The 57,671-nt window shown below is 59.6% G+C and carries 50 protein-coding genes (1 of these 50 running past the window's edge); 23 read left to right on the top strand and 27 right to left on the bottom strand.

Features of this window, described 5'->3' with window-relative positions; genetic code table 11:
- Together ABIE16_RS27960 and ABIE16_RS27955 are read left to right on the top strand one after the other, a co-directional pair.
- Positions 1-377: the 3' portion of a 5-oxoprolinase subunit B family protein gene (locus tag ABIE16_RS27960; protein WP_154860798.1), read on the top strand. It extends 328 nt beyond the left edge of the window; only the last 377 of its 705 coding nucleotides appear in the window; its start codon lies off the left edge, out of view; its stop codon occupies positions 375-377.
- A complete protein-coding gene (locus ABIE16_RS27955; RefSeq protein ID WP_429522376.1) occupies positions 374-1,300 on the top strand; it encodes a biotin-dependent carboxyltransferase family protein in 927 nt (308 codons plus the stop codon). The genes ABIE16_RS27960 and ABIE16_RS27955 overlap by 4 nt, the downstream gene beginning before the upstream one ends.
- Before the next feature lie 100 nt (positions 1,301-1,400).
- Here the strand turns inward: ABIE16_RS27955 and ABIE16_RS27950 are convergent, their stop codons facing one another.
- From ABIE16_RS27950 to ABIE16_RS27940, 3 genes are all read right to left on the bottom strand, one after another.
- Positions 1,401-2,579, bottom strand: a complete 1,179-nt coding sequence (locus tag ABIE16_RS27950) for a vWA domain-containing protein (protein WP_008055445.1) — start codon at positions 2,577-2,579, stop codon at positions 1,401-1,403.
- Positions 2,580-2,590: 11 nt separating this feature from the next.
- Complete coding sequence (locus tag ABIE16_RS27945; protein ID WP_057715989.1) at positions 2,591-3,436, bottom strand: AAA family ATPase; 846 nt, start codon at positions 3,434-3,436, stop codon at positions 2,591-2,593.
- 145 nt (positions 3,437-3,581) lie between these two features.
- The gene (locus ABIE16_RS27940; RefSeq protein WP_429522375.1) at positions 3,582-4,655 is read right to left on the bottom strand and encodes a DUF748 domain-containing protein; all 1,074 of its coding nucleotides are present in this window, start codon (positions 4,653-4,655) and stop codon (positions 3,582-3,584) included.
- A gap of 129 nt (positions 4,656-4,784) precedes the next feature.
- Here ABIE16_RS27940 and cysK point away from each other — a divergent pair, with 129 nt between their 5' ends.
- The 3 genes from cysK (at position 4,785) to ABIE16_RS27925 (ending at position 8,306) form a co-directional block, all read left to right on the top strand.
- Positions 4,785-5,759, top strand: coding sequence for a cysteine synthase A (gene cysK, locus ABIE16_RS27935; protein ID WP_090453716.1), 975 nt, complete (start codon positions 4,785-4,787; stop codon positions 5,757-5,759).
- Positions 5,760-6,022: 263 nt separating this feature from the next.
- Complete coding sequence (locus ABIE16_RS27930) at positions 6,023-6,961, top strand: aspartyl/asparaginyl beta-hydroxylase domain-containing protein (RefSeq protein WP_218496912.1); 939 nt, start codon at positions 6,023-6,025, stop codon at positions 6,959-6,961.
- Between the two features lie 481 nt (positions 6,962-7,442).
- The gene (locus ABIE16_RS27925) at positions 7,443-8,306 is read left to right on the top strand and encodes a DMT family transporter (protein WP_429522374.1); all 864 of its coding nucleotides are present in this window, start codon (positions 7,443-7,445) and stop codon (positions 8,304-8,306) included.
- Positions 8,307-8,384: 78 nt separating this feature from the next.
- Here the strand turns inward: ABIE16_RS27925 and ABIE16_RS27920 are convergent, their stop codons facing one another.
- The gene (locus tag ABIE16_RS27920; RefSeq protein WP_057715984.1) at positions 8,385-9,293 is read right to left on the bottom strand and encodes a DMT family transporter; all 909 of its coding nucleotides are present in this window, start codon (positions 9,291-9,293) and stop codon (positions 8,385-8,387) included.
- Positions 9,294-9,452: 159 nt separating this feature from the next.
- On the opposite strand from ABIE16_RS27920, the gene aceK reads away from it, so the two are divergent.
- From aceK to ABIE16_RS27905, 3 genes are all read left to right on the top strand, one after another.
- Entirely contained in the window at positions 9,453-11,171 is a 1,719-nt protein-coding gene (gene aceK, locus ABIE16_RS27915) for a bifunctional isocitrate dehydrogenase kinase/phosphatase (RefSeq protein WP_057715983.1), read from the top strand.
- 178 nt (positions 11,172-11,349) lie between these two features.
- A complete protein-coding gene (gene hrpA, locus ABIE16_RS27910) occupies positions 11,350-15,261 on the top strand; it encodes an ATP-dependent RNA helicase HrpA (protein ID WP_429522373.1) in 3,912 nt (1,303 codons plus the stop codon).
- Between the two features lie 345 nt (positions 15,262-15,606).
- Positions 15,607-16,728, top strand: a complete 1,122-nt coding sequence (locus ABIE16_RS27905) for a beta-ketoacyl-ACP synthase III (RefSeq protein WP_057715981.1) — start codon at positions 15,607-15,609, stop codon at positions 16,726-16,728.
- Between the two features lie 309 nt (positions 16,729-17,037).
- On the opposite strand, the gene ABIE16_RS27900 is transcribed toward ABIE16_RS27905, so the two are convergent.
- The gene (locus tag ABIE16_RS27900) at positions 17,038-18,369 is read right to left on the bottom strand and encodes a putative porin (protein ID WP_057715980.1); all 1,332 of its coding nucleotides are present in this window, start codon (positions 18,367-18,369) and stop codon (positions 17,038-17,040) included.
- Between the two features lie 281 nt (positions 18,370-18,650).
- Between ABIE16_RS27900 and ABIE16_RS27895 the strand changes: the two genes are divergently transcribed.
- Positions 18,651-19,775 carry a GNAT family N-acetyltransferase gene (locus ABIE16_RS27895; RefSeq protein WP_218496935.1) on the top strand — a complete coding sequence of 375 codons (1,125 nt, stop codon included), beginning with the start codon at positions 18,651-18,653 and terminating at the stop codon, positions 19,773-19,775.
- Positions 19,776-19,786: 11 nt separating this feature from the next.
- Here the strand turns inward: ABIE16_RS27895 and aqpZ are convergent, their stop codons facing one another.
- The 5 genes from aqpZ to ABIE16_RS27870 all read right to left on the bottom strand — a co-directional run bounded on the left by aqpZ (position 19,787) and on the right by ABIE16_RS27870 (position 25,022).
- The gene (aqpZ, locus tag ABIE16_RS27890; RefSeq protein ID WP_057715979.1) at positions 19,787-20,485 is read right to left on the bottom strand and encodes an aquaporin Z; all 699 of its coding nucleotides are present in this window, start codon (positions 20,483-20,485) and stop codon (positions 19,787-19,789) included.
- Between the two features lie 301 nt (positions 20,486-20,786).
- Positions 20,787-22,619, bottom strand: coding sequence for an ABC transporter ATP-binding protein (locus ABIE16_RS27885; protein ID WP_057715978.1), 1,833 nt, complete (start codon positions 22,617-22,619; stop codon positions 20,787-20,789).
- Between the two features lie 94 nt (positions 22,620-22,713).
- Positions 22,714-23,277, bottom strand: a complete 564-nt coding sequence (locus ABIE16_RS27880; protein ID WP_057715977.1) for a peptidylprolyl isomerase — start codon at positions 23,275-23,277, stop codon at positions 22,714-22,716.
- A gap of 3 nt (positions 23,278-23,280) precedes the next feature.
- Positions 23,281-24,084 (bottom strand): alpha/beta fold hydrolase, encoded by an 804-nt coding sequence (locus ABIE16_RS27875; protein WP_090453728.1) that lies wholly within the window; start codon positions 24,082-24,084, stop codon positions 23,281-23,283.
- A gap of 14 nt (positions 24,085-24,098) precedes the next feature.
- Positions 24,099-25,022: a LysR family transcriptional regulator gene (locus ABIE16_RS27870; protein WP_057715975.1), complete on the bottom strand. Its 924-nt coding sequence runs from the start codon at positions 25,020-25,022 to the stop codon at positions 24,099-24,101.
- 49 nt (positions 25,023-25,071) lie between these two features.
- On the opposite strand from ABIE16_RS27870, the gene ABIE16_RS27865 reads away from it, so the two are divergent.
- The 4 genes from ABIE16_RS27865 (at position 25,072) to ABIE16_RS27850 (ending at position 29,032) form a co-directional block, all read left to right on the top strand.
- Entirely contained in the window at positions 25,072-25,386 is a 315-nt protein-coding gene (locus ABIE16_RS27865; RefSeq protein WP_057715974.1) for a hypothetical protein, read from the top strand.
- A 235-nt stretch (positions 25,387-25,621) separates the two neighbouring features.
- The gene (locus tag ABIE16_RS27860; protein ID WP_046043697.1) at positions 25,622-26,221 is read left to right on the top strand and encodes an FMN-dependent NADH-azoreductase; all 600 of its coding nucleotides are present in this window, start codon (positions 25,622-25,624) and stop codon (positions 26,219-26,221) included.
- A 344-nt stretch (positions 26,222-26,565) separates the two neighbouring features.
- Entirely contained in the window at positions 26,566-27,432 is an 867-nt protein-coding gene (locus ABIE16_RS27855) for a carboxylate/amino acid/amine transporter (protein WP_429522372.1), read from the top strand.
- Between the two features lie 166 nt (positions 27,433-27,598).
- The gene (locus ABIE16_RS27850; RefSeq protein ID WP_429522371.1) at positions 27,599-29,032 is read left to right on the top strand and encodes a S41 family peptidase; all 1,434 of its coding nucleotides are present in this window, start codon (positions 27,599-27,601) and stop codon (positions 29,030-29,032) included.
- Positions 29,033-29,093: 61 nt separating this feature from the next.
- Here the strand turns inward: ABIE16_RS27850 and ABIE16_RS27845 are convergent, their stop codons facing one another.
- Entirely contained in the window at positions 29,094-29,981 is an 888-nt protein-coding gene (locus tag ABIE16_RS27845) for a LysR family transcriptional regulator (RefSeq protein WP_349737029.1), read from the bottom strand.
- Positions 29,982-30,140: 159 nt separating this feature from the next.
- Between ABIE16_RS27845 and ABIE16_RS27840 the strand changes: the two genes are divergently transcribed.
- On the top strand, positions 30,141-30,785 hold the full coding sequence (locus tag ABIE16_RS27840; RefSeq protein WP_008018228.1) for a hydrolase: 645 nt from the start codon (positions 30,141-30,143) through the stop codon (positions 30,783-30,785).
- A 136-nt stretch (positions 30,786-30,921) separates the two neighbouring features.
- On the opposite strand, the gene ABIE16_RS27835 is transcribed toward ABIE16_RS27840, so the two are convergent.
- Positions 30,922-32,220 carry a mechanosensitive ion channel family protein gene (locus ABIE16_RS27835; protein ID WP_090453736.1) on the bottom strand — a complete coding sequence of 433 codons (1,299 nt, stop codon included), beginning with the start codon at positions 32,218-32,220 and terminating at the stop codon, positions 30,922-30,924.
- Positions 32,221-32,412: 192 nt separating this feature from the next.
- Here ABIE16_RS27835 and ABIE16_RS27830 point away from each other — a divergent pair, with 192 nt between their 5' ends.
- A complete protein-coding gene (locus ABIE16_RS27830) occupies positions 32,413-33,753 on the top strand; it encodes a DEAD/DEAH box helicase (protein WP_007972492.1) in 1,341 nt (446 codons plus the stop codon).
- 62 nt (positions 33,754-33,815) lie between these two features.
- Here ABIE16_RS27830 and ABIE16_RS27825 read toward each other — a convergent pair whose 3' ends face one another.
- Together ABIE16_RS27825 and ABIE16_RS27820 are read right to left on the bottom strand one after the other, a co-directional pair.
- Entirely contained in the window at positions 33,816-34,094 is a 279-nt protein-coding gene (locus ABIE16_RS27825) for a hypothetical protein (protein WP_349737031.1), read from the bottom strand.
- A gap of 188 nt (positions 34,095-34,282) precedes the next feature.
- Entirely contained in the window at positions 34,283-35,017 is a 735-nt protein-coding gene (locus ABIE16_RS27820) for a DUF899 domain-containing protein (protein ID WP_429522370.1), read from the bottom strand.
- A gap of 190 nt (positions 35,018-35,207) precedes the next feature.
- Between ABIE16_RS27820 and ABIE16_RS27815 the strand changes: the two genes are divergently transcribed.
- Positions 35,208-35,600 carry a transcriptional regulator gene (locus ABIE16_RS27815; RefSeq protein WP_090453744.1) on the top strand — a complete coding sequence of 131 codons (393 nt, stop codon included), beginning with the start codon at positions 35,208-35,210 and terminating at the stop codon, positions 35,598-35,600.
- Positions 35,601-35,660: 60 nt separating this feature from the next.
- On the opposite strand, the gene ABIE16_RS27810 is transcribed toward ABIE16_RS27815, so the two are convergent.
- From ABIE16_RS27810 to ABIE16_RS27800, 3 genes are all read right to left on the bottom strand, one after another.
- Positions 35,661-36,530, bottom strand: coding sequence for a DUF6279 family lipoprotein (locus tag ABIE16_RS27810; RefSeq protein ID WP_429522369.1), 870 nt, complete (start codon positions 36,528-36,530; stop codon positions 35,661-35,663).
- Positions 36,531-36,607: 77 nt separating this feature from the next.
- Positions 36,608-37,330, bottom strand: coding sequence for a TorF family putative porin (locus tag ABIE16_RS27805; RefSeq protein WP_429522368.1), 723 nt, complete (start codon positions 37,328-37,330; stop codon positions 36,608-36,610).
- Positions 37,331-37,536: 206 nt separating this feature from the next.
- Positions 37,537-37,725, bottom strand: coding sequence for a hypothetical protein (locus ABIE16_RS27800; RefSeq protein WP_015096330.1), 189 nt, complete (start codon positions 37,723-37,725; stop codon positions 37,537-37,539).
- Positions 37,726-38,076: 351 nt separating this feature from the next.
- On the opposite strand from ABIE16_RS27800, the gene ABIE16_RS27795 reads away from it, so the two are divergent.
- Positions 38,077-38,913, top strand: coding sequence for a CvfB family protein (locus ABIE16_RS27795; RefSeq protein WP_008018234.1), 837 nt, complete (start codon positions 38,077-38,079; stop codon positions 38,911-38,913).
- Between the two features lie 196 nt (positions 38,914-39,109).
- A complete protein-coding gene (locus ABIE16_RS27790) occupies positions 39,110-40,042 on the top strand; it encodes a DMT family transporter (RefSeq protein ID WP_057715964.1) in 933 nt (310 codons plus the stop codon).
- Here ABIE16_RS27790 and ABIE16_RS27785 read toward each other — a convergent pair.
- Positions 39,987-41,168 carry an MFS transporter gene (locus ABIE16_RS27785; RefSeq protein ID WP_429522367.1) on the bottom strand — a complete coding sequence of 394 codons (1,182 nt, stop codon included), beginning with the start codon at positions 41,166-41,168 and terminating at the stop codon, positions 39,987-39,989. The genes ABIE16_RS27790 and ABIE16_RS27785 overlap by 56 nt on opposite strands.
- Positions 41,169-41,272: 104 nt before the next feature.
- Between ABIE16_RS27785 and ptrR the strand changes: the two genes are divergently transcribed.
- Both ptrR and ABIE16_RS27775 read left to right on the top strand, forming a co-directional pair.
- A complete protein-coding gene (gene ptrR, locus ABIE16_RS27780; protein WP_429522366.1) occupies positions 41,273-42,166 on the top strand; it encodes a putrescine utilization regulator PtrR in 894 nt (297 codons plus the stop codon).
- Positions 42,167-42,301: 135 nt separating this feature from the next.
- Positions 42,302-42,430: a PA1414 family protein gene (locus ABIE16_RS27775; RefSeq protein WP_007972508.1), complete on the top strand. Its 129-nt coding sequence runs from the start codon at positions 42,302-42,304 to the stop codon at positions 42,428-42,430.
- 87 nt (positions 42,431-42,517) lie between these two features.
- On the opposite strand, the gene ABIE16_RS27770 is transcribed toward ABIE16_RS27775, so the two are convergent.
- The 6 genes from ABIE16_RS27770 to speB all read right to left on the bottom strand — a co-directional run bounded on the left by ABIE16_RS27770 (position 42,518) and on the right by speB (position 48,135).
- Positions 42,518-42,769, bottom strand: coding sequence for a phosphopantetheine-binding protein (locus ABIE16_RS27770; protein WP_429522365.1), 252 nt, complete (start codon positions 42,767-42,769; stop codon positions 42,518-42,520).
- Between the two features lie 70 nt (positions 42,770-42,839).
- Positions 42,840-43,565 carry an MBL fold metallo-hydrolase gene (locus ABIE16_RS27765; protein ID WP_429522364.1) on the bottom strand — a complete coding sequence of 242 codons (726 nt, stop codon included), beginning with the start codon at positions 43,563-43,565 and terminating at the stop codon, positions 42,840-42,842.
- Positions 43,566-43,649: 84 nt separating this feature from the next.
- Positions 43,650-45,029 carry a sodium:solute symporter gene (locus ABIE16_RS27760; protein WP_057715959.1) on the bottom strand — a complete coding sequence of 460 codons (1,380 nt, stop codon included), beginning with the start codon at positions 45,027-45,029 and terminating at the stop codon, positions 43,650-43,652.
- A 156-nt stretch (positions 45,030-45,185) separates the two neighbouring features.
- Positions 45,186-46,697: a purine-cytosine permease family protein gene (locus ABIE16_RS27755; protein WP_429522363.1), complete on the bottom strand. Its 1,512-nt coding sequence runs from the start codon at positions 46,695-46,697 to the stop codon at positions 45,186-45,188.
- A 55-nt stretch (positions 46,698-46,752) separates the two neighbouring features.
- Entirely contained in the window at positions 46,753-47,175 is a 423-nt protein-coding gene (locus ABIE16_RS27750) for a YybH family protein (RefSeq protein WP_090453759.1), read from the bottom strand.
- A gap of 9 nt (positions 47,176-47,184) precedes the next feature.
- Positions 47,185-48,135 (bottom strand): agmatinase, encoded by a 951-nt coding sequence (speB, locus tag ABIE16_RS27745; protein ID WP_007984912.1) that lies wholly within the window; start codon positions 48,133-48,135, stop codon positions 47,185-47,187.
- A 349-nt stretch (positions 48,136-48,484) separates the two neighbouring features.
- Between speB and ABIE16_RS27740 the strand changes: the two genes are divergently transcribed.
- Both ABIE16_RS27740 and ABIE16_RS27735 read left to right on the top strand, forming a co-directional pair.
- The gene (locus ABIE16_RS27740) at positions 48,485-49,378 is read left to right on the top strand and encodes a LysR family transcriptional regulator (protein WP_007972518.1); all 894 of its coding nucleotides are present in this window, start codon (positions 48,485-48,487) and stop codon (positions 49,376-49,378) included.
- Positions 49,379-49,383: 5 nt separating this feature from the next.
- The gene (locus ABIE16_RS27735; protein WP_090453761.1) at positions 49,384-49,980 is read left to right on the top strand and encodes a tRNA-uridine aminocarboxypropyltransferase; all 597 of its coding nucleotides are present in this window, start codon (positions 49,384-49,386) and stop codon (positions 49,978-49,980) included.
- A 144-nt stretch (positions 49,981-50,124) separates the two neighbouring features.
- Here the strand turns inward: ABIE16_RS27735 and ABIE16_RS27730 are convergent, their stop codons facing one another.
- The 3 genes from ABIE16_RS27730 to ABIE16_RS27720 are packed head-to-tail and all read right to left on the bottom strand — an operon-like array spanning position 50,125 to position 55,024.
- Positions 50,125-51,480: an HlyD family type I secretion periplasmic adaptor subunit gene (locus ABIE16_RS27730; protein WP_429522362.1), complete on the bottom strand. Its 1,356-nt coding sequence runs from the start codon at positions 51,478-51,480 to the stop codon at positions 50,125-50,127.
- 9 nt (positions 51,481-51,489) lie between these two features.
- Positions 51,490-53,649, bottom strand: coding sequence for a type I secretion system permease/ATPase (locus tag ABIE16_RS27725; protein WP_218496983.1), 2,160 nt, complete (start codon positions 53,647-53,649; stop codon positions 51,490-51,492).
- Between the two features lie 16 nt (positions 53,650-53,665).
- Positions 53,666-55,024, bottom strand: coding sequence for a TolC family outer membrane protein (locus ABIE16_RS27720; protein ID WP_057716654.1), 1,359 nt, complete (start codon positions 55,022-55,024; stop codon positions 53,666-53,668).
- A gap of 587 nt (positions 55,025-55,611) precedes the next feature.
- Between ABIE16_RS27720 and ABIE16_RS27715 the strand changes: the two genes are divergently transcribed.
- The coding region (locus tag ABIE16_RS27715; protein ID WP_429522361.1) for a retention module-containing protein at positions 55,612-57,671 on the top strand (2,060 nt) is incomplete at its 3' end.

The raw sequence follows: 57,671 nt of genomic DNA, 5'->3' as shown, positions 1-57,671 counted from the left end.
GCAGCGGGTTGGCGGTAGAGGAGGTGATCCGTCGTCACTGCGAGCGTGAATATCAGGTGTTTGCCCTGGGCTTTGCGCCGGGCTTCGCTTTCATGGGGCTGGTGGAAGAGGTGCTCGCCGCGCCGCGTCTGAACACGCCCCGCAAGAAAGTCGCCGCCGGCAGTGTCGGCATCGCCGAACGGCAAACGGCGGCCTACCCGGTGGTGTCGCCTGGGGGCTGGAACCTGATCGGCCGCACGCCGGCCAAATTGTTCGATCGCAACCGTGACGGCTACAGCCTGATGCAACCCGGTGACACCGTGCGGTTCGAAGCAGTCGGCCATGCCGAATTCATTAACCTGGGCGGTGACGATACGCCACTGGAGGCCCAGGCATGAGCCGTCTGACCATTGAAGCGAGTACGGCGCTGTGCCTGTTGCAGGATGCCGGTCGATTTGGCGTGCGGCATCTGGGTGTGACCCAGGGCGGAGCCGCCGATTGGCGTTCGATGTCCTGGGCCAACTGGCTATTGGGCAACGGGCTGGATGCGCCGGTAATCGAAATCACCCTTGGCGGATTCACCCTCGTGGCCGAGGAAGATTGCGTGCTGGCCTTGGCCGGAGCGGATCTTGGCGCGCAGGTGGACGGCGAAGCGCTGGCGCCATGGCGCAGTTTCAGGTTGCACAAAGGTCAGCGTTTGCAATTCGCCCGACCGCTACTCGGCGCCCGGGCCTATCTGGCGGCGCCGGGTGGGTTTGATGCACCGAAAGTGCTGGGCAGCAGCGCGACGGTGGTCCGTGAAGAGCTGGGTGGCCTGGACGGAATGGGCCATGCGCTGGGTAAAGGCGCGTCCTTGAGCTACTCGGGGAACTCGCTGGTATTGCTGCGGGAGTTGCCAAGCCAATGCGTGCCGGATTTCACCGGCGAGCCATTGCTGGATCTGGTGCTGGGTGCGCAGATTGGCGAGTTCAGCGGGCAGAGTCTGTTCGATGCGTTCAACAGCGTGTGGAGTCTTGACAGCCGAGCCGACCGGATGGGCATTCGCCTGTTGGGCACGGCGCTGCAGTACCAGGGCAAACCGATGATTTCCGAAGGTATTCCGTTGGGGGCGGTGCAAGTGCCGCCTGACGGGCAGCCGATTGTGTTGCTCAATGATCGACAGACCATCGGTGGTTATCCGCGATTGGGGGCGTTGACGCCGTTGGCGCTGGCGCGGCTTGCGCAGTGCCTGCCAGGGGCGCGGGTGCGGTTGCGGCCGGTGGTGCAGGATGTCGCCCATCGTGAACAGGTCGAGTATTTGCAGCGCTTTTTGAAAGGCTAAAAGCTTCGCGAGCAAGCCCGCTCCCACATTGGATCTTTGCCGTACATAAGACCCTGTGGGAGCGAGCTTGCTCACGATGGCGTCAGTCCAGACAGCAGAACTACTTGGACAGAAACCGCATCCCTTCCTCCAGCCCGCGAAGGGTCAGCGGATACATCTGGTCCTCAATCAAATCCCGCACGATGTTGGTCGAAGAGGTATAGCCCCACGTGTCCTTCGGATACGGGTTGATCCAGATGAGTTTCTTGTACTTCTCCTTGAACCGCTGCATCCACACGTAACCGGCTTCTTCGTTCCAGTGCTCGACGCTGCCGCCCGCCTGGGTGATTTCATAGGGCGCCATGGCGGCGTCACCGATGAAGATCACTTTGTAGTCGGCGCCGTACTTGTGCAGCAGGTCCATGGTCGAGGTGCGTTCGGAGGTGCGGCGCATGTTGTTCTTCCACACCGATTCATAAATGAAGTTGTGGAAGTAGAAGTATTCCAGATGCTTGAACTCGGTCTTGCAGGCCGAGAACAGCTCCTCGCAAATCTTCACATGGGCGTCCATCGAGCCGCCGATGTCGAACAGTAGCAACAGCTTGACGGTGTTACGCCGCTCCGGCCGCATCTGGATGTTCAGCAGGCCGGCATCCTTGGCGGTATGGTCGATGGTGCCGTCGATGTCCAGCTCTTCGGCCGCGCCCTGTCGGGCAAACTTGCGCAAGCGCCGCAGGGCGACCTTGATGTTGCGGGTGCCCAGCTCGACCGAATCGTCGAGGTTCTTGTATTCGCGCTGGTCCCAGACCTTGACCGCCTTGCCCTGGCGCTTGCCGGCATCGCCGACCCGAATGCCTTCCGGGTTGAAACCGCCGGAACCGAACGGGCTGGTGCCACCGGTGCCGATCCACTTGTTGCCACCGGCGTGGCGTTCCTTCTGTTCTTCCAGACGTTTCTTGAACTCTTCGATCAGCTTGTCCAGGCCACCCAGGGACTGGATCGCCGCCCGCTCTTCGTCGGTCAGCGAACGCTCGAATTCCTTGCGCAGCCAGTCTTCGGGAATCAAGGCCTGCAAGTGGTCGTCGAGTTTTTCAAGACCATTGAAGTAGGCACCGAACGCCCGGTCGAACTTGTCGAAATGCTTTTCGTCCTTCACCAGGATCGCCCGGGACAGGTAATAGAACTCGTCCATGTCGGCGAAGGTCACGCGCTGTTTCAGCGCGTTGATCAGGTCCAGCAGCTCACGCACCGAGACCGGCACCTTGGCTGCACGCATTTCATTGAACAGGTTGAGCAACATGGCGTTGACCCTTATCGGCTGCCGCGACGGCTCATGAACGCCAGACGCTCCAGCAGTTGCACGTCCTGTTCGTTCTTGACCAGCGCACCGGCCAGCGGCGGGATGGCCTTGGTCGGATCACGCTCGCGCAGCACCGCTTCGCCGATGTTGTCGGCCATCAACAGCTTCAGCCAGTCCACCAGCTCGGAGGTCGAAGGCTTCTTCTTCAGGCCCGGCACCTTGCGTACGTCGAAGAACACGTCCAGCGCTTCGCTGACCAGGTCTTTCTTGATGTCCGGGTAGTGCACGTCGACGATCCGCTGCATCGTCACGCGATCCGGGAAAGCGATGTAGTGGAAGAAGCAGCGGCGCAGGAAGGCGTCCGGCAGCTCTTTTTCGTTGTTGGAGGTAATGATGATGATCGGACGTTTTTTGGCCTTGATGGTCTCGTCGATCTCGTAAACGTAGAACTCCATCTTGTCGAGTTCTTGCAGCAGGTCATTCGGGAATTCGATGTCGGCCTTGTCGATTTCGTCGATCAGCAGGATCACCCGCTCTTCGGACTCGAAGGCTTCCCAGAGCTTGCCCTTTTTCAGGTAGTTGCGAACGTCGTGGACCTTTTCCGTGCCGAGCTGCGAATCGCGCAGGCGGCTGACCGCGTCGTACTCGTACAGGCCCTGGTGGGCCTTGGTGGTGGATTTGATGTGCCAGGTGATCAGCTTGGCGCCAAAGGATTCGGCCAGTTGCTCGGCGAGCATGGTCTTGCCGGTGCCCGGTTCGCCCTTGACCAGCAACGGCCGCTCCAGGGTGATGGCGGCGTTGACCGCCAGCTTCAGGTCATCGGTGGCGACGTAGGCCTGGGTGCCTTCGAACTTCATCTGCTAATCCTCGAACGGTAACGCCGACCTGTGCGAGGCAGGGCGGGGGGCAATAAAAGAGTCAGCCCCGACTATAACGCGGTGTCCGGTCGACTGTGAACGCAGACGGCTTATTCAGTCTCTGAATGGGGCGTCACTTGGTGACTCAGCCTGCATCCGGCTTTGGCCGTTCATACCGCGCATTGAATGCCTGGATGAAACCATTGCGCAAAATCTGTAAAAAAGCCTGGAATGCGCTGACATCTTGCTGATGCACATTACCCTTGAGTTCGACCCGTGTCGCAAACTGGTTTTTGCCCTGGTTTTTCAAGACGGTCTCGGTACCGCCGACGAGGGCTTCCCAAATCGAGCGGAATAGCCCTTTGTCCTCGCTTTGCACATCCTGCTGCCAGTTGAACACATCGACATCGCGTAGCAGGGGCTTGATGTAGCCGGTCAGTCGCCCCTTGTTGGCTGTGGCTTCGATCACCACGTCGCCATGGCCGGCATTGAAGTCGAACTTGCCGTAGGCCGCGGCGAAGTCGTTCAAGCGCTTGAGCTCGATATCCGTGGTGCGCAAGCGAAACTCGAAGTCTTCGAAGTCGCTCAAGGGATCGAAAGTGGCTGTGGTTTCCAGTGGTGCGTGCCCCAGCAGCAGGGCTTTGCCTTCGAAGCGCGCATCACGCTTGCCTTTGGTGTCGACCACGTTGGTCAGGTTGTAGATGTTGGCATCCACTTTTGTGGCATTCATGTTCACGGGTGGCTTGGAGTTGAAGTTGCGAAAACTGATCTTGCCGTCGTTGATCCGCACTTCGTTCAGGGTAATGGGCAGCAGCTTGCCTAATTGTGCTCGCCAGTCGGTACCCTCGCCGGTCTGGGAATTTTGCTTGTTGGCGCCATCGACGAAGTTGACCTCGGGTTTGTCGAACTGCGCCTCGGCCACCACTGCGTGGTCATACCAGAGCGAGTGCCAGCTGACGGAGAGGTCAATCAATGGCGCATTGACGAAAGGCACAGGGACCTTGCCATTGACCTTGACGATTTTCAGTCCATTGATTTTGTAGGCGCCGCGCCACAGGGCCAGGTCCACGTCGGTAATCTGGCCGCGGTAGTCACCCATGTTCGCCAATCTCTCGTTGAGGTAATCGCGCACCATGTAGGGCAGGGCAATGTGCAAGGCAACCAGCAGCAGACCGAGGCCGGCGAGGGTCCACAGGGGCCAGCTGTATCGACGTTTCATGGCGGCAAATCTCTGGCTGTCTAAAGCCATTGACTGCACTGATAAGCGGACGTTCGACCCGACTGGACGCCTGCGGGCAAGAGGCTTACCTTGATGCCCTATTTCAATGCTGTCGTTAAGGACCCAGCCATGAGCCGCATTTTCGCTGACAACGCCCACTCCATCGGTAATACGCCGCTGGTGCAGATCAATCGCATTGCGCCGCGTGGTGTGACCATCCTGGTCAAGATCGAAGGGCGCAACCCTGGCTACTCGGTCAAGTGCCGGATCGGTGCGAACATGATCTGGGATGCCGAGGGCAGCGGCAAACTCAAGCCGGGGATGACCATCGTAGAACCCACCTCCGGCAATACCGGCATCGGCCTGGCCTTCGTGGCCGCCGCCCGTGGCTACAAGCTGATGCTGACCATGCCGGCGTCCATGAGTATCGAACGCCGCAAGGTACTCAAGGCACTGGGCGCCGAACTGGTGTTGACCGAGCCGGCCAAAGGCATGAAAGGCGCCATCGAGAAAGCCGGTGAAATCGTTGCCGGCGACCCGTCGAAGTACTTCATGCCGGCGCAATTCGATAACCCGGCCAACCCGGCCATCCACGAAAAAACCACCGGCCCGGAAATCTGGAACGATACCGACGGCGCGGTCGACGTGCTGGTGGCAGGCGTCGGAACCGGTGGAACCATCACCGGGGTTTCACGGTATATCAAGAATACCCAGGGCAAACCGATACTCTCGGTGGCGGTGGAACCAGTGGTGTCGCCGGTGATCACCCAGGCCCTGGCCGGTGAAGAAATCAAGCCGAGCCCGCACAAGATCCAGGGCATCGGTGCCGGTTTTGTGCCGAAGAACCTCGATTTGTCGATCGTAGATCGGGTGGAACTGGTCAGTGACGAAGAGTCCAAGGCCATGGCCTTGCGCTTGATGCAGGAAGAGGGAATCTTGTGCGGGATTTCCAGCGGCGCCGCCATGGCGGTGGCCGTAAGACTGGCGGAGACCCCGGAAATGCAGGGCAAGACCATTGTCGTGATCTTGCCGGATTCCGGTGAGCGTTACCTGTCGAGCATGCTGTTCAGTGATCTGTTTACCGAACAGGAGAATCGCCAGTAAGTGCCAGATATTGGCGGATCGTGGCTGGCGCTGACGGTTGAGGCGTTATCGCTGGTTGCGATCCATTGATCTGTTCCGGTTGATGATGGATTGCATCAGCCAGCGTTCAGGCACCTTATGTTAATAAGTGCTTTGTTGCACATTCATTAACATTGAATGTTGAAAAGTGCAGGTTTTCACCGGGGCGGTAGTGTTTATCATGCTGGTAGCCACGTCGGGCAATGGACGTGGTGCGGTGCCGTTTATCTTCAAAGGAGTTGTCGATGATCCCGTCGTTTGCCGCGAAAGCCTCGTTGTTGTTGCTGTTTCTCGGTAGCACCCTCTATGTGCATTTGCGCGGCAAGGCGCGCCTGCCGGTTTTGCGCCAGTTCGTTAACCATTCGGCACTGTTCGCCCCCTATAATGCCCTGATGTACCTGTTTTCCGGCGTGCCGTCGAAACCGTATCTGGATCGCAGCAAGTTCCCGGAACTTGATGTACTCAAGGACAACTGGGAGGTGATTCGCGACGAAGCGATGCACTTGTTCGACGAGGGGTATATCCGCGCGGCGGCAAAGAACAACGACGCCGGCTTTGGCTCGTTCTTCAAGAAGGGCTGGAAGCGCTTCTATCTCAAGTGGTACGACAAACCGCTGACTTCCGCCGAAGCCTTGTGCCCGAAAACCGTGCAACTGGTCAACAGCATTCCCAGCGTCAAAGGCGCCATGTTCGCGCTACTGCCGGGCGGCAGCCACCTCAATCCGCATCGCGATCCGTTTGCCGGTTCCCTGCGTTATCACTTGGGCCTGTCCACCCCGAATTCCGATGATTGCCGCATCTTTGTCGACGGTCAGGTTTACGCCTGGCGCGATGGTGAAGACGTGATGTTCGACGAAACCTACGTGCACTGGGTCAAGAATGAAACGCAAAAGACCCGTGTCATACTGTTCTGCGATATCGAACGTCCGCTGAGCAATCGCTTCATGACCCGCATCAATCGCAGTATCAGCGCCTGGCTAGGTCGTGCGACTGCACCGCAGAACCTTGATGACGAGCGAGTAGGGGGCATCAACCGGGTCTATGCCTGGAGCAAGAACTCCAGCGATAAATTCAGTGGTGTGGTCAAGCAATGGAAGCGGCGCAATCCCGAGGCCTACCGTGTACTGCGTCCGGTACTGGCGGTGCTGGTGCTGATGTTGCTGGGGTATTGGTTGTTTGGCTAACGCCGGATACAGAATAAAAGAACCGTTCGTTGTGAGCGGCTTTTTACAGGTTTTCGCGCAATCCCTGAAAGCCCCTCCAACCGCACAATGCAGACTCTGTACCGATTGTCGTAGCTGGCCTTTTGGTCGAGTCGTTGCAATCCATGTCGAACGCTGGTTATAGTCGGCGCACGGTGAGTTTCGGACTCACTTTTTTATCCCTCGAGTAAAGATCAGCCCAATGCCTGCATCCCTCATCAACGCGGTAGTCGATTCAGCGGTCAACGCTGGCGTCGTGCCGTGCGGGAATCAGCAGCCGGGGCAGATCAGTCATTACCCCCCTCCTGTCAGTCGCACGCCAGTGTGCGCGGTGGTTTCACCGCCAGGCGTTGGCATTTCGGGCTGAGCAGCTGCTTTCTGCTGTTCCCCTGCCTACCTGAAAAAAACGACTGAATTTCAGCTTCGGCTGAGTTGGCTTTTTGCCTGACTACAGGTGGTATTCATGTTTGTCCTTTCGAAAAACTCCGCGCTCGCGGCGGCGTCCACGAGCCTGTTCGTTCTGCTGTGGAGCAGCGGGGCGATCTTCTCCAAATGGGGGCTGGCCCACGCGTCGCCCTTTGCCTTCCTGATGTTCCGTTTCGTCATCGCCCTGGGCGGCCTGGTGTTGCTGGTGCCGTTGCTCAAGCTGAAGTTGCCCAAGGGCGGCAAACCGATGCTGTATGCGATGGTCACCGGCGTGGTGTTGTTGGGGGCGTATCAGATTTTCTATCTGCTGGCCCTGGACCTTAAAGTCACGCCCGGGGTGATGGCGACCATCATGGGCGTGCAGCCGATTCTCACCGTGGTGCTGATGGAGCGGCACCGATCAATAAGCCGGATGTTCGGTCTGGCGCTAGGCTTGGCCGGGTTGATCATGGTGGTTTACCAGGGCATCGGTTTGGCCGGCATGTCTTTGGCGGGCATGCTCTTCGGTCTGCTGGCGCTGGCGAGCATGACGTTCGGTTCGATCATGCAGAAACGCATCACCGACAATCCCCTCGGCACACTGCCAGTGCAGTATCTGGCCGGACTGCTGTTGTGCGGGATTTTCGTACCCTTCCAGCCGTTTCACTTCGAACACAGCAGTGGATTCATCCTGCCGGTGCTATGGATGGGGCTGGTGGTGTCGGTGCTGGCGACGCTATTGCTGTACCGCTTGATCGCCAAGGGCAATCTGGTGAATGTCACCAGCCTGTTTTACCTGGTACCGGCGGTCACGGCGGTGATGGACTATCTGATCTTCGGCAATCGCCTGGCGATGTTGAGCCTGTTCGGCATGCTGCTGATCATCGTCGGTCTGGTGTTTGTGTTCCGTAAAGCCGCGTAATTGCGTGCAAACCCGCAAGGGCCTGGAGCCATGCTCCGGGCCTTTGTGATTTTTGGCGTCATCTGAAACGCCACAACACTACCGGCCAGCCACCAAACCCGGTTTCACCGCCGCCGGCTTCAACACCAACCACAACGCCAGCGCAATCAACATCCCGCCATAGACATGCGCCATCGACAATGGCTCATCAAGAAACAGCGCCCCCCACAGCACGCCGAACAGCGGTATCAAAAAGGTCGTAGTCATCGATTTCACCGGACCAATCGAGCTCAGGAGGCGGAAGTAAATAATGTACGCAAACGCCGTGCATCCCAGACCCAACCCCAGCAACGAGAGCCAGACACTCCAGCCGCCCCAGGTCGCGGGTGGTTGGCTGATCACGCTGTAGCCGAACAGCGGCAGCAGGAACAACGTCGCGCCAAGCATGCTGCCTACTGCCGACAAACGGCTGTCGAGACCACCGGCCTGATCGAGCCAGCGGCGGGCCAGAAACCCCGCAAATCCATAGCAGGTGGTCGCGAGCAGGCAGGCGACGGCACCCATCAGCAGTTCCAAATCGAACGCCACCGGACCGGCGCGGGTCAGCACGCCCACGCCGAACAGCCCCAGGAACACGCCGCCGAGTTTGGCGCCAGTGAGCCTTTCATGGAAAAACAGGCCGCCGATCAGCACGCCCATCAAGGGTGTCGTGGCATTGAAAATCGACGAGTAACCGGCTGGAAGCACCTGCGCAGCCACCGAATAGAGCGTCGCCGGAATCCCGGAGTTGATCACCCCAAGCAGCATCACGGTCTTGAGTTTGCCCTTGAAGTCCCAACTGATGCGCATCAGGCCGAGAATCACCAGCAGTCCGGCAGCGGCGATCGATACACGGAAAAAAGCGGTAGGAATGCTGCCGATCACCGGGGCGATGATGCGCATGAACAGAAAACTGGCCCCCCAAATGGCCGCCAGGGACAGTAAACGGAAAATATCGACGGGGTTCACAGCGCGGTCCTTCCTTGGGGGAGGGGCGAAAGTGTTGCTGAGTGTGTGATCGATGGCAACCGAAAACCGGGCATTTAATTCACCCGGAAAATTACGCTTCTCCTGCACCCGGTTGACTGGCTAAGCTCAAGCCTCCCGAATTCCCGCAGAGGTCTCACCATGCCGCAGCAATGGCCAGCCGCCGACATCGCCCGCTTGATCCTCGATGGCTTTGACGATTACCGCGAGCATTTTCGCCAGATCACCGACGGCGCCCGGGCCCGCTTCGAACAGGCCAAGTGGCAGGAAACGCAGACGGCGTCGGCGGCACGGATCAATCTGTATGAAGACAAGGTCGGTGAAACGGTGGAGCGACTGCGCACCGCGTTTGACGCCGACACCCTGGACGTCAGCTGCTGGCCGCTGGTCAAAAACGCCTACATCAGCCTGATCGACCTGCGCTTCGACGATGAACTGTCCGAGACCTGGTACAACTCGATCTTCTGCGGGCTGTTCAGCCATGACCTGATCAGCGACGGCTGCATGTTCATCCACACCACCCGGCCAAGCCTGCGCCGCGCCCGGGCCGCGCAAACCCGCACCTACAAGCCGCAAGGCCAATTGTCGGCGATGCTCGCCAGCATCTTCGCCGACTACCGTTTCAGTGAGGATTACGCCGACCTGGCCGGTGACCTGAAGCGCCTCGAAGCGCAGTTGCGCGAGAACCTGCCAGATTGGGTGTGCAAGGATCCGGAGCTGAGCGTCGAGTTGTTTTCCTCGGTGCTGTACCGCAATAAAGGCGCGTACCTGGTGGGGCGCATCTACACCGCCGACGAGCAATGGCCGCTGGCAATTCCATTGCTGCACCTGGAGGGTCGCGGCATCCAGATCGATGCGCTGATCACCGATGAAGCAGACGTGTCGATCATCTTCTCGTTCACCCGCTCGTATTTCATGGTGGATGTGCCGGTGCCGGCGGAGTTCATCGGCTTTCTGAGGCGCATCCTGCCGGGCAAGCACATTGCCGAGCTGTACACCTCTATCGGCTTCTACAAGCACGGCAAGTCGGAGTTCTACCGGGCACTGATCAATCACCTGGCCAATACCGACGACCAGTTCATCATGGCCCCCGGCGTGCGCGGCATGGTCATGAGCGTGTTCACCCTGCCGGGTTTCAACACCGTATTCAAAATCATCAAGGACCGTTTCTCGCCGTCGAAAAACGTCGACCGCGCCACGGTGATCGAAAAGTACCGCCTGGTGAAAAGCGTCGACCGGGTCGGGCGCATGGCCGATACCCAGGAGTTCGCCGACTTCCGTTTCCCCCTGAGCAAGTTCGATCCGGCGTGTCTGGAGGAACTGCTGGAAGTCGCACCGTCCACAGTGTCGGTGGAAGACGATACGGTGCTGATCCGCCACTGCTGGACCGAGCGCCGCATGACCCCGCTGAACCTCTACCTGGAGAATGCCAACGAGGCGCAGGTGCGCGAGGCCCTGGAAGACTATGGGCTGGCGATCAAGCAACTGGCGGCGGCCAACATCTTTCCCGGCGACATGCTGCTGAAGAACTTCGGGGTGACCCGTCACGGTCGGGTGGTGTTCTACGACTACGACGAGATCTGCTTCCTCACCGAGGCCAATTTCCGCCACATCCCGCTGCCACGTACACCCGAAGATGAAATGGCGTCCGAACCGTGGTACTCGATCGGGCCACTGGACGTGTTCCCGGAAGAGTTTCCACCGTTCCTGTTTGCCGATTCGGGGCAACGCAAGTTGTTCGATCAGTTGCATGGCGAGTTGTACAACGCCGATTACTGGAAGAGCCTTCAGGAAGCGATTCGGGCGGGGAAGGTGATTGATGTGTTTCCGTATCGGCGTAAAGGCCTGGACAACGAGTAGTTCTCACCGACGCCATCGCGAGCAAGCTCGCTCCCACATTTGACTGTAGTGTGCCCTTATTTTGTGGTCGCTATAGATCCCGTGTGGGAGCGAGCTTGCTCGCGATCGGCCGCGCAGCGGTCGTAAAATCTGCGACAATCGCCACCCTGCGCCACTAGACGACTGAATTGCGTACCCGATGACCGACGAATCGCCCTCCATCGACAAACTGCTGAAAAACCTCGATCACGCCATGCTCGCCGACCGCCACCGGCTGCGGCGGCAGTTGCTTGAGCTGCGCAAGAAACCCGACGAGGCCAGGCTGGGCCAGTGGGTGACGCGGATGCAGGCGTCCTGTGAGCAGGTACTGGCGCGCAAGGCCAGCCTGCCGGTGATCCGTTACGACGACAGCCTGCCGATCGCCGCCAAGCGCGACGAAATCAAAAAGGCGCTGGAAAAGCATCAGGTGCTGATCATCGCCGGTGAGACCGGCTCGGGTAAAACCACCCAGTTGCCGAAGATCTGCCTGGAAATCGGCCGCGGCCAGCACGGCCTGATCGGCCACACCCAGCCCCGCCGGATCGCTGCCCGCAGCGTCGCCAGCCGGGTCGCCGAAGAACTCGGTACACCGCTGGGCGCGTTGGTCGGCTATCAGGTGCGATTCGAGGATCAGAGCGATTCCAGCACCCTGATCAAACTGATGACCGACGGCATCCTGCTGGCGGAAACCCAGAATGATCGTTATCTGGAACGCTACGACACGATCATCGTCGACGAGGCCCACGAACGCAGCCTCAACATCGACTTCCTGCTCGGCTACCTGAAAACCCTGCTGCCGCGCCGTCCCGACCTGAAAGTCATCATCACTTCGGCAACCATCGACCTGGAGCGTTTCTCCAAGCACTTCGATGACGCGCCGATTGTCGAGGTATCCGGCCGCACCTACCCGGTGGAGACCTGGTATCGCCCGCTGACGCTTGAGCAGGACGAAGAGGGCAACCGCGTCGAGGACGACCTGACGGTGGATCAGGCGATCCTCGCCACCCTCGACGAAATCGCCGCCTACGAACGCAGCGAACGGCGCAGCCCCGGTGACGTGCTGGTGTTCCTGCCCGGTGAACGCGAGATTCGCGACGCCGCCGACATGCTGCGCAAGGCTCAGCTCAAACACACCGAAATCCTGCCGTTGTACGCGCGGTTGTCACCTGCCGAGCAACAGAGGATTTTCCAGTCTCACCCAGGCCGTCGCGTGGTACTGGCGACCAACGTCGCGGAAACCTCGCTGACCGTGCCGGGCATTCGCTACGTGATCGACAGCGGAACGGCGCGCATCAGCCGCTACAGCTACCGGGCCAAGGTCCAGCGCCTGCCCATCGAAGCCATTTCCCAGGCCAGCGCCAACCAGCGTAAAGGCCGGTGCGGACGGGTCGAGCCGGGCATCTGCGTGCGCCTGTACAGCGAAGAGGATTTCCTCGGTCGCCCGGAGTTTACCGATCCGGAAATCCTGCGCACCAACCTCGCGGCGGTCATTTTGCAGATGCTGCATCTGCGCCTCGGCGAAGTCACCGCGTTCCCGTTTATCGAGCCGCCCGATGGCAAGGCCATCAGCGACGGTTACAACCTGCTGCAAGAACTTTCGGCGGTGGACCGCAACAGTCAGCTGACTCCGCTCGGTCGCCAACTGGCGCGGCTGCCGGTGGACCCGCGCATGGGCCGCATGCTGCTGGAAGCGGCGAAGCTCGGCAGCCTGCAGGAAGTGCTGATCGTTGCCAGCGCCATGTCGATCCAGGACCCGCGCGAGCGTCCGCCGGAGCGTCAGCAAGCGGCGGATCAGGCCCACGCCCAGTGGAAAGACGCCGACTCGGACTTCGCCGGGCTGGTCAATCTGTGGCGTGGTTTCGAAGAGCAGCGCCAGGCGCTGACGGCCAGTCCGCTGCGAAACTGGTGCCGCAAGAATTTCCTCAACTACCTGCGCCTGCGCGAGTGGCGCGACTCCCATCGCCAATTGAGCCTGATCTGCCGCGACATGCAGCTGAGCCTCAATAAAGAGCCGGCGGACTATCCGAAACTGCACAAAGCGGTGCTGGTGGGGTTGCTGAGCCAGATCGGCCAGAAAACCGAAGAGGGCGATTACCTTGGCGCCCGTCAGCGGCGCTTCTGGATTCACCCGTCGTCGGGAATCGGCAAAAAACGCCCGCAATGGTTGATGACCGCCGAACTGGTGGAAACCACCAAGCTCTACGCGCGTATGGTCGCCAAGATCGATGCCGACTGGATCGAGCCGCTGGCCGGGCATCTGATCAAGAAGAACCACTTCGAGCCCCACTGGGAGAAGAAGCGCGGCCAGGTCGTGGCGTTCGAGCAGATCACCCTGTTCGGGTTGATCGTGGTCGGGCGCCGGCCAGTGCATTACGGCCCGGTCGACCCGGTGGTGTCCCGCGAATTGTTCATCCGCGAAGCACTGGTGCGCGGCGAGATCCAGTCGAAAGCCAAGTGCCTGACCGCCAACAAACAGCTGCTGGAACAACTCGACGAACTGGAAGCCAAGGCCCGCCGTCGAGATATCCTCGCCGACGAAGAAACCCTGTACGCCTTCTACGACGCACGGCTGCCGGCGGAGATCCATCAGACCGCGACCTTCGACAGCTGGTACCGCATCAACAGCCAGAAAGACCCGCAGCTGCTGATCATGCGCGAAGAAGACGTGCTGGCCCGCGAAGCCAGTGAAGTCACCGCCCAGCATTACCCGGATACGCTGCACATCGGCGATCTGGAATTGGCGTTGAGTTACCACTTCGAACCGAATCACCCGCGCGACGGCGTGACCCTGCGCGTGCCGGCACCGCTGTTGCCGATGCTGCCACCGGAACGCCTGGAATGGCTGGTGCCGGGCGTCATCGAAGCCAAGTGCATTGCCCTGGTGCGCAACCTGCCCAAGGCCTTGCGCAAGAATTTCGTACCGGTGCCGGACTTCGTCAAGGCGGCCTTGCAGCGCATGACCTTTGCCGAGGGCTCGCTGCCTCAGGCCTTGGGTCGCGAACTGCTGCGCATGACCGGTGCCCGCGTCAGCGATGAAGCCTGGAGCGAGGCCGCGCAGCAGGTCGAAAGTCATCTGCGGATGAACCTGGAAATCGTCGACGCCCAGGGCAAGTTCCTCGGCGAAGGTCGCGATCTGGCCGAGCTCACCGCGCGTTTCGCCGAGGCCAGCCAGGCTGCATTGGCGGTGCCGCAGACCGCGAAGAGCCAGCAACCGGTGGAGCCGAAAGTGTTTGCCGCCGTGGCCGAGAAAACCCAACAGAAGATCGCCGGACTGTCGATGACGGTGTATCCGGCGCTGGTGGAAGAGGCGGGCACGGTCAAGGAAGGACGTTTCTCCACCCCGGCCGAAGCCGAGTTCCAGCATCGCCGTGCCCTGCAACGCTTGCTGATGCAGCAACTGGCTGAGCCTGCGAAGTTCCTGCGCGGCAAGTTGCCGGGCCTGACCGAGCTGGGCCTGCTGTACCGCGACATGGGACGGGTCGATGCGCTGGTGGAAGACATTCTGCTGGCCAGCCTCGACAGCTGCATTCTCGAAGGTGAAGACCCGCTGCCCCGTGACGGCGCCGGTCTGGCGTCCCTGGCCGAGCGCAAGCGTGGCGCCTGGACCGAGCACGCCGAACGTGTGGCGAAGCTGACCCTGGAAATCCTAAAGCTCTGGCATGGCCTGCAAAAGCGCTTCAAGGGCAAGATCGATCTCGCCCAAGCCGTGGCCCTGAACGACATCAAGCAGCAGCTCAGCTACCTGGTCTATCCGGGATTTGTCCGGGAAACGCCGATGCAGTGGCTCAAGGAGTTGCCGCGTTACCTCAAGGCGATCGAACAGCGCTTTGAAAAAATCGGTGCCCAGGTGCAGCGCGACCGGGTCTGGAGCGGCGAATTGAGCGGCCTGTGGACGCAATACCAGACCCGCGCCAGCAAACACGCCCAGGAAGGCAAGCGCGATCCGCAGCTTGAGTTGTATCGCTGGTGGCTGGAGGAATACCGGGTTTCGTTGTTTGCCCAGCAACTGGGAACCAAGGTGCCGATCTCCGACAAGCGCCTGAACAAGCAGTGGTCGCAAGTAGAGCCGTAGGCTCGAAGGCGGTGCAACCCCTGTGGGAGCGAGCTTGCTCGCGATAGCGGCCTGTCATGCAGCATAGATGTTGAATTTGATGGCCCCATCGCGAGCAAGCTCGCTCCCACAGGTTGCTGTGGTGTCTATAACAGGTGGGTTGTCCAGCAAAAAGGGGCCAAAACCCACGGTTTATGGCAAACTTCGCGCCTATAAACGCCGGCCCCGCGGTTTTGAGCCTTCACGGTCTCGGGCAGGTCGGAATAAAGCGATGCCAGGTTTGCGTCCCCCGGATGGGAATAGACCCTTTGTGTATTGGTACGACGGTGCCAATGCTTTCTGCCTGAACAGATTAGAGACACGACCATGCATAACGTCGTCATCAGCGGCACCGGCCTGTACACCCCGGCCAATAGCATTTCCAACGAAGAGCTGGTGCAGTCTTTCAATACTTACGTCGCGCAATTCAACGCCGACAACGCCGATGCCATTGCGCGCGGTGAAGTGGAGGCATTGACCGAATCCAGCGCCGCATTCATCGAAAAAGCCTCCGGCATCAAGAGCCGCTTTGTCATGGACAAGGATGGCATCCTCGACCCGCAGCGCATGGCCCCACGCCTGCCGGAGCGTTCCAACGACGAGTGGTCGGTGCTGTGCCAGATGGCCATCGGCGCGGCCGAACAAGCCTTGCAACGCGCCGGCAAGACCGCCGCGGACATCGACGGCGTGATCGTCGCCTGTTCCAACCTGCAGCGCGCCTATCCAGCCATTGCCATCGAAGTCCAGGAAGCGCTGGGCATCCAGGGTTTCGGTTTCGACATGAACGTGGCGTGCTCCTCGGCGACTTTCGGTATCCAGACCGCCGCCAACAGCGTGCAGCTGGGCCAGGCCCGGGCGGTCCTGATGGTCAACCCGGAGGTCTGCACCGGTCACCTGAACTTCCGTGACCGCGACAGCCACTTCATCTTCGGTGACGCTGCCACCGCGGTGATCATCGAGCGTGCTGACCTGGCGACGTCCAAGTACCAGTTCGACATCGTCAGCACCAAGCTGCTGACCAAGTTCTCCAACAACATCCGCAACAACTTCGGCTTCCTCAACCGCGCGGCGGAAGAGGGCATCGGTGCCAAGGACAAACTGTTCGTGCAGGAAGGCCGCAAGGTGTTCAAGGAAGTCTGCCCGTTGGTTGCCGAGCTGATCGGTGAGCATCTGCAGGAAAACCAGCTCAACGTCAGCGACGTGAAGCGCTTCTGGCTGCACCAGGCCAACCTCAGCATGAACCACCTGATCGTCAAGAAGCTGCTGGGCCGCGACGCCACCGAACAGGAAGCGCCGGTGATTCTCGACACCTACGCCAACACCAGTTCCGCCGGTTCCGTGATTGCGTTCCACAAGAACCAGGACGATCTGGCTGCAGGTTCGCTGGCCGTGCTCAGTTCGTTCGGTGCCGGTTATTCGATTGGTAGCGTGTTGCTGCGCAAGCGCTGAATTTGTTTTAACTGTCGCAGCTGCGATTTTTTTGGCAGGGCTTTTGTGGCGAGGGGGCTTGCCCCCGTTCGGCGACGAAGTCGACGTAGAACAGGCTGATACGGTATGTCTGTCAAATTGCAGTGGCCGGGTTTGGGATCGCTTCGCGATCCAACGGGGGCAAGCCCCCTCGCCACAATGAATATGTGCAGGCGGGGATATGAAAACAGCCCGGCGTTGATGTGTCGGAGGATGATGGGGACCGATACATCAAAGCCAGGCTGTAAAAGCGTCCCGGGCTTCCTTACCCGAGTCGTGTAGCGGGGTGAATCAGAACTTGGCTTCGGCATCCAGTTGCAGGGTGTTGATGTCCGAATCGGTTTTCTTGATGTTGGCGTTGGTCTGGTCTGAGGTCGCCATGTAGTAGGTCGCGCCCAGGGTGAAGTTCTTGTCCAGTTCGTAGCTCACTTTCAGCTTGCTGCCGCGCGAACCGGTGAAGCCATTGGCGAAGTCGGAGTCGGTGAAGGCGCCCACCACAGCGTTACGCTGTACGTCGCGGTAGTTGTAGTCCACGCCGAAGCCGTAAAGCTTGGTCTTGACACCGGCCAACCAGCCAGTGTCCTGGTCGTTGCTGGCATCGGCGTTGTTGACGTACTGACCGTACAGCGACAGCGGTACTGGCAGGTTGGAGAAGTCCAGCTGGCCAAAGCCTTCGTACAGTTTGAACTGTTCGCCCGGGCTGTTGCCGTTGACGGCCAGTGCGCACGGCGTGGTGACGGTGCCGCTGGTAGGGCAGGCGCTGCTGTCATCGTTGTCGTAGGCGTAGAGACTGCCGCCCAAGGTCATTTTCATGCTGTCGGTGATGGCGAAGCGACCACCCAATTGGCCAGCATACAGGCGCAGGTCGTGCTTGAACTGCACGCCTTCACCGTCGACGTTGTCCTTGAGGGTGTAGTGACCTGCGCTGCCGAACAGCTCGGTGCTGCCGCTCAGCGGGTACTTGTAGGTAACGGCCAGACCTTCCGGGCTGATGTCGCTATCCCAGATGATGTCGCCCATGCTCACCCATTGTTGCGGCATCTTGCCGCCAACCAGGTGCAGGTTCTTGATCGCGTCCGGGTGGTAGTCGACGTAACCCTGGTCCAGCCAGATCTGCTTCTTGTCGAAGTAGTTGTCCAGGCTCTGGTTGGTGGATCGAGCGTCGTCGTTGTTGCCGGTGGCGATACGGATACCGGTGTCGACTTGCGGGTTGATTTCGGTGTAGGCACCCAGGCGGGCACGAATGCGCTGACGGTCCTGGTCTTTGTTGTTGGATACGCCATCGTTGTGGACGGTTTCCTGACGGAAGCGCACGTCGCCCTTGAACTGGGTCTTGGCAGCCCAGGCCAGTTTCTGGTCGAAAGCGCTCAGTGTGTCGGTTTTCTTCGCGGTGGCCGCGATTTGCTCGTTGGTCTCTTGCTGAGCCTGACGGGCGATCTGCTGTTCTTTCTGATCCCTGGCCAGCTCGGCTTGCAGTTCGCTGTACTGCGCGCTGGTGATCGAGCCGTTAGCCTTGAGCATGTCGAGCAGTTTGGCGTCGACTGCGGCACTGGCCGGAACACTCATGGCCAGCAACAGGCCACCGCACAAGGCCGCCGCAGTTTTCGTGGAAGCAAGACGCATATCAATCTCCGAAGATGAGAGGGGATGACAGAGCCATCCGGGACACAACCGACCATAAGGGGGCGGAAAACAGTGGCTGGGTATAACCCGGCGCTCTAAAAACAGGCGCCAGTATCGCGATGGTTTATTACAGAGCAGTGGCAATGTGATGTCATGTCGATGACGATACAAAGCTGCCGTGAACTATTGAGTTAGAGCGCTGTCGTCGTTTTGCCCGTGTGCATTGCAGAGCGATAGGCGATACTCGCGGGGCTTTCACGCCATGAAGAGTGAGGATGGTGATGCCGTTGCAACGCCTGCAAAAACTGTCAGAAATCGCCCCGCAGACGTGGGACGCACTGGTGCCCGAGACTCAGCCTTTTCTGCGTCACGCCTTTTTGAGCGCACTGGAAGACAGCGGCAGCGTCGGACCCCATACCGGCTGGCAGCCCGAGCATTTATTGCACGTCGAAGGGGATCGACTGATCGCCGCGCTCCCCGGTTATCGCAAGTGGCATTCCTATGGCGAGTACGTGTTCGATCACGCCTGGGCCGATGCCTGTGAACGTGCCGGCATTGACTACTACCCCAAGCTGTTGAGCGCGGTGCCGTTCAGTCCGGTCACCGGGCCGCGGCTGTTGGCGGCCACGGTCGAAGACGGCTTCGAGTTGTTGAAAAGCCTGCCGGGCTACCTGGAGCTTGAAGGGCTCTCCAGTGCCCACATCAATTTCACCGATCCGTTCACCGACGCGGCACTGAGCGAGCAACCGGGCTGGCTGCAGCGCGTTGGCTGTCAATACCACTGGCAGAATCGCGGCTACCGGGATTTCCAGGACTTCCTCGACGTGCTCAGTTCGCGCAAACGCAAACAGATGCGCAAGGAGCGCGAGCAGGTGGCCGGCCAGGGCTTCGAGTTCGAATGGCTGGAGGGGCGGGAACTGAGCCAGGCGCAATGGGATTTCGTCTATGCCTGCTACGCCAATACTTACGCGGTGCGCCGGCAAGCGCCGTATCTGACGCGGGAGTTTTTCAGCCTGCTGGCCGAGCACATGCCTGAGTCGATTCGCGTGGTACTGGCCAAACAGGGTTCACGGCCGGTGGCGATGGCGTTCAGTCTGGTGGGGGGCGACAGTTTTTATGGCCGTTACTGGGGATGCCTGGCAGAGTTCGACCGCCTGCATTTCGAGACCTGTTTCTACCAGGGCATGGACTATGCCATTGCCAACGGTTTCCAGCGTTTCGATGCCGGAGCCCAGGGCGAGCACAAACTGATTCGCGGATTCGAGCCAGTCATTACGCATTCCTGGCACTACTTGCGGCATTCGGGATTGAAAGCTGCGGTGAAAGACTTCCTGGAGCAGGAGCGGCTGGGGGTGCTGGCTTATGCAGAGGATGCGAAGTCAGCCTTGCCTTATCGACAAGGCTGAACTTCAGCGTGTCAGCTTTCTTCCTTGCCCAGCCCGCGATACAGCACGCCACCGACCACTGCACCCAGTAGCGGCGCGACCCAGAACATCCACAGTTGTTGAATCGCCCAGCCGCCGACGATCAGCGCCGGGCCGGTGCTGCGCGCCGGGTTGACTGAAGTGTTGGTGACCGGGATCGAGATCAGGTGGATCAGCGTCAGCCCCAGGCCGATGGCAATGGGTGCCAGTCCTGCCGGTGCACGTTTGTCGGTGGCGCCGAGGATGATCAGGATGAACATCGCGGTCATCACCAGTTCACAGACAAACCCTGCCGCCATCGAATAGCCGCCAGGCGAGTGTTCGCCGTAGCCGTTGGACGCCAGGCCTCCCGCCAGTTCGAAACCGGGTTTGCCGCTGGCAATGAAGTACAGCAGCGCGGCGGCAATCACACCGCCAATGACCTGGGCAATGATGTAGGCCGGCAATTCCTTGGCCGGAAACCGTCCACCCACCACTAGGCCGAGGGATACCGCGGGGTTGAGATGACAACCGGAAATATGGCCAATGGCAAAAGCCATGGTCAGCACTGTCAGGCCAAACGCAAAGGACACCCCGAGCAGGCCGATCCCCACCTCCGGAAAAGCCGCCGCCAACACTGCGCTGCCGCAACCACCCAACACCAGCCAGAACGTACCAACCAACTCAGTCGCCGAACGTTTTAACAGAGACATAGGAGAGTGCCCTTTCGAGATTATGCTGCCTTGAGCATCCAGCCGATGGACTGCAGAACCATCTCCAGAACGTTGAAGTCAGTACAGCACGGTTTTTTCAGAATTCCAGCAGGCACAAAAAACCGCCAGGGCCCGTTTTTGGCGGGCCCTGGCGGTTATTTCGATCTTCGGTATGGCGCTTATCCCTGTGGGAGCGAGCTTGCTCGCGATGACGGAGTATCAGTCGACAATGATGTTGTCTGACGCACCGCTATCGCGAGCAAGCTCGCTCCCACAGGGATTGGTGTGTTGATCCAATGGATCAATCGATCCCGACAAACCCACCGGTCTGGTGTTGCCACAACCGCGCATACAAACCGCCATGGGCGAGCAGCTCGGCGTGGGTTCCGGTTTCGGCGATCTTGCCGTTTTCCAGCACCACCAGCCGGTCCATCCGGGCGATGGTCGAGAGCCGGTGAGCGATGGCGATCACGGTTTTGCCCTGCATCAGGGTCTCGAGGCTTTCCTGGATCGCCGCTTCGACTTCCGAGTCCAGTGCCGACGTGGCCTCATCCATGATCAGGATCGGCGCGTCCTTGAGCAGTACCCGGGCGATGGCAATGCGCTGGCGCTGGCCGCCGGAGAGTTTCACCCCGCGCTCACCGACGTGGGCATCGAAACCGGTACGGCCTTCAGCGTCCGACAACGAAGGAATGAAACCGTCAGCCCGGGCCTTGTGCACCGCTTCCCAGAGTTGGGCGTCGGTGGCGTCGGGTTTGCCATACAGCAGGTTGTCACGGATCGAGCGGTGCAGCAGCGAGGTGTCCTGGGTGATCATGCCGATGCGTTCGCGCAGGCTTTCCTGGCTGACGTCGGCGATGTTCTGGCCGTCGATCAGGATGCGTCCGCCTTCGACGTCGTACAGGCGAAGCAGCAGGTTCACCAGGGTTGACTTGCCGGCGCCGGAAGGGCCGATCAGGCCGATTTTCTCGCCAGCCTTGATGCTCAGGTTGAGGTCGCCGATGATCCCGCTCTGCTTGCCATAGTGGAAATCCACCTGTTCGAAGCGTACTTCGCCACGGGCCACCGCCAGGGGTTTGGCCTGGTCACGGTCGGTGACGCTGACCGGTTGCGAGATGGTCTGCAGACCGTCCTGCACCATGCCGATGTTTTCGAAGATGCCGGTCACCACCCACATGATCCAGCCGGACATGTTGACGATGCGGATCACCAGGCCGGTGGCCAGGGCAATCGCCCCGACGCTGATCAACGACTGCGTCCACAACCACAGGGCCAGGCCGGTGGTGCAGACGATCAGCAAGCCGTTCATGCTGGTGATGACCACGTCCATGCTGGTGACCACACGGCCAGCCAGTTGCGCCTTTTCGGTCTGTTCCTTGATCGCTTCGCGGGCGTATTGCTGCTCGAAGTTGGTGTGGGCGAACAATTTCAGGGTGGTGATGTTGGTGTAGCCGTCGACAATCCGCCCCATGAGTTTGGAGCGCGCATCGGACGCCACCACCGAGCGATCCTTGACCCGTGGCACGAAGTAACAGAGGGCGCCGATGAAGGCGAAGATCCAGGTCAACAGCGGGATCATCAGGCGCCAGTCGGCTTCGGCGAACAGCACCAGGGAACTGATGGCGTAGATCAGCACATGCCACAACGCATCCACGGCTTGCACGGCGGAATCGCGCAGTGAGTTGCCGGTTTGCATGATGCGTTGGGCGATGCGCCCGGCGAAGTCGTTCTGGAAGAAATTCAGGCTCTGCTTGAGCACGTAGCTGTGGTTCTGCCAGCGGATCATGCTGGTCATGCTGGGGCTCAGGGTCTGGTGCACCAGCAGGTCATGCAGGCCCACGAAGATGGGGCGCAGCACCAGCGCAACCACCACCATCCAGGTCAGTTCGAGGGCGTGATCCTGGAACAGATTGATGTTCGGCGTGCCTTGGGCCAGGTCGATGATACGGCTCAGGTAGCTGAACAACGCCACCTCGATCAACGCACCAATCAGGCCGACGATCAGCAGGGCGGCGAAGCTCGGCCAGACCTGCTTGAGGTAATAAGTGTAGAAAGGGAAAACCCGGTCCGGCGGAGACGCCGTCGGTGCTTCGCGGAACACATCAATCAGTTTTTCAAAGCGGCGATAAAGCATTGGTTGTTCGCCCGCGAGCGGGCTCTCCTTTTAACGTTTTGAGCGTTGCCGGCAAACACCGGCAACGGCTCGGACATCCTTGTCCAGCTTAGTCTCAGTCGATGCGCTTGGCCGACTTGATGAGCACCGGGTCGATAGGCACATTCTGCATGCCTTGCTTGGTGGTGGTTTGGGAGTTGACGATGATGTCCACTACATCCATGCCCTTGACCACTTTGGCGAACACGGCATAACCGGCGTCACGGCCCGGATCAAGGAAGTCGTTGTCCTTGACGTTGATGAAGAACTGACTGGTGGCCGAGTCTGGATCGGAAGTGCGCGCCATCGACAGCGTGCCACGCACGTTATGCAGGCCGTTGCTGGCTTCGTTCTTGATCGGGTCCTTGGTCGGTTTCTGCTGCATCGAGGAGGTGAAACCACCGCCCTGCGCCATGAACCCCGGGATCACCCGGTGGAAAATCGTGTTGTTGTAGAAGCCGCTGTCGACGTACGCAAGGAAGTTCTTGGTACTGATCGGAGCCTTGACCGGGTCCAGTTCGATTTCGATCTGGCCGTTGGTGGTGTCCAGCAGCACATGCGGTGCCTTTTCCGGCGTCGCGGCCATCAGGTTGGCGGCAAACAGGACGGTGCCTGCGGCGAGGGCGATTTTTTTCAGCATGGGTCAGTGATCCTGAGTGGTGGTGTCGACTGCGGTCAGAAACTCCAGCAGCGTCTGGTTGAAGTGTTCCGGCTGGTCCAGCGGCGTGGCGTGGCGTGAATCGGCGATCACCACCAGCCGCGCGTCGGGCAGCAGTTTTACGTAGTTTTCCTTCAGCGCCACCGGTGTGTAGTCACGGTCGGCGCTGACGATGAGGGTTGGACAGGTGACCTTCGAAAGTCGTTCCTGGACTCCCCAGCCGACAATGGCATTGAAGCTGGCGAGATAAGCATGTTTGTCGTTTTTTGCCCAGCGTTCGGCCATTTTTTGTCGCAAATCGGCCTGCTCGGGTTTGGGGAACAGCTTGCCGCCCAGTGCCTTGCCAATGGTGCGCAGGCTGAGTGCGTGCATCAGGCTCCAGCGTTTGAACCACTGCCAGTAGTCATCGCGGCTGCGCAGCTTGACCTCGGGCGCGCTGTTGACGATGCACAGGCTCTTGAGCAGTTGCGGCTGATCCACGCCCAGCTGGAAGCCGATCATGCCGCCCATGGACAGGCCGACATAGTGTGCCGGACCGAGATTGAGGTGTTCGATCAGTGCAATCAGGTCAGCGCTGAATCCGGCGATGCTGTAGCGCTCTTGGGGCTTGTCCGAACGGCCGTGACCACGCACATCCGGGACGATCACCCGGTAGCGGGTAGCAAGTGCCGGGATCTGTTTTTCCCAGTCCAGGGTGCTGGAGCCGAGGCCGTGGACCAGCAGCAGCGGAGTGCCGTGACCATATTCCTCATAGTGCAGGTTACAACCTTCGTGTTCGAAATAGGCCATGCATACACTCCGTGTCAGGCTTGTTCGGGGGCGGCGAACGGTGCGTCCAGTGGTGCGGTGTCAAACGTACGCAGCAGTTCGATGAGAATCTGCGTGGCCGGTCCCAGCGGTTTGTCCTTGTTCGAATACAGGTAAAAGCTCGGGTTACGGCTGCCGCCCTGATCCAACGGTAGCAGCTTGAGCGTACCTTCCTTGAGTTCCCGTTCGATCATGTGTCTGGGCAGCCAGGCAAACCCCAGGCCGCTGCCGACGAAGGTCGCGGCGGTGGCCAGGCTGCCGACGGTCCAGCGCTGTTCGGCACCGAGCCAGCCGACGTCCCGTGGTTGCTGGCGGCCCGAGTCGCGGATCACCACTTGCATCTGGCTTTCCAGGTCCTGGAAGCTCAGTTCGCGGTTGAGGCGGTGCAGGGGATGCTCCGGATGGGCAACCGCAACGAACTCGACATCGCTCAACTCCGCGCCCAGGTAACCGGGAATACTGAAACCCGTGATGGCCAGGTCGGCCACGCCTTCGAGCAGGACTTCCTCCACGCCAGACAGCACTTCCTCGCGCAGGCGCACCCGGCAGCCACGGCTTTGCGGCATGAACGCGGTCAAGGCGCGGACGAGGCGGGCGCTTGGGTAAGCGGCATCGACCACCAGGCGCACTTCGGCTTCCCAGCCCTGCTCCATGTGATGGGCCAGGTCTTCGAGTTGACTGGCCTGTTTCACCAGTTGCCGGGAACGGCGCAGCAGCACCCCGCCGGCTTCGGTCAGCACGGCTTTGCGTCCGTCGATACGCAGCAACGGCACGCCGAGTTGATCCTGCATGCGGGCCACGGTGTAGCTGACTGACGATTGCGAGCGATGCAGCGCCTCGGCGGCCTGGGCGAAACCACCGTGATCGACCACGGCCTGCAGCGTTCGCCATTGATCGAGGGTCACGCGGGGCGCTTTCATGTTGAACTCCTCTTGTCCTAAGCTGGCAGCCCTAATTGGAGGCTGCTGAATGAAAAAATTCTGTTGTGTGCTGCTGGCGCTGCTGCCGCTGACGGCGATGGCTTACCCGATCGATGTGAAAAAAGACCTCAATGGCATGAAGATCGATTACCAGACCTACGACACGGATAACGACATCGGCTCCATTCAGGTAGCCAACTACGGCGACGTCGATGCGAGTTGCAAGGTCGTTTTCATCAATGGCCCGGAAGCACCGCGTACCCGCAAGATCGACGTACCGGCCGGCAAGCACAAAAATGCCACCGCCAAGTTCACCCGCAGCATCATCAAGCTGCGCATCGAGCTGACCTGCACCCCGAAATGAAATCAATCCCCTGTGGGAGCGAGCTTGCTCGCGATAGCGGTGTGTCAGGCAACAAAAAAATTGAATGACATGACGCCTCGCGAGCAAGCTCGCTCCTACAGGGGGTAGTGCATGCTGAGCTTATAAACGAATTTATTGATGGGTTATAGCAGTTATTTGCGCTTTTTCATCGATATGACTCTGTTTAACCTTCACTCCATCGACCTACAGCATTCTCAGATGGAGGCTACATCCCATGTCCCGCGTTCTGATCATCGAAAGCAGTGCCCGTCAGCAAGACTCGGTTTCCCGCCAACTGACCCAGACGTTCATCAGCCAGTGGAAAGCCGCTCACCCGAATGACCAGATCACTGTCCGGGACCTGGCCGTCAAGCCGGTGCCGCACCTGGATATCAACCTGCTGGGTGGCTGGATGAAACCCGCCGAGCAGCGCAGCGACATCGAACAGGCATCCCTGGAACGTTCCAACCAGTTGACCGATGAATTGCTTGCCGCCGATGTACTGGTCATGGCCGCGCCCATGTACAACTTTGCGATCCCCAGCACCCTGAAAGCCTGGCTCGACCATGTACTGCGTGCCGGCGTGACCTTCAAGTACACCGAAACCGGTCCCCAAGGCCTGCTCAGCGGCAAGCGTGCGTATGTGTTGACGGCTCGCGGCGGCATCTATGCCGGCAGCACCGCCGATCACCAGGAACCGTACCTGCGCCAGGTCATGGGTTTCATCGGCATCCACGACGTGACGTTCATCCACGCCGAAGGCATGAACCTGGGCGGAGACTTCCAGGAGAAAGGCCTGAACCAGGCGAACGCCAAGCTTTCGCAAGTGGCCTGACCGGTTAATCGCCAGATAATCGCTGGATGGTCTAGTGACCTGGCGCAACCCTTCAAGCCTGTACGCGCATCGAACCTCCCTTCGCACTTGTTGCTCCTGAGTGCCCTGGCCCGATTGAACGCTTTAGCGAGATCGGGCTTTTTTTTGCCCGGGATTTAACCAACACCGACAAAACCCTGTGGGAGCGAGCTTGCTCGCGATGACGGAGTGTCAGTCGACAATGATGTTGAATGATCCACCGCTATCGCGAGCAAGCTCGCTCCCACAAGGAATTTGTATTATTTGGGTGTTCGCGATCAGCAGCAAAACCCGCTATCGTCGCCGCCATTCGAAATGAGGCGAGCATGGGCTATCTACTTTTTGTCACGCTTATCCAGGCGTTTTCCTTCAGTTTGATCGGCGAATACCTGGCCGGTCATGTCGACAGTTACTTCGCCGTGCTGGTACGCGTGCTGCTGGCAGGGCTGGTGTTCATCCCGCTGACCCGCTGGCGCTCGGTAGAGCCGGCATTCATGCGTGGCATGCTATTGATCGGCGCGTTGCAGTTCGGCGTGACATACGTCTGCCTGTACCTGAGCTTTCGCGTACTGACGGTGCCGGAAGTGTTGCTGTTCACCATCCTCACGCCGCTGCACGTGACCCTGATTGAAGATGCGCTCAATCGTCACTTCAACCCCTGGGCCCTGGTCGCGGCGTTGGTGGCGGTGGCGGGGGCTGCGGTGATTCGCTTCGACCGGATCAACCCGGACTTCTTCATGGGGTTCATGTTGCTGCAACTGGCCAACTTCACCTACGCCGCCGGGCAGGTGCTCTATAAACATCTGGTCGCGCGCCACCCGAGCGATCTGCCGCATTACCGACGTTTCGGCTTCTTCTACCTCGGCGCACTGGCGGTGGCATTGCCGGCGTTTCTGTTGTTCGGCAAACAGAACTTCCTGCCCGAAGCGCCGTTGCAATGGGGCGTGCTGCTGTTCCTCGGCCTGGTCTCGACCGCTTTGGGACTCTACTGGTGGAACAAAGGCGCGTGCCTGGTCAACGGCGGGACCCTGGCGGTGATGAACAACCTGCATGTGCCGGTGGGGTTGCTGATCAACCTGCTGATCTGGAACCAGCATGAAGAACTGGTGCGGTTGTTGCTCGGTGGTTCGGTGATTTTGCTGGCGGTGTGGATTAGTCGGTTGGGTATACGGCGCGCAACCAGATTCGTGTAGGCGTTGCCGCAGGCTGCGATTTTTTGACGAAGAGCTGCTCGCATTCGGTTAGCAGCGAACGCCGGCAATGCTCAGATGACATCTATCTGACCATCATTTGTCCGTTTTTTTGGTTTTTTAAATGACGTGTAACGCTAATGTGTTTCTCTTGAAGCATTTATGCTTAATGCTTCTATTGGTTGTTGTTTTGCCGCCTTTCGTGCTGGCTGATGAGGCGCATAAAAAAGATTGGAGAGAGATTACTGTTAATGATCTTTCTGTCATTCGACAACTGGTGGTTACTTCTCATCCAGGCGCTATAGACAGTGAAAATGTGTCTTTTTCAGACTGGGTTGAACGGGGTTATCTGGATGCAAGTCAGCTGTCCAGACGCGTCAACTCAAAGAAAGACTCCCAGGCCGTGCTTGATTTTTACATCACGGGCTTCAAGGACGGACACGTAGGGCTGAGTCAACCTGATAAAGGACGTTCGTCCTGGGCAGGTTTCATTTTGGATATGCGTGGCCAGAGTTTCGTTGTAAAGCACGTCGCTGAAAATTGGCCTGTACCGCTGCCGCCGATAGGTTCCGAGGTTATATCGTGTGATAATAAATCGGTCCGCGAAAAACTAGAGGGTGAAATATCTCCATACTTTGATCGTAGACTTAATCTACAGTCCACTTGGTTGCATTTGGCTCAGCAGTTAACTGTCGATGATGCCAGTTATCCCGTGCTCGCGAGAGACTTGTTAAAAAGTTGTTTGGTTGTTCTTCCGGATGGACTAAGGCAAAACTTTACGTTGTTGTGGCAAGAGGACTCCGGGCAGCTGGAGGCTTTCCTGCGTCAACCTCAACCCCCTCAATCGCTCCGGAATTTGGGAGAAGGGCGATATTGGATACATGTATCAAATTTCATGCCGTCAGCAGCCGAGAATGCTTCCCTGGATAAAATGCTCGAGGCAATCAAGAGTATCAATGATGCCAAGTTGGTTGTGCTTGATACACGAGGCAATCGCGGCGGTAACAGTTTGGTTGGTGCTGAAATACTTTCTGCACTGTTAGGCTCGCAATGGGTGAAAAACCTGGGTGAGCCATCTCGTGCGTATGCGATGTGGCGTGTTTCTCCTTTTGCACTCTCAACGCTCAATAATGCTCTGGCTACCATGGGGAGTGATTATGGAAAAGACAGCGAAGCTTACAAGTTTGTTCTTGGTCTGACCGGGTCGATGGAGTTCGCGCTTCACGAGAAGAAAGACTGGTTACGACAGCCGAACGAATCCTCGGTCCTTCAAGAAGGCGCGAGAGGATCCAATACCCAAGGTTTTAAAGGCAAGCTTGCACTGGTTACTGACTCTTTTTGCGCGAGTGCCTGTCTAGACTTTGCGGACGTTGTTCTTGCAGTTCCGGGGGTTGTCCATTTAGGTTTACCAACGAGCGGCGATACACTTTATATCGACATAGGCTCTCAAACACTGCCGAGTGGTGCTCAGTTCTGGCTGCCGTTAAAGGTATGGAGAGGCCGAGCTCGAGGAAACAATCAAAGTTATGATCCGCCATTTGTTTTTAATGGCGATATAAACGATACACCTGCAGTTCAAGAATGGGTGCTTGATCATTTTTGATCGGAACGGCGCTATTTCTGAGTCACGTCGCAACACGCCAACCTTGTGGGATGCCCAAAAGTCATTTGGGCGCCAATTGATCCACCAGAAACTCGATAAACGCCCGGGTCTTCTGCGGCACCCGCCGTGCCGACGAATACACCGCGTTGATGGTGATCGCCGGGGCCTGCCATTCGCACAGCACCGGCACCAGGCGCCCGGCTGCCAGCGCATCCTCGACGATGAAGTCGGGCAGCAGGGCGATGCCCATGCCGGCTTCGGCGGCCTGGGCGAGCAAGTCGCCGTTGTTGGCGTGCAGTGGGCCGGTGACGTTTACCCGCTGGGTTTCCTTGCCATTGCACAGTTGCAGGCTGACTCCACTCTGTAGATAGCCGTAGTTCAGGCATTGATGGGCGCGCAGATCCTGTGGAGTCTGCGGAACGCCCGCGCGCTCGAGATAAGCAGGGGATGCCACCATGATGCGCGGTGCGGGCGCCAGTTGCCGGGCGATCATCGTCGAGTCCGGCATGCTGGCGATGCGGATCGTCACGTCAAACCCACCCCTCACTGGATCGACTTGCTGGTCGCTGAGCACCAGTTGCAGCTCGATGTTCGGGTGCAATTCATGAAACAGTGGAATCAACGGCCCCAACCGCCGAAGACCGAACGACATCGGTGCATTGACCCGCAACACACCGCGTAACTCGCCGATGCCGTCACGGGCGCGTTGCTCGGCCTCGTCCAGCGCCGCCAACACTTCCCGTGCTGCTTCGAAATACTCGGCCCCAGCCTCGGTCAGGTGCAGGCTGCGGGTGGTGCGTTGCAGCAATTGCACGCCGATGGCTTCTTCCAGTGCCTGAATCTGTTTACTGACTTTCGAGCGTGGCACGTCCATGGCCCTGGCGGCCGCGGCGAAGCCGTTCTCGCCGACCGTGACGACGAAGGCACGCATGCATTCAACGCGATCCATATTGTCCCTATTTTGGAATCAATGATTCTCGATTTTAGGTAATTGTCCCTTTTATAGCTAGCCCCTAAAGTGACATCCAAGCCGACAGCAAAGCCTCTTGCGGCAACGTCGACTAACCCTGAATTCATTCGAAAATATCGACATCAAAAGGAACGCGCCATGTCTATTCGTGAACTGCTCAACCCAACCAACTCCGCCCTGATCCTGATCGACCACCAGCCGCAAATGGCATTCGGCGTTCAGTCCATCGACCGTCAGACCCTGAAGAACAACACCGTCGGCCTCGCCAAGGCGGCGAAGATTTTCAACGTACCGACCATCTACACCTCGGTCGAAACCGAAAGTTTCAGCGGTTACATCTGGCCGGAATTGTTGGCTGTGCACCCGGATCAAAAGCCGATCGAACGCACTTCGATGAACTCCTGGGAAGACAAGGCACTGGTTGACGCGGTGAAAGCCACGGGGCGCAAAAAACTGATCATCGCGGCGCTGTGGACTGAGGTCTGCCTGACCTTCCCGGCACTGGAAGCCCTGGCTGAAGGCTACGAGGTGTACATCGTCACCGACGCCTCCGGCGGCACCAGCAAGGAAGCCCACGACATGTCGGTGCAACGGATGATTCAGGCCGGCGCGGTGCCGGTGACCTGGCAGCAAGTGTTGCTCGAATACCAGCGTGACTGGGCGCACAAGGATACTTACGAGGCGGTGATGGAGCTGGTGCTGGAACACAGCGGCGCGTACGGCATGGGCGTGGATTACGCCTACACCATGGTGCACAAGGCACCGCAGCGGCAGGTCAAGTAACCCGCAAACGCTGAAATGGATGTACCCCTGCCCTTGTAGGTGCGAGCTTGCTCGCGATTGCGGACTGTCAGACGACACATATGTTGACTGACACTCCCTCATCGCGAGCAGGCTCGCTCCCACAGGTTTTGTGGTGTTACATCATGCGTTTTTCGGCTTCGGGAATGTGGCTTGCCCCCAGCACTGCCGGCAGCAACCCGGCCCGTAAATCCGTACCACTCGGCTGCTGATACAGGCTCAAGCCAAACTCCGGCAGCACCGCCAGCAGGTAGTCGAAAATATCCCCCTGAATCCGCTCGTAATCGGCCCACGCCGTGGTGCGGGTAAAGCAGTAGATTTCCAGCGGAATGCCCTGGGCCGTGGTCTGCATCTGGCGGACCATGCAGGTCATGTTCGGCTGGATCTCCGGGTGACTCTTCAGGTAGGCCAGCGCATAGGCGCGGAACGTGCCGATATTGGTCATCCGCCGGCGGTTGGCCGACATGGCCGCGACGTTGCCCTGGGCTTCGTTCCAGGCCTTGAGTTCGGCCTGTTTGCGGGTCATGTAGTCGGTGAGCAAGTGCACCTGGGACAGCTTCAGCTCTTCGTCGTCACGCAGAAAGCGTACGCCGCTGGCATCGATGAACAGGCTGCGCTTGATCCGGCGGCCGCCGGAAGCCTGCATGCCGCGCCAGTTCTTGAACGACTCGGACATCAGGCGCCAGGTCGGGATCGAGACGATGGTCTTGTCGAAGTTCTGCACCTTGACCGTGTGCAAGGTGATGTCCACCACATCGCCGTCGGCGCCCACCTGGGGCATCTCGATCCAGTCGCCGACCCGCAGCATGTCATTGCTGGTCAACTGCACGCTGGCGACGAACGATAGCAGCGTGTCCTTGTAGACCAACAGAATCACCGCCGACATGGCACCCAGGCCCGACAGCAGCAACAGCGGCGAGCGGTCGATCAGCGTAGCGACGATGATGATCGCGCCAAACACGTACAACACCAAATTCGCCAGTTGCACATAGCCCTTGATCGAGCGGGTGCGGGCGTGTTCGGTGCGGGCGTAGATATCCAGCAGGGCATTGAGCAGGGCGCTGACCGCCAGCAGCAGAAACAGGAAGGTGAAGGACAGCGCGACATTGCCGAGGAAATTCAGGCCGGTTTTGCTCAGGTCCGGCACCAGATTGAGACCGAACTGGATCACCAGCGAAGGCGTGATCTGGGCCAGGCGATGGAACACCTTGTTCTGCAGAAAATCATTGACCCAGTGCAGGGCCGGCTGGCGACTGAGCATTTTTGCCGCGTGCAGAATGAGGTAGCGCGCCACCCGTCCGAGGAACAGCGCAATTGCCAGCAGCAGCAACAGCGACAGGCTGGAGTGCACGAGCGGGTGCTGGTCGAGGGCACCCCAAAGGTCCAGGACGTTGGTCCAGAGCTGTTTGATATCCATGGTCGAAAACGATTCTTCTGTAAGGCGCGAGAGGGGATTAGAGCATTTAAGACGCTTTGTATTACGTTTCGGGAAAAATCAGGCAACAAAAAACCAACTGTTTACCGCCATTTGTATAAAGAAACTCGGCCTGAGCGCTCGAAACCGTTACCCTATGCAGCTGTTTTTTTGCATTTCTTCGAGGTAGCACCCGTGTTTTCCCAATTCGCCCTGCACGAACGCCTGCTCAAAGCCGTGGCCGAGCTGAAATTTGTCGAGCCAACGCCTGTGCAAGCAGCGGCCATTCCGCTGGCGCTCCAAGGGCGTGACCTGCGGGTGACGGCGCAAACCGGTAGCGGCAAAACCGCTGCATTCGTTTTGCCGATCCTCAACCGTCTGATCGGCCCGGCGAAAATCCGCGTCAGCATCAAGACCCTGATCCTGCTGCCGACCCGCGAACTGGCCCAGCAGACCTTGAAAGAAGTTGAACGCTTCTCGCAGTTCACCTTCATCAAGTCCGGCCTGATCACCGGCGGTGAAGACTTCAAGGTCCAGGCCGCGATGCTGCGCAAGGTGCCGGACATCCTGATCGGTACGCCGGGCCGGATGATCGAGCAGTTGAACGCCGGCAACCTCGACTTGAAAGAAGTTGAAGTCCTGGTGCTCGACGAAGCCGACCGCATGCTCGACATGGGCTTCGCCGAAGACGTTCAGCGTCTGGTGGACGAGTGCACCAACCGTCAGCAGACCATGCTGTTCTCTGCCACCACCGGTGGTTCTGGCCTGCGCGAGATGATCGCCAAGGTCCTGAACAACCCTGAGCACTTGCAGCTCAATGCGGTCAGCCAGCTGAACGACACCACCCGCCAGCAGATCATCACCGCTGACCACAACCAGCACAAAGAACAGATCGTCAACTGGCTGCTGGCCAACGAGACCTACCAGAAGGCCATCGTCTTCACCAACACCCGGGCCATGGCCGACCGTATCTACGGCCGCCTGGTGGCGCAGGAATACAAAGCGTTCGTGCTGCACGGCGAGAAAGACCAGAAGGATCGCAAACTGGCGATCGACCGCCTTAAGCAGGGCGGCGTGAAAATCCTCGTGGCTACCGACGTCGCCGCTCGCGGTCTGGACGTAGATGGCCTGGACCTGGTGATCAACTTCGACATGCCGCGCAGCGGCGACGAATACGTGCACCGTATCGGTCGTACTGGTCGCGCCGGTAACGATGGCCTGGCCATCTCGCTGATCTGCCATGGCGACTGGAACCTGATGTCGAGCATCGAACGCTACCTCAAGCAGAGCTTCGAGCGCCGCACCATCAAGGAAGTCAAAGGCACCTACGGCGGACCGAAAAAGGTCAAGGCCTCGGGCAAGGCCGTCGGCGTGAAGAAGAAAAAGACCGACGCCAAGGGTGACAAGAAGAAAACTGCCGCCAAGACCCCGACCAAGCGCAAGAGCGCCAACCGGCCGAAGAGCGATTCCCTGGTCAGCAAGGACGGCATGGCCCCGCTCAAGCGCCGCAAGCCGGAAGCGCCAGCGGCTGAGTAAGTCGTTGCAAGCGACCCATAAAAAACCCGGACACTGTCCGGGTTTTTTATGTCTGATGATTATCAACTCTCGGTTTTCTTTTCTGCCGAGTCCAACTCCTTCAAACGCTGATCGATTAACTGACACTTGTCCGGCAGGTCCTTGGCGGCAGTGCCCAGGTCCATTTTCTGCAACTCGTCGTTGATCTCCTTGGCCTTGGTCGGGTTCTGCTCAGTGAGCCTGGCCACTTCCCGGGCCAGTTGTTCGCGTTTGGCGGTGGCTTCCTCGAGGGTGCAGGCCCAGGCGGGCAGGGCGCAAGCGAGGGTAGCGGCGAGAGTGAGCTTCTTCAGCAGTGGTTTCATGGGGGCGGGCCTCAGCTCCAGTCAAGGCGGGTTATTCGGTTGAGCGTTGGCCCCTGGGGAAAGTTCAGCCTGTGATATTTGCGTTGGTTGTCAGCGCCTTTTCGCGGGCAAGCCCACAGGTTTTGTGAACATCGCAGAAACTGTGGGAGCGTGGCTTGCCCGCGAAGGCCGCGCCTCGGTGTCTGGGGTTAACCACCATGACAGCAGCTCGACTTCTCCTGTTCCTCATATTTGTCGTGATGCCGCACCCACTCCATGATTTCCTCCTCGTTGCGACCCTTGGGCGTCAGGTCGAGGTAGTTGTAGGCGCCGACTAGCATGTCCAGGCCCCGGGCATAGGTGGAGTAGGTATGGAAAATTTCGCCGGCGTCATTGCGATAAAACACGCTGAGACCGGGGAGTTCCTCCTCGGCGCCGTCGGTTTTTTCGTAGTTGTATGTAGCCTTTCCGGCGGCGACGTCTTCGGCTCGGGCGGTGACGCCAAAGTCGTAGTTGAAATCGCAGCCTTCGGACGATACCCAGTCGAACTTCCAGCCCATGCGCCGTTTGAACGCCTGGAATTCGGCAAACGGTGCGTGGGAAACCGCTACCACGGCCACGTCATGGTGGGCCAGGTGCTGGTTGGCGCCGTCGATGTGATCGCTCAGGTACGAGCAACCGGGGCAGCCCTCATCCCAGCCCTCGGCGAACATGAAGTGGTAGATGACCAACTGGCTGCGCCCCCCGAACAGGTCCGCCAGTTTCAGTTCGCCGTCGGGTCCCTGGAAGTGGTAGTCCTTGTCGACTTTCACCCAGGGCAGGGCACGGCGTTCGGCGCTGAGTCTGTCCCTTTCCCTGGTGAAGGCTTTTTCGTGGGCCAGGTGCTCTTTGCGGGCGGCGACCCATTCTTCCCGCGATACGACGGGATGGTTCTGAATGTTCATGTTGTTTTCTCCTGCGTGGGGCGGGGAGGTGACTTACACAGCCTAGTCGTTTGGCTTGCATGGATTTCGACATGCCGCCGGTCGGTCGTCTGCAAACGCCCGGCTGAACGGTGGCCGGGCGTACCGGTCACAACCTGTAAGGCCCGTTCAATTGCACGGGCATCAATCGAACGGACACCGGAGGTTCAGGATGACGACTTACAACTGGGACTTGATTGAGCGCTTGTTGCATGAAGTGCAAAACAGCGCGGGCCACAGCTTCACGCCGCGGCCTTACGCCGAACAGCATGCCGCGCAGAAAGCCGCGGAAGGCGAGCCGATTGAAAATCTTGATCACTTGAAAACGGTGGCTGGAGAGTACGAAAAGTTACTGTTGGCGCGTGGCTATATCGCGCCGCGACCTGAAGACGAAGGTGGCACGGGCACCAATTACATTCTGACGGCGCGGGGTTCGCGTTTGTTGAGCCTGATCGACAGCAGTATTCCCGGCAATGATCACCCGCGGCAGGTGCTGGACGAGCAGGAGGATGCGCTGGATGAGATGACGTTTGATGAGGTAGCGTCGAAAGCGCAGATTGCCTGATGTTGTGTGATCCCCTGTGGGAGCGAGCAGGCTCGCTCCCACATGCGTCTTGTGTTGCAGTCAGTCTTGTTTCGCCGCTTTCAGGCACTTCAAGTCGTTGAAGTCCTTCCTCACACCTTCAATTTTCTTCAGCAAACGTGCCCGCTGGCTCGGCGTACTTTCAGCCATCAGATCCACGAACAGTGAACGCGCCTGGGCTTCGGTGTTGGCAAAGGCCTGACGATAGGCGGGTGTCCACAACTTCTCACGATTGACCAGAAGTGTCTCGATCCGTTGTGGGAATTGTGGACTCTGGCGTTGGGCAACGGCCGCGCTGAACTGCTTCTGCCAATGGACCCGGTTGGCAAGCCACTGGGTGTTCTGCTCGCCCAGGGCGCTGGACCATGTGGCTACCCGCTGTTGCTGGGTGGTGCTCAGTGGCCCGAGCCAGTCATTCAGGCGCTTCTCCATGCGCGCGCCGCGCTCCTTGATCTGCTGGTCGAGGGAGGGTTTGAGGTATTCCTCCTGGCGTTTGCGCCGGTCCTTGGCGAAGGCGTCGTTCATTTCGGCGACTTGCTTGTCATCCAGCCTTTGCAGCAACTCGATGGCCGACGGGGTGATTACCCGCGCGGTCTCGGCGATCGCCTGTTCGGCTTCGTGGGCGCGGGCCTGCAAGGCGGCATCGGTGACCTGGTTGGTAGCGACCATGGTTTGCAGGCGGTCCAGCCAGTCGAGATAGCCTGGCAGTTGGGTGGTGCAGTGCCAGCTCAGGTGTTCCTTCAGGCGTTCGTCCAGCCAGATTTTCTGCTCGCCGTTCATGTCCAGGTAGTCGCTGAGCGTCCAGGGGATGATCACATCGAGATTGCGGTAGGCCAGGCCCACGCGGCTGCACGCGCCGAGGGCGAGGGTAACGGTCAACACAACGGCGATATGTTTGAACCAGCGGGACATGGGCGATTCCTTGCGAAAGCCAGTCTTCGGGGGCTGATTCTCATGTGAACCCGGGAGGAGCCCGGCAGTTCAGCCGATCAATAGAATGCGCGTTCGGCCTTGAGCGTCACCAGCCCGTCACACTGGCTGTTGTGCCCGGCATAGGCCGAGCAACCTCTACCGCTCAGGCTGGAGTCACTGTAGATCAGGTCAAGGTCGATGCCCATGAACGGGCGGGACAATTTCAGCGACCAATCGGTAAAACTGCCTACATACCCGCCATCCACCGCCACTGGCGTATTGAATTGGTGGGTGGTGTATTTCAGGCTGATGCCGACACCGAACGGTTGATTGCCGCTCAAGTCAGCGAACAGGGTGTTGTTCTGTTTGTCCGGGTCATTGCTGAAGGCGATGCCGAAACGGCTGCCGAGCAAGGTCAGGCCGCCGAACAGTTCCTGGCTGTCAGGGGTCGTGACTTCGGGGTAGCTGTAGCGGATCAGGCCCACTTCGTAGCCGAGGGTTTGGTCGAAGGGTTGTTTAAAACCCATGTAGGAGTCGATCTCGAGGTCTTTCCCCGGGCTGATGCCCATGCTGGGCGACCATTGGCCCACGTAGAAACCGCTGTCGTGGCTCAGGTCCAGGCCACCGTGAAACGAGCCGACGGCCGAGGGTTTGACCAGGCCCTGGGCCATGCTGCGGGTGGGGGTGGTGCCAAGCTTGAGGTCGAAGCCCCCCAGCTCACGCTGAAAGATTTGTGCCTGTGCTACGGAGCATGCCAGCAGGCTGCCGAGCAATGCCGAAAGGTAGAAAGATTTGAGCATGCGTCACTCCATGAACAGCGAGGGCAGGCTGGTGAACCCGCTGAAACGCTTGATCCAGACGTGTGCAAGGATAACGGCGAATAATCGGCAATGAAGGCCGTTCGTCGATTTCTACGGGATTTGAGGGAGTGCCGGAGGAGTAACGAGGGTTCCAGTCCAAGCGCTTCGAAGCTCAAAGCGCTTTGGGACCAGGTGACGCGAGGGGATTACTTTTTGCCCAGGGTGATCTGCTTGGACGGGCCGAACGTCTGGCCGCTGACGCCTTTGGCAATTTGCTGGATTTCACCGCCGGACTTGAGGAACGCAGCGATCTGGCTGTTGATCGATTCGCTGGTTTCGACGGCTGGAGCTGGCTTTGCTTTGCTGGTGGATGCTTTTACGCGCATGGCGGCCATTAACCTGTAGAAAATTAACTTGGCCAGGCATCGTACAGGAATTGCCTGATAATTGCTTGGCAAATATCCCCTCGGCATATTCGTGAGCTCGGGGTAATTAGTCCCCGGCCAATATTCGAAATATGCACCTAAGCCGCTGTTTTAACTAATAACATTGCCTGGAAAAATACCGCGTCACGCTTGCCTGGGCATGGCGTAAATGCCCGGAACGGCCTGACGAGCGGACGAGGTGCGATGAAAACCCGGGAAAATTAAGGGCTTCAGGGAGATTTTCTCGCGCCACCGGGCCGGCTGCCGAACGCGGCGCTTAAAACCGGGTAGAATGCCGCCCACGCAATGAGGGTATTGGACATGGCTTTAGTCGGGCGTTACAACAGTTTGCAAGTGGTTAAACACACTAACTTCGGTTTATATCTGGACGGTGGCGCGGATGGCGAAATCCTTCTGCCTAATCGTTATATTCCAAAAGATATTCCTACCGAAGATGAAGACTGGCTCAACGTTTTTGTTTATCTGGACAGCGATGACAAACTCATCGCAACTACTGAAAAGCCGAAAGTTCAAGTCGGTGAATTCGCCAGTTTGAAAGTTGTTGAAGTCAACAGCATCGGCGTATTCCTGGACTGGGGGTTGCCGAAAGACCTGTTGCTGCCGTTCTCCGAAGAGAAGCGCCAGATGACGGCGGGCGAGTATGTGGTGGTGCACGTCTATCTCGACAAGCACACCCGTCGCATCACCGCGACCGCGCGCCTGGACCGCTACCTGGACAAGACCCCGGCCAACTACACCGCGGGCCAGGAAGTGGATCTGCTGGTGGCCGAAGCCACGGACATGGGCTTCAAGGCCATCATCAACAACAAGCATTGGGGCCTGATCCACAAGAACGAAATCTTCAAGTTCATGCGCGCCGGTAAAGAAGAAAAGGGCTTCATCAAGGAAGTTCGCGCCGACGGCAAGATCAGCCTGAGCCTGCAACCGGTTGGCCAGGAAGCGGCCACCAGCCTGAACTCGAAGATCCTCGCCAAGTTGCGCGAAAACAACGGCAGCCTGGCGGTGAGCGACAAGAGCGATCCGGCGTTGATCAGCAGTCTGTTCGGTGTCAGCAAGGGCAACTTCAAGAAGGCCATCGGTGCGTTGTACAAGAATGGCCAGATTGTCATTCATGCCGATCGCATCGAACTCAGTTGATGCGCTGACAAGATAGAGGGCCAGGATGGCGCAAGCAGAGAAGTAGAGGTCTCTGGCAGGCGGCATTTTCTGGCCTTCTGGTTAATAATCGACAACATGATTCTTCGCCCCGGTGTTTTCTTTTCAACGAGAAGGCCGGGGCTTTGTTTTTTTTCTGCCGAGTCTTTGCCATGGATTGTGTCTTCGAGGTGTTCCGGTGAGCGCCACCCGGCGCAGCGCCGACGGGTTTGCCCTGCAAGTGATGGTCGGGTTGTGCCTGATCTGGGGCGTGCAGCAGGTGATGATCAAGTGGGCGGCGGCCGATATCGCGCCGGTGATGCAGGCGGCCGGACGTTCCGGTATGTCGGCGTTGCTGGTCGGGCTGCTGATCTGCTGGAAGGGCGGCTGGAACCAGGTAGGTACGACCTGGCGCGGCGGTCTGTTGGCCGGTGCCTTGTTCGGCCTGGAGTTCTTCTTCATTTCCGAAGGCCTGCAACTGACCACGGCGGCGCACATGTCGGTGTTCCTCTACACCGCGCCGATCTTCACCGCATTGGGGGTGCACTGGTTGCTGCCCAGTGAGCGATTGCGGCCCTTGCAATGGCTGGGGATTGTCCTGGCGTTTATCGGGATTGCCATCGCGTTTGCCGGCGGGGTGTCCTGGGACAACCTTGATTACCGCATGTTGATGGGCGATGCCTTGGGTGTGCTGGCGGGTGCCGCCTGGGGCGCGACCACGGTGGTGGTGCGCGCCTCGCGTCTGTCGGAAGCGCCGGTGACCCTGACGCTGTTCTATCAGTTGATTGTCGGCTTCTTCGGCTTGTTGTTGATTGCGCTGCTCAGCGGCCAGATCACCCATGTCAGCCTGACCCATGTGGCGGTGGCCAGTGTGCTGTTTCAAGGCGTGGTCGTGTCGTTCTTCAGTTACCTGGTCTGGTTCTGGCTACTGCGCCGTTACCTGGCGGCCAACCTTGCGGTGTTTTCGTTCATGACGCCGTTGTTCGGCGTCACCTTCGGTGTGGTACTGCTCGGCGAGGAACTGAGCCTGAACTTCGTCATCGGTGCCGTTCTGGTATTGGCGGGCATCACTTTTGTCAGCGCCGAGCAGTGGTTGCGCCGTCGTTTGCGCAAAGCCCTCGGGCAGCATTGACCGGCGCGAGCAATAGACCGCCGGCGATCAACAAGCCGCAGCCGGCGACCACCAGTGCCGGCTGTAAACCGCCACTGAAATGACTACTCAGCGCCGCCAGCAATGGCCCGCTGAGCTGGCCCACGGCAAAGCAGGCTGTCAGCAGGCCGGCATTGCGCTGGGTGGCATGGGGCGCCAGTTCCCGGGAGCGTTGCATCACCAGTTGCATGCAGGCCAGGAACGGCGTGCCGCACAGGATCACACCCAACGCCAGGCCTGGACCGTTGCCCAGCAGGCAGGCGAAGACGCCAGCGGCTTGCAGCCATAACGTCGCCATCAGCCAGTGACCCGTGGCGCCAGGTTTTTGCCGACGCAGACTCACCAGCACCACACCGGTTGCCGCCGCCAGGCCAAAGCATGGCCAGAACAGGTCAGCCTGCCATTGGCCATGGAATTGCGCGTTGGCCATTTGCGACAAAAAGGTCGCGGGAATGATGTAGCCCAATCCGTACAAGGCATAGATCCAGCCCAGGCGAGCGATGCCTTGATTGCCCGAGGCGCTGGCGCCGGGTGCAGCAGTCGCGGTGACACTCGGTTGTGGCAGGAACGGCAGGATCCCCAGCAGCATCGCCAGCCCCGTGACGGCGTACACCAGCCACAAGGTGGCGGAAGTCTGCCCCAGCAGATTCGAGCCCAGGGCCAACAGACCTGTCAGAAAAATTCCCAAACCGGGTCCGGCGAAGACCAGGGCTCCGAGCCGAGGACGACCGGCCGCTGCCGCGAGGGGTTGGCTCAGGGCGGTAATCATCACCAACACCCAGGCGCTGGCCACGCCGGTGCCGAAGCGCAGCAACAGGTGCGACCAGAAACCATTGGCCCAGAACGACGCCAGGGTCAGCAGCACGCACAGCCACAATCCGCCGAACAAGCGTCGGCGCACTTGTGCCGGACGCCGGGAAAACATGGAATCCACTGCACCGATGAAATAACCGAGGTAGTTGGCGGCGGCGATCAGCCCGGCGGCAGTCAGATCGATCTGGCCTTCGCTGAGCAGATGCGGCAGTTGTGGTGTCAGGGCAAAACGGCCGATGCCCATGGCCATCATCAGGGCAACGAAGCAGGCGGATAAGCGGATCAGAGGAGACATGGTCTGGAGTCCGTCTGGAGGATCAATGACCGTCAGGCTAGGACTGATTGACTTTCTTTAAAAATGAATAATAGTGAGTAACTTGTTCTTTTTTGGAGAATGTCGTGGAGTTTAGCCAATTGCGCATCTTCCAGGCGGTGGCAGAGGAAGGATCCATAACCCGTGCCGCCGAACGGCTACATCGAGTTCCGTCGAACCTGTCGACCCGGCTCAAACAGCTGGAAGAGCAGTTGGGTGTCGAACTGTTCCTGCGCGAACGTCAGCGCTTGCAGTTGTCGCCTGCGGGAAAAGTCCTGCTGGACTACACCGCCAGGCTGTTTGCCTTGCGCGACGAAGCCAGCGCGGCAGTGCAGGGCGGGCAACCGGCGGGAGACTTCGTGCTCGGCACCATGTACAGCACGGCGGCGATTCACCTTCCGGGGCTATTGGCGCATTACCACCGTTTGTATCCGGCGGTGAACCTGCAAGTACAATCCGGCCCCAGCGGTGAACTGCTCGAAGGCCTGCTCACCGGTCGACTCGATGCGGCGCTGGTGGATGGCCCGCTGGAACTGGCCGGACTCGACGGGGTGCCCTTGTGTGACGAGCGCCTGGTGCTGATCAGCGAGGCCGACCATCCGCCCGTGCGCAGCGCGCTGGATGTGCAAGGTCGCTCGGTGTTCACCTTTCGCCAGGGCTGCTCCTACCGCATGCGCCTGGAAGCCTGGTTCGCCCATGATCATGCGGCCATGGGCCGGGCGATGGAGATCGAGTCCTATCCGGGAATGTTGGCGTGTGTAATTGCCGGTTCCGGTGTGGCGCTGATGTCGGAGTCGATGCTCGCCAGTCTGCCGGGCCGTGAGAGTGTGGCCGTACATCCTTTGGCCGAACCGTTCGCCAGTGCTACCACCTGGCTGATGTGGCGCAAGGGCATGGTCGGGGCCAACCTGAATGCCTGGATCGAGCAGCAACAGGTGGTTTTTCCACCGGCACATGTACGGGCGCAGGACATTGTCTGAACGCAGGCTGATTTTGATGGATTCAGTAACAGATCATTGTGACTTTGCGCGAGCATTGCGTAGGACTTCGGACTATTATCTGTACGAAGGGGCTACAGTACTTTGGCCGCTCGGCACTACCCTGAAGGGGGCATCATGAAAGAGAAAATCCAAAACTGGCTGCATGACTTGGGCGTTGCTCTCGGTTTGATCGAGCCGCCTCTGCAACCCGTGCCTGTTCGTACTGACGACGAACAACGTCGGCGTCAGCAGCGACGCCGGTAATGGCAGATAACATCTGACAGGTGAAAGGTTTTCCCGTGGCGAGGGAGCAAGCTCCCTTGCCGCTTCGTGTACGTTTGATTACCAGACTTAGTACCGTCCGATCTCCAGCAAGAACCGGCTCAAATCATTCGCCGTCCTGGCGGTCTTGAGCATCCGGTCTTCTTCCACGGTAAACGCCGTGACACCCAGTTCATCTTCCAGATGGAAGATCAGTTCTTCGATATCTTTTTTATCCAATCCCAACTGCGCCAGGCTGGTGTTGTCGTCGAAGTCATCCCGGCCTTCCAGCAGGCGACTGATGTAGCGATGTACGACAGCACGAAGGGCAGCTTCTTTCATGATCGTTCTTCGACGAGGTGGGTGCAGTTCTCCCTGCCGATGCAGTTCCTGCCGTTGAGTACAGCAGGCTTTAGCCGTGTGAGCGCTGCCATTGGTCGATCATGCTACGCAAATGCTCCCCGGAAAAGCTGCCGAAGTGCCCGCCATGCACCGTGCGGATCGATAGCGTGCGCAAACGTTGCAGGCTGCGGGCGTAGTCATCGAGATTGGAGTGGTAGGCGTCTTCGATTAGCGGGCCGTCGTAGATGATGTCGCCGCTGAACAAGGTCTCTGTGGCGGCTTCGTACAGGCAGATGCCACCGGGCGAGTGTCCCGGTGTGTGCACGACCTGCAACACCCGATTGCCCAGGTCCAGCACATCGCCATCTTCGACAAACCCCGTGGCCGGTGCGGCCTTGACCCGGTATTCGGCGTAGCACAGCGGGCAATCGGGGTGCGCCTCGAACATGTCGTCGCCGACAAAGGCTTTGCTCAGGTCGTTGTTGCCATCGGGTGCCGCGAGAATGTCCGCCTCGGCCGGATGCACCAGCCGTTCAGCGAATTCGTGATGACCGGCGATGTGATCGAAATGGCAGTGGCTGGCAACAGCCACCAGCGGCCGTTCGGTGATCCACGGCAGTTGCTCGCGCAGACTGACCAGACCCGAGCCGCTGTCCAGCAGCAGGTCTTTGTCACGGCCCTGGATGTGCCAGAGGTTGCAGCGGTAGAAGGGGCGGATGTACGGCTCGTGGATCAGGCGGATGCCGTCGCTGAGCGCTTTCACCTCGAACCACTGGTCACGAGAAACAATCTTCATGAACGTTTTCTCCAGACGAAAAAAAACGAGTGTGGCAACCGACGCCACACTCGTCGAAGAAAGCATCAAGTCGTTATGTTCAGCTTAGGCAGCGCTGGCCACTGCTGCCGTGCGGCGGGACATCAAGCTCACCACCACGAAACTCACCAGGCCTACACCGAGGCTGTAGTAGATCGGGGTGTTGGCATCCAGACCGTCCTTGAACATGAACAGCAGCGCGGTGGCGAAGCCCATGCCCATGCTGGCGATAGCGCCGGCGGTGGTAGCGCGTTTCCAGAAAATCGCACCCATCAGCGGGATCAGCATGCCGCCTACCAACAGGTTGTAGGCCAGGGTCAGGGCGCTGATCACGTCGTTCACGATCAGAGCGATGCCCAGTACCACGATGCCGGTCAACAGGGTGAACAGGCGGTTGATCGCCAGGCTCGACTGTTTACCGCCACGCAGTTTCGGCAGCAGGTCTTCGGTCAGGGTGGTGGCGGCGGCCAGCAGGCCGGCGCTGGCGGTGGACATCATGGCGGCCAGTGCGGCAGCGATCACCAGACCACGGATACCGTCCGGCAGGGACAGTTTCACGATCGCAGCGAAGGCGTTGTTGACGTTGTCGAGATCCGGGATCAGTACGTGTGCAGCCATGCCGATCAGGGCGCAGGCCAGGCCGTAGAGGATGCAGTAGATACCGGCAGCGGTACCGGCAACCTGAGCCACTTTGGCGGTCTTGACGGTGAACACCCGTTGCCAGATGTCCTGACCGATCAGGATGCCGAAGAAGTAGATCATGAAGTAGGTGATGATGGTGTCCCAGCCGATGGTGGTGAAGCTGAAGCTCGCCGCCGGCAGTTTCATTACCAACTCATCCCAACCGCCAACGCGGTACAGGCAGATCGGCAACAGGATGAACATCAGGCCGACAGTCTTGATCACGAACTGAACGATGTCGGTCAGGGTCAGGGACCACATGCCGCCAATGGCCGAGTAGATCACCACGACGCCGCCGCCGAGCAGGACCGAGATCCAGAACGGCAGGCCGAACAGCACTTGCAGCACAGTGCCGATCGCCAGGATCGAGGTCACGCCGATCATCAGCGCGTAGGCCAGCATGATCACCGCGCTCGCGGAGCGGGCCATCGGGTTGTAGCGTTTTTCCAGCACCTGGGTAACGGTGTAGATCTTCAGTTTCAGCAGCGGTTTGGCGAGGAACAGGTTCAGCGCCACGATCCCGCAACCCAGTGCGGCACACAGCCAGAAGCCGGAGATGCCATGCACGTAGCCCAGACGCACGGTGCCCACGGTGGACGCACCGCCCAGGACGGTGGCAGCCATGGTGCCCATGTACAGGCTTGGGCCGAGGTTACGACCGGCGACCAAAAAGTCTTCGTTGGTCTTGGCCTTGCGCATGCCGTAGTAGCCGAGTATCAGCATCGCGGCGGCGTAGATGAGTACGACGAATAAATCCAAAGCCATTGTGGCGTGTCTCCGATTGTCTTTTTTATGTGAGGCTGAAAATCAATCCCTTGTGGGAGCGGGCTTGCTCGCGAAGACGGCGGCACATTCAACATTGATGTGACTGACCGATCGCTTTCGCGAGCAAGCCCGCTCCCACAGGGGGAACGCGTTGAATCAGGCGGCTTGACGCATCGCCGGTTTAGCGAGCGAATCCGTGCTCTTGCTGCGAGGGTCGTTCGGACCGAACACTGCGCTCGATTCCGGGAACAGGCTCAGCAGAATCAGGTACACCAACGATGCCAGGCCCAGGGTCACTGGCAGGCTGATGTCGATACCATCGGCCAGGTTGCCCAGTGGGCCGACGAATTGCCCAGGCAGGTTCACAAAGCACAGGCCGACCGCGGCACTCGGGATCCAGGCCCCCATGCCACGCCAGTTCCAGCCATGGGTGAACCAGTAACGGCCACCCTTCTCGCCGCGGGTGAACACTTGCAGGTCATCCGGGCAGTAGAAGCCGCGACGCACCAGCAGGCCGATGATCATGATCACCATCCACGGGGTGGTGCAGGTGATGATCAGCACGGCGAAGGTCGACACGCTCTGCACCAGGTTGGCCGCGAAGCGCCCGATGAAGATGAAGGCAATCGACATCACACCGATCAGCAGCGTGGCCTTGACTCGCGACAGCACCCGAGGGAACACGCTGGACATGTCCAGGCCTGTGCCGTACAGCGAAGTGGTGCCGGTGGACATGCCGCCGATGACCGCGATCAGGCACACCGGCAGGAAGAACCAGCTCGGCGATACCGCCAGCAGACCGCCGACATAGTTGTTGGCCGCGATGTAGTCCGGTGCCTTGACCGCTACGATAGTGGCGGTGACGAGGCCGAACAGGAACGGAATCAGCGTGGCGAGTTGCGCGGCAATCACCGACACCATGATCCGGCCTTTGGGCGTATCACGAGGGATGTAGCGCGACCAGTCACCGAGGAACGCACCGAAGGAGATCGGGTTGCTCATGGCGACCAATGCTGCCCCGATGAACGCAGCCCAGAATCCGGCCTGGCCCATGGCTACGGTGCCGGCGTACTGACTGTCGAATGCAGGGGCGAAAGCGAAAACGCCCAGCAGGAACAGCAGGCTGGCCGCCCACACCGCAATGCGGTTGACCCACAGCATGAAGCGGAAACCATAGATGCACACGGTCAATACCAGCAGCGCGAACAGACCGTAGGCCAGGCCCAGGGTCAGATCGGTTTCCGGTAGATCGATCAGGCGTTTGGCACCGCCCACCAGTGCATCGCCCGAACTCCAGACGGAGAGCGAGAAAAACGCGATAGCGGTCAGCAGCGACAGGAACGAACCGACGATTCGCCCGTGCACGCCGAAGTGCGCACCGGAAGAGACGGCGTTGTTGGTGCCGTTGATGGGTCCGAACAGGCCCATCGGCGCCAGGATCAGCGCACCGAGTACCACGCCCAGCACAATCGCCCAGACGCCAGCCTGAAAGGACAGGCCGAACAGCACCGGGAAACTGCCGAGCACGGCGGTGGCAAAGGTGTTGGCGCCGCCGAAGATCAGGCGAAACAGATCGCTGGGCTTGGCGTCACGCTCATTGTCCGGGATCTGTTCGACCCCGTTTGTTTCGATGCTGCTAAGGCTTTTTTCGTTGTTTTTGTTATTCATGATCAGCTCCGATCATAAAGGCGCGCTCATCGTGCGTGAGCGTCACCTGTGTTGGCTAAGGGGGTGGCAGCCCTTCCGGCATCGCGGATAAATGTTCGTGGCAGGCCAGCCATAGGCCTTGTTGTTCTTGGCCAGACGCTTGTTTCTTGAAAACAATCGTCTCGCGCTCCTGGCTGAAGTGTTGCTCCCCTTGCATGCGCAACTCGGTGGCCACGTCATGGATGAAAATCGCCACGTCACCCTGCAGGCTGACGAAAGCGTTGCTTGAGGTGCACGAGAGCACCTCGAAGCCATCCTCAGAGCGCCAGCCGTCCCACAACGCCTGATAGGCGTCGCGCGACAGCAGGGGCTGTTCGAGGGTGTAGAAGACGAAGCTGGCATCGGCGCTGAACGCGCCGAAGTAGGCTTCGCGATCGTTACGGGCAAAAGCGGACACCAGATCGGCGGCGGCTTTGAGAACCTGATCACGTTCGCTCATGACCGATCCTCAGCGGTGGACTACGCCAGGCAGTACGCAGAGCATTTCGTACAGCAGGTTGGCGGCCAGCAGCGAGGTGTTGCCGGTGGTGTCGTAAGCGGGCGAGACTTCTACCAGATCGCAACCGACCAGGTCGAGGCCTTGGCAGCCACGAACGATCTCGATTGCCTGAATGGTCGTCAGACCGCCGATTTCCGGGGTACCGGTACCAGGTGCCCAGGCCGGGTCGATGCCGTCGATGTCGAAGCTCAGGTAAACAGGACCGCCACCGACTTTTTCGCGGACTTCAGCCATCAAGGGCTCCAGCGATTTGTGCCAGCACTCCTCAGCCTGAACCACACGGAAACCCTGGTTGCGACTCCAGTTGAAGTCGTCAGCGGTGTAGCCCTGGGCGCGCAGGCCGATCTGCACGACACGGTCCGGGTCCAGCAGGCCTTCTTCAACGGCGCGACGGAAGGTGGTGCCGTGGGCGATTTTCTCGCCGAACATGTGATCGTTCACATCGGCGTGGGCATCAATGTGCACCAGGCCGACCTTGCCGTGCTTTTTATGGATGGCACGCAGGATCGGCAGGGTGATGGTGTGGTCGCCGCCCAGGGTCAGCGGGATCACGTCGTGTTCGAGGATGTTGTCGTAGGACTCTTCAATGATCCGTACGGCATCCAGCAGGTTGAAGGTGTTGATCGCGATGTCGCCAATGTCGGCAACCGACAGCGAGTCGAACGGCGCAGCACCGGTGGCCATGTTGTACGGGCGAATCATTACCGATTCAGCGCGGATTTCGCGAGGCCCGAAGCGGGTGCCGGGGCGTAGGGAGGTACCGATGTCCAGGGGCACGCCTACGAAGGCAGCGTCCAGGCCGGCAGCGGTATTCAAATGGGGGAGTCGCATCATGGTGGCGATGCCGCCGAAGCGCGGCATTTCGTTGCCGCCCAGTGGTTGGTGAAGAATCTTGTCCACGGGTAGGGCCTCATCGTCGTTGTTTTATTTATGTCGGTTGCGCCGTTCACGGAAGGGACGGGCACCGTTGTGGGCCGATTCTGCGAAATGTAGTGGCCGGGAAGAATCGCTACGGGCAAATACTTAGTTCAGATTTTTCTAAACTAATGGAAGTGGCGGCGTTAGACTTCACCCCATACGCAAAACCCAATGCCGGGAACAAACCTGGTGGGAGCGAGCTTGCTCGCGATAGCGGTGGGTCAGTCAACATTGATGTTGGCTGTTACGCCCTCATCGCGAGCAAGCTCGCTCCCACAAGGATTTGCATTGAATCGAGCATTGAGCGTCACCCCGAGATCGGAGCATTTCCATGGCCAACGCTTTACCCGACCTGAAACTATTGCGCATCTTCGTCAGCGTGGTGCGCCATCAGGGGTTCGCCAACGCCCAGCAGGAGCTCAATCTCTCGACGTCGGCCATCAGTACCTACATGAGCCAGCTCGAAGCAGCCCTTGGCCTGGTGCTGTGCCATCGCGGCCGTGGCGGTTTCAGCCTGACCAGCAAGGGCGAACTGTTCCATCAGGAAACCCTGCGTCTGTTGGGCGAACTCGAAGGCTTCGAGCAGTACGCCGCCGCCCTCAAGGGCGAGTTGCGCGGTACCTTGAACCTCGGGGTGATCGATTCTACCGTCAGCGACAAGGCCCTGCCGTTCGCCGAAGCCATCGGCGCCTACAGCCAGGAACACCCGGCCGTGCACTTGCACCTGTCGGTGATGAGCCCTTACGAATTGCAACTCGGCGTGCAGGACAACCGTCTCGACCTGGCCATCGGTGCGTTTTCCACGCGCATGAGCGGCCTGGTGTACATGCCGCTGTACCGTGAACAACACTGGTTGTATTGCAGCACGCGGCATCCGCTGTTCAACGAGCGGCGCATTCCCGAGCAAGTCATCACCCAGCAGCGCATGGTCGGTCGTGGTTATTGGAGCCAGGCCGAACTGGCGCGCCACGGTTTCAAGCACAGTGCCGCGACGGTAGAAAGTATGGAGGCCCAGTTGATCCTGGTGCTGTCCGGCGCCTACATCGGTTACCTGCCGGAGCACTACGCCCAGGCCTGGGCCGACAAGGGGGACTTGCGGGTGTTGCTGCCGGCGACCTTTGGTTATCAAGCGCCGTTCTCGATGATCGTGCGACGGGGCCGTAGCCGCGAGCCGCTGATCCAGACATTCCGCGACTTGCTTAAAGCCCAACTGAATCAGGCGTAGAGACGATGTCCAGAATCCAATGTCAGCGTTGTCTGCGCCCGCAAACTCATTGCCTGTGCCCGCTGATTCCCAGCCTCGACAGCCGCACCCGGGTGCTGTTGTTGCAGCATCCGAGCGAAGTGAATCATGCGTTGAACACCGCGCGTCTGGCGGCGCTTGGGTTGACGAATGCCGAGTTGATCGTCGGCGAGGTGTTTGAGGATTTGCCAGCGCTGTTGAATCAGCCGGGGTATCGGGCGCGGTTGCTGTTTCCCGGCGAAGATGCCCAACCGATGCAGGCTTGTGCCGCGACAGACGAACCCTTGCTGCTGGTGGTCCCGGACGGTACCTGGCGCAAGGCACGCAAGATGCTGCACCTCAATCCGCTGCTGGCGGCGTTGCCGAGGGTGACGCTGGCCGAGGGCGGTGTGTCCCGCTATCGGTTGCGCAAGGCACCGGGGCCGGGGGCGTTGTCGACGGTGGAGGCGATTGTGCAGGCGCTGGAAACCCTCGAAGCGCCGACTTCCTTTGCGCCATTGCTCAAACCGTTCGAAGCGTTGATCGAGGGGCAGATTGCGGCGATGGGGGAGGAGGTTTACCAGCGTAATCATTCTGAAAAATGATTGGTGGTCTTGCCGGCCTCATCGCGAGCAAGCTCGCTCCCACAGGTTCAGTGGCGTTCGCAGATTTGTGTACGACACGGACACTGTGGGAGCGAGCTTGCTCGCGATGGCGGCAGATCAGTCACTGCAGATTCTGGATACTGCCTACCGCTCCCGCATCGCCTCGGTCCGCGCCTTCAACACCGGCTTGAGCAGATAATCCAGCACCGTTTTCTCCCCGGTAATAATGTCCACCGTCGCCACCATCCCCGGGATGATCAGCAGTGGTTTCACATCCCCGCCCAAATGGTTTTTGTCGGTTCGCACCTGAATCAGATAGAAGCTGTTGCCCTTATCGTCGGTGATGGTGTCAGCGCCGATCAACTCCAGCTTGGCGCTCAGACCGCCGTAAATGGTGTAGTCGTAGGCACTGAACTTGACCATGGCTTTCTGGCCCGGATGCAGGAATGCAACGTCCTGTGGGCGTACCTTGGCTTCGATCAGCAGGTTGTCTTCCAGCGGCACGATTTCCACCATGTCACTGCCGGGCTGGACCACGCCGCCGATGGTGTTGACCTTCAACACCTTGATGATGCCGTGCACTGGCGAGACCACGGTGGTGCGGGTCACGCGGTCGTCGATGGCGATGCTCGAGGCCGTGATTTTCGACAGGTCAGTGCGTTTCTCGTTCAGCTCTTTGGCGGCCTCCGAGCGGAAGGTTTGCTCCGACTCGTCGATCTTGCTTTTGATTTCGTTGATCGCCGATTCCGCCCGGGGAATCGCCAGTGTGGTGGCGTTCAATGAGCCGCGAATCTCCACCGCGCTGCGTTTGAGCCGCAGGATTTCCACCGGTGACACCGCCCCCGTGCCCACCAGCGGCGCGGACATGTTCATCTCTTGTTGCAACAACGCCAGGCTTGAACTGAATTGACCCTGTTTCGAGCGGAACTCCGCTAACTCCTGGGTTTTTTGCCGAAGTTGTTCGCTCAGGGTGCGCTGCTCGCTGGCCAGTCGGCGTTGCCGCTGTTCGTACAACGAACGCTCGTCTTCAGCCACTTGCGGGGCTTTGGCGATCACTTCTTCCGACAGCTTGAACGGCCGGCCTTCGGCTTCGGCCGAAAGCCGTTCGACCTGCGCGGTCAAGGCAAAGCGATCGGCTTCGCTTTCGCCCTTGTTCGACAGGTAGCGGGTGTCATCCAGGCGCAGCAAGGTGTCGCCCTTGTTCACCATCTGTCCTTCACGGACGAAAATTTCAGTGACGATGCCGCCCTCCAGGTTCTGGATCACCTGGACCTTGCTTGACGGAATCGCCTTGCCTTCGCCCATGGTCACTTCCTGCAACACGGCGAATTTGGCCCAGACCAGTGCACTGACCAACAGCGTGGCCGCCAGCCACACGGTGATCCGCGACCAGCGCGGTGAGTCCTGCAAGGAGGCGCCGGCGGTTTCCGGCATGTACTCGGTTTCGGCACTTTTGTTGAAACTGTCGAAGTAGCCACGGGAACCTTGATCGGCAGACATGGGCGACTCCTAGACGGCCGCAGAGCCGACACGGCCCTTGCGCAGCGCATCGATGACCGCGTCTTTCGGACCGTCGGCGACGATCCGTCCGTTGTCCAGTACCACCAGCCGGTCCACCAGGCTCAGCATCGAGGTGCGGTGGGTCACCAGCAGGATGGTTTTGCCCTGGACCCATCCGTGAAGTTTTTGCCGCAGGACGTCTTCGCTGCTGTTGTCCATGGCGCTGGTGGGTTCGTCGAGCAGCATGATGGGCGGGTCGAGCAACATCGCCCGGGCCATCAATACGGCCTGGCGCTGGCCGCCGGACAACAGTTGCCCGCGTTCACCCACGGGCCGGTCGAAGCCTTGCGGGTGTTGCCGGGCCAGTTCGGTAACGCCGGTCATCTCTGCCACTTCGAGCATGCGTGAGTCGCTGATATAGCGCGCGCCGAGGGTCAGGTTGTCGCGCAGGCTGCCGGCCAAAAGCGGCAGGTCGTGGGCGACGTAACCGATTTGATGGCGCAGGTCGGCGACGTCCAGTTGCCGCAGGTCCAGACCATCGAGCAGCAACTGGCCTTCATCCGGTTCGTAGAAGCCCATCACCAGTCGCGCCAGGGTACTTTTGCCTGAGCCGCTGCGGCCGATGATGCCGATGCGCTCGCCAGGTTTCACACTGAAGCTGGCATTGGCCAGGGCAGGCGCACTTTGGCCGTTGTAGTGGAAGGTTACGCCGACAACATCCAGTGCGCCTTGCAGTTGGGTGCGCTCCAGTGGCCGTTGTCTGGCGTCGCGCTCCTGGGGCAGCCCCATCAGCGCATCGGTGCTTTTCATGGTCAGTTGCGCTTGCTGGTAGCGGGTGATCAGGCCAGCGATCTGACCCAGTGGTGCAAGTACCCGGCTACCGAGCATGTAACTGGCCACCAGGGCTCCGACGCTGAGGTTGCCGGCGATGATGCTGTAGACCCCGGCGACGATGATTGCCATGCCGGACAGTTGCTGGATGAACAACGTGCCGTTAGTGGCCAGGGCCGAGAGGTTGCGCGCGTGGCTGTCGAGGCGGGTGAGGGCGCCGTGGGTGCTTTCCCATTTGTGCTGGCGTTCGCTTTCGGCGCTGCAGGCCTTGAGGGTTTCCAGGCCGCTGAGGGTTTCGATCAGCAGTGCCTGGCGTTCGGCGCCCAGGCTGAGGCTTTTTTGCACGGTATCGCGCAGGCGCACCTGGATCACCATGGCGAAGATGATGGTGATGGGAAACGCCAGCATCGGGATCACCACCAGCCAGCCACCGAGCAGGCCGATCACCAGCAGCATCAGCAGGCAGAAGGGCAGGTCGATCAGGCTGGTGAGGGTCACGGCGGTGAGAAATTCCCGCAGGCCCTGAAAGTCGTGAATGCTTTGGGCGAAGCCACCGATGGTCGCCGGCCGTGCTTTCATCGCCATGCCGGTGATGCGCTCGAACAGGGTGGCCGACAGGATCACATCGGTTTTCTTGCCGGCGGTATCCAGCAAGTGCGCGCGCACAACTCGCAGCACCAGTTCGAAAGCCGTGCCGATCAGCAAACCGATCGCCAGCACCCACAAGGTCGAAGTGGCCTGGTTCGGCACCACGCGATCGTAGGTCTGCATCACGAACAGCGGCACCATCAGTCCCAGCAGGTTGATCAGGAAGCTCGCCAGGATCGCATCGCTGTACAGCCATTTCGACAGCTTCAGCGTATCGCGAAACCAGGCCTGGACCCGAGGCACCAGCGGCGATCGCAAGTCTTCGAGTTCGTGACGTGGCCGGGCGAACAATGCCTGGCCACTGTAGTGTTCGGCCAGCTCCTCTGGGCTGAGCCATTGTTCGCCGCCGTCGGCTTCGCTGGGCAGGATCAGCACCTTGCCGTCCTCGCCATAACGACGCAGCACAGCCGTGCGGCCGTTGTTGAGCAATAGCAGCACGGGCAGGTTGAGCGATGAGATGTCTTTGAGGTTACGGCGCAGCAAACGTGCCTGCAAACCGGCCCGGGCCGCTGCACGGGGCAGCAGGTCCAGGCTCAGGCGTTGGTGTGCCATGGGGAGCCCGGCACTGAGGCTGGCGCGACTGACCGTCGCGCCGTGGAGTTTGCAGAGGATCAACAGACCGTCCAGAAGCGGGTCATCGAAGCTCAGGCGCGGATCGACACCGGTGTTGCCGGGTTCCATGCTAGTCATTGAACCCTCCCGTGCACTACTTCATGTCAGGTAGACGAGCTTCGTTTTTCACTTCGGTCTGGGCGATCGCGTCGGCGGGCAGTACGACCCGTTGCTTGCTCAGCAACTGGCCCATGTTCGCCAGGACACGGTACATCGAGAACTCTTCGGTGTAGCGCACTTCGGTGTAGCGACGGTTGGCGTTGTAGAGCTCGTTTTCGCTGTCGAGCAGGTCCAGCAGGGTCCGTTGGCCGAGGCCGAACTGATCCTGGTAGGCGACGCGCACGCGCTTACTGGTGTCGGCGTATTCACGGGCGGTCGGGGTTTGTTTCTTGGCGTTGACCATGGCGTTCCAGGCCAGGTGAATGTTCTCGTTGAGCTGGCGCAGGGCATTGTTGCGGATGTCCATGGCCTGGTTGATCTTGTGCGAGTCGGAGGCCAGGCGCGCCTTGTCGCTGCCGCCGCGGAACAGGTTGTAGTTCATCACCACGCCGACCCGCCATTCGTTGTCGTGACCTTCCTCACCCTGCAGGTTGTTGTTCGCGCCCACCGCCGCTTCGGCGTCGAAGCGAGGGTAGAACGGCGACTTGGCGACTTCGTACTGGCTTTCGGCCGATTGCACGTCGGCCTGGGCGGATTTCAGGTAAGGGTTGTTTTCCACCATGCTCTGCTGGGCTTCGGGCAGGGTAGTGGGGACTTCACCGCGAATCGACGGCGGGGTTTCGAGTTCATCGGGCATGCGCCCCACAACGGCATAGAAGTTCGACTCGGCATCGGCCAAATCGACTTCGGCGGTGTCGAGGTTGTTTTCCGCCAGTGCCCGGCGAGCGCTGGACTGGTCGGCATCGGCGTTGCTGCCCACGCCGCGCTGGGTGCGCAGGCCGATCTGGTCGTTGACCCGCAAGTGCGCTTGCAGGTTGTTCTTGGCCAGGGTCACCAGTTCGCGGCGCTTGAGGACTTCGAGGTAAACCTCGGTGGTGCGCAGGGCCAGATCTTGAGCCGTACCCTGAGCGTAATAGGCTCGCGAGTTGACCACGCCTTTGGTGCGTTCGACTTCATTGGAAGTGTTGAACCCGTCGAAGAGCATTTGCCGCAGGCGCAATTCCGACTGGGTGTAATTGAGAATTTCGGTGTGGTGATTGCCGAACGCCCGGGTATTGGTGTTATCGCTGTACCCGCGCCCGTAGGCGGCGTTCAAATCAACCGATGGATAAAAGCCCCCTTTGGCGACCTTCACGTCCTCATCCGCCGACAGTCGGCTGTCCACCCGGGATGCCAGTTCCGGGTGGGTCGCAATGGTGCTCTGGATCGCTTCGGTCAGCGTTATGGCCTGCGCTTGGGACGAGCAGGCCATGGCCAAAAGAACCGCGCTGCAGACGGGGGTTAATAGGCGCATGTACATCTCCCTGATTCCTGATGGTGCTTGTCTGTCGCCAATTATTTGACGAAATTTACCGGTAAAGTTGTTTCACATCTTTAACAAAAGAGCTAAGAACATTCTGGAGCGTAGCCAAGAAATTTTTTTCATAACGGATATGCCAAAAAAAACTTATGCGCTCTGCAAAATCCAGCACATTGTTCAATTAGAAAGCCCTTGTTTTATGGGCTCTAGGGCGCTCATCAGGGTTTTAGGAAAGTTCCAATCCACTTATCGAAATAGAGCGGAGAAGTGCTGGAGGGGAGGGATGCGAGCGATCTTGTGGCGACGGTTTTTTGTCACTTGAGTGCTTCGAGATCGTTACGCATCGCTCACAGGCAACGTTGTTGCGAACAGGGATCCGATGCCATTGATTGCAGAGGGATTTTCCCGAAATCGTAAACAGCGCCGTGAGCGACTGGCTGGGCGAGATCGTTGCCGGGGCCACGGCTTACTCAAGTAAACCGGCACCCGGAACACGATCCGCCAGACAACCCGCTCGGGCCATGAGCACGTTCTTCGCGCAATCAAGGTGCCGACAGCGGTTGGCGGCGGAGGAAGTGCACATGGCAACGCTCATCGGAATCGTCAGTAAGGTCATCGGTCAGGTGTTCGCGGTTGCGAGCGACGGCACCCGGCGTGCTTTGGTCGAGGGGGACCGGCTGTTCGCTGGCGACCGACTGAGCACCGGCGCTGAAGGCGCGGTGGCGGTACATCTGCAAAATGGCCAGGAACTGACCCTCGGGCGCGACAGCAGTATGCAGATGACGCCGCAGTTGCTCGCCAATCAGATTCCCCATATCGACTCACCCGAAGCGGTGACTCCGAGCGAAGCGCAACTGACCGATGTCGAACAGCTGCAAAAAGCCATTGCGGCGGGCGACGACCCGACCCAAACGGCTGAAGCCACCGCTGCCGGGCCTACCATGACTACCGGAGTACCGGGCGGCATCCCGGGCAGTGGCCATAGTTTTGTCATGCTCGAAGAAGTGGGCGGGCGAGTCGATCCGGTCATCGGCTTCCCCACTGCCGGGTTCAATGGCATTCCCGAATTTCCCGAAGAGCGCCTTAACGTTAATCCGGACATCGCTGTAGCGGACGAAGCCCCTGTGGTGCCGCCGCAGGTGCCGAACAATCCGGTCACCTTCGTCGGCCTGTCGGAGCAGAACGGCGAGCGGACTGTCAATGAAGCCAACCTGGCCGACGGTTCGGCGAGGAACGAAGTTTCGCTGACGCGAAGCGGCACCTTCACCATCAATGCGCCAGACGGGCTGACCAGCCTCAGCATCGGCGCAATCAACTTGATCAGCGGCGGTGTGGCGGCAGGTTTTCCGCAGTCGATCACCTCACCTCTGGGCAGTACCTTGACCATCACCGGTTACGACCCGGCCACGGGCGTGGTCAGTTACAGCTACACCCTCAACCGTGCCGAAACCCACGCAAGCGGCGAGGGTGCCAATAGTCTTGCCGAACACGTCACCGTGGTGGCCAGCGACAGCAATGGCGACAGCGTTACCGGTACGCTGGATATCAGCATCATCGACGACGTGCCGCAAGCAGTCGATGACAGCAATGGCACCGCCTCGGAAACCCTGCTGAGCCTCAACGGCAACGTGCTGAGCAACGACGTGCAGGGCGCGGACCGGGTGACGCTCGGTGAAAACAGCGGGCCGATCACCCCCGGTACCTTCACTGGCACCTACGGCACCCTGGTGCTGAATGCCAACGGCACTTACACCTACACCCTCAACACCAGCGATGCCGACTTCCAGGCGTTGCACGGCGGCGGCAATGGCACCGAAACCTTCGCCTATACGCTGACAGACGCCGATGGCGACACCAGTACCGCCAACCTGGTACTGCAGATCCACAACAACGATGACCCGATCACGATTGGCGGTTTGAATACCGGGGGCGGTGAGTTGACCGTCTTCGAGAAAAACCTCAGCGACGGCAGTGCACCGGACGCCACTGCCCTGACCCAGAACGGCACCTTCACCGTCGCCGCCCTCGACGGCGTGACGACCCTGACTGTCGGCGGAGTCGCCGTGGTCACCGCTGGCGTGGCCGCCGGCTTCCCGCAATCGATCACCACCCCGCTGGGTAGCACCCTGACCATCACCGGGTTCAACGCGGCGACCGGCGTGGTCAGCTACAGCTACACGCAGGTCGATAACGAAGCCCACCCAATTGCCAACGGCGCCAACACATTGCCCGAGCAGTTCGCCGTGACCGTGGTCGACGACAACGGCACCACTGCCACCGGTTCTCTCGACGTGAACATCGTCGACGACCTGCCCAACGCCGTGGGCGACAGCAATGGCACCGCCTCGGAAACCCTGCTGACGCTCAACGGCAACGTGCTGAGCAACGACGTGCAAGGCGCCGATCGGGTAACGGTTGGGGAGAGTAGCGGCCCGATCACCCCCGGCACCTTCACCGGCACCTACGGCACCCTGGTACTAAATGCCAATGGCACATACACCTACACCCTCAACACCAGCGATGCGGATTTCAAAGCCCTGCACGGTGGTGGTGACGGCACCGAAACCTTCACCTACACAATCACCGATTCGGACGGCGACAGCAGCACCGCCAACCTGGTACTGCAGATCCACAACAACGA

Source organism: Pseudomonas sp. 2725 (assembly GCF_050434585.1).
GTDB classification, from domain to species: Bacteria; Pseudomonadota; Gammaproteobacteria; order Pseudomonadales; family Pseudomonadaceae; genus Aquipseudomonas; species Aquipseudomonas jessenii.
This window is presented reverse-complemented; position numbering and strand designations above follow the sequence as displayed.

Coding starts and splice junctions, on each gene's coding strand:
- ABIE16_RS27885 (WP_057715978.1), bottom strand. CDS start 22,619: ATGCTTTATCGCCGCTTTGAAAAACTGATTGATGTGTTCCGCGAAGCA.
- ABIE16_RS27815 (WP_090453744.1), top strand. CDS start 35,208: ATGACGACTTACAACTGGGACTTGATTGAGCGCTTGTTGCATGAAGTG.
- aceK (WP_057715983.1), top strand. CDS start 9,453: ATGCCGCAGCAATGGCCAGCCGCCGACATCGCCCGCTTGATCCTCGAT.
- ABIE16_RS27785 (WP_429522367.1), bottom strand. CDS start 41,168: ATGTCTCCTCTGATCCGCTTATCCGCCTGCTTCGTTGCCCTGATGATG.
- ABIE16_RS27905 (WP_057715981.1), top strand. CDS start 15,607: ATGCATAACGTCGTCATCAGCGGCACCGGCCTGTACACCCCGGCCAAT.
- ABIE16_RS27825 (WP_349737031.1), bottom strand. CDS start 34,094: ATGAAACCACTGCTGAAGAAGCTCACTCTCGCCGCTACCCTCGCTTGC.
- ABIE16_RS27800 (WP_015096330.1), bottom strand. CDS start 37,725: ATGGCCGCCATGCGCGTAAAAGCATCCACCAGCAAAGCAAAGCCAGCT.
- ABIE16_RS27955 (WP_429522376.1), top strand. CDS start 374: ATGAGCCGTCTGACCATTGAAGCGAGTACGGCGCTGTGCCTGTTGCAG.
- ABIE16_RS27850 (WP_429522371.1), top strand. CDS start 27,599: ATGCTTCTATTGGTTGTTGTTTTGCCGCCTTTCGTGCTGGCTGATGAG.
- ABIE16_RS27940 (WP_429522375.1), bottom strand. CDS start 4,655: ATGAAACGTCGATACAGCTGGCCCCTGTGGACCCTCGCCGGCCTCGGT.
- ABIE16_RS27900 (WP_057715980.1), bottom strand. CDS start 18,369: ATGCGTCTTGCTTCCACGAAAACTGCGGCGGCCTTGTGCGGTGGCCTG.
- ABIE16_RS27730 (WP_429522362.1), bottom strand. CDS start 51,480: ATGTCTGCCGATCAAGGTTCCCGTGGCTACTTCGACAGTTTCAACAAA.
- ABIE16_RS27840 (WP_008018228.1), top strand. CDS start 30,141: ATGTCTATTCGTGAACTGCTCAACCCAACCAACTCCGCCCTGATCCTG.
- cysK (WP_090453716.1), top strand. CDS start 4,785: ATGAGCCGCATTTTCGCTGACAACGCCCACTCCATCGGTAATACGCCG.
- ABIE16_RS27810 (WP_429522369.1), bottom strand. CDS start 36,530: ATGTCCCGCTGGTTCAAACATATCGCCGTTGTGTTGACCGTTACCCTC.
- ABIE16_RS27805 (WP_429522368.1), bottom strand. CDS start 37,330: ATGCTCAAATCTTTCTACCTTTCGGCATTGCTCGGCAGCCTGCTGGCA.
- ABIE16_RS27950 (WP_008055445.1), bottom strand. CDS start 2,579: ATGTTGCTCAACCTGTTCAATGAAATGCGTGCAGCCAAGGTGCCGGTC.
- ABIE16_RS27925 (WP_429522374.1), top strand. CDS start 7,443: ATGTTTGTCCTTTCGAAAAACTCCGCGCTCGCGGCGGCGTCCACGAGC.
- ABIE16_RS27765 (WP_429522364.1), bottom strand. CDS start 43,565: ATGAAGATTGTTTCTCGTGACCAGTGGTTCGAGGTGAAAGCGCTCAGC.
- ABIE16_RS27845 (WP_349737029.1), bottom strand. CDS start 29,981: ATGGATCGCGTTGAATGCATGCGTGCCTTCGTCGTCACGGTCGGCGAG.
- ABIE16_RS27860 (WP_046043697.1), top strand. CDS start 25,622: ATGTCCCGCGTTCTGATCATCGAAAGCAGTGCCCGTCAGCAAGACTCG.
- ABIE16_RS27720 (WP_057716654.1), bottom strand. CDS start 55,024: ATGCGCCTATTAACCCCCGTCTGCAGCGCGGTTCTTTTGGCCATGGCC.
- ABIE16_RS27895 (WP_218496935.1), top strand. CDS start 18,651: ATGCCGTTGCAACGCCTGCAAAAACTGTCAGAAATCGCCCCGCAGACG.
- ABIE16_RS27880 (WP_057715977.1), bottom strand. CDS start 23,277: ATGCTGAAAAAAATCGCCCTCGCCGCAGGCACCGTCCTGTTTGCCGCC.
- ABIE16_RS27820 (WP_429522370.1), bottom strand. CDS start 35,017: ATGAACATTCAGAACCATCCCGTCGTATCGCGGGAAGAATGGGTCGCC.
- ABIE16_RS27760 (WP_057715959.1), bottom strand. CDS start 45,029: ATGGCTTTGGATTTATTCGTCGTACTCATCTACGCCGCCGCGATGCTG.
- ABIE16_RS27865 (WP_057715974.1), top strand. CDS start 25,072: ATGAAAAAATTCTGTTGTGTGCTGCTGGCGCTGCTGCCGCTGACGGCG.
- ABIE16_RS27750 (WP_090453759.1), bottom strand. CDS start 47,175: ATGAGCGAACGTGATCAGGTTCTCAAAGCCGCCGCCGATCTGGTGTCC.
- ABIE16_RS27930 (WP_218496912.1), top strand. CDS start 6,023: ATGATCCCGTCGTTTGCCGCGAAAGCCTCGTTGTTGTTGCTGTTTCTC.
- ABIE16_RS27855 (WP_429522372.1), top strand. CDS start 26,566: ATGGGCTATCTACTTTTTGTCACGCTTATCCAGGCGTTTTCCTTCAGT.
- ABIE16_RS27725 (WP_218496983.1), bottom strand. CDS start 53,649: ATGACTAGCATGGAACCCGGCAACACCGGTGTCGATCCGCGCCTGAGC.
- ABIE16_RS27945 (WP_057715989.1), bottom strand. CDS start 3,436: ATGAAGTTCGAAGGCACCCAGGCCTACGTCGCCACCGATGACCTGAAG.
- hrpA (WP_429522373.1), top strand. CDS start 11,350: ATGACCGACGAATCGCCCTCCATCGACAAACTGCTGAAAAACCTCGAT.
- ABIE16_RS27735 (WP_090453761.1), top strand. CDS start 49,384: ATGTCCAGAATCCAATGTCAGCGTTGTCTGCGCCCGCAAACTCATTGC.
- ABIE16_RS27875 (WP_090453728.1), bottom strand. CDS start 24,084: ATGGCCTATTTCGAACACGAAGGTTGTAACCTGCACTATGAGGAATAT.
- ABIE16_RS27770 (WP_429522365.1), bottom strand. CDS start 42,769: ATGAAAGAAGCTGCCCTTCGTGCTGTCGTACATCGCTACATCAGTCGC.
- ABIE16_RS27775 (WP_007972508.1), top strand. CDS start 42,302: ATGAAAGAGAAAATCCAAAACTGGCTGCATGACTTGGGCGTTGCTCTC.
- ABIE16_RS27795 (WP_008018234.1), top strand. CDS start 38,077: ATGGCTTTAGTCGGGCGTTACAACAGTTTGCAAGTGGTTAAACACACT.
- ABIE16_RS27740 (WP_007972518.1), top strand. CDS start 48,485: ATGGCCAACGCTTTACCCGACCTGAAACTATTGCGCATCTTCGTCAGC.
- ABIE16_RS27870 (WP_057715975.1), bottom strand. CDS start 25,022: ATGAAAGCGCCCCGCGTGACCCTCGATCAATGGCGAACGCTGCAGGCC.
- ABIE16_RS27835 (WP_090453736.1), bottom strand. CDS start 32,220: ATGGATATCAAACAGCTCTGGACCAACGTCCTGGACCTTTGGGGTGCC.
- aqpZ (WP_057715979.1), bottom strand. CDS start 20,485: ATGTCTCTGTTAAAACGTTCGGCGACTGAGTTGGTTGGTACGTTCTGG.
- ABIE16_RS27755 (WP_429522363.1), bottom strand. CDS start 46,697: ATGAATAACAAAAACAACGAAAAAAGCCTTAGCAGCATCGAAACAAAC.